A 57,671-nucleotide genomic window follows, 5' to 3' on the forward strand; every position below is an offset into this window, starting at 1 on the left:
TGAATTGCTACGCGTTACGTAGATAATTTCATAAAAACGACGGTTTTGTTCAATCAGTTTTTCATCAATTAATTCACAATCAAGTTTGATAAGTTGTTGGCGTAACTCATATTGATGGTGAACTGGACACAATAAAAAATCGATACTGCGATCAGAATATTGTTGGCAAAGTGAGTTAACGAACTCGATCATCAAATCTCCACCCACTCCGGCAATAATCACCAAGGGCGTATGCTCATCTTGATCCAAAGGTATTGCTGACACATCACTACAGTGTACTTGCCATTTTGGTGGATTTTGCGGTGGGTAAAAACATTCGAGCTTGGCGGTTAACTGCTGCATCAATGCTGGCACAATGTCGACGAAATGGATCATGGCTGCATGTCTGTCTAGCAACGCGGCGCCGAGTAATCCATGGTCGCAACAGCAATCCCAAATATGAGTGTAACTATTGGGGATCATCATGTTGATATGTGCTAAGCGGTGGCCGAGTTTCATCTATTTATCAAGTTTGGAAGTGAACCTGCGCATTGTAATGATTTAAGTGACAAAGTGGTTAATTATTTCATATTTGCAGCTTGGCGTATTTAACGCTAATCTATACTGTAAATTTATACAGTTAAGTGGCGCGGTTCATCTTTTGAACGCTAGCGACCCAACAGTGGATTATGATTTTATATATTGCTGAAAAACCCAGTTTAGGTCGTGCTATTGCCGATGTTCTGCCAAAACCACATAAAAAAGGTGATGGCTTTATCACTGCTGCTAATGGTGATTGCGTGTCATGGTGTATTGGCCATTTGCTCGAACAAGCAGAACCGGACGCCTATGACGATGCATTTAAGTCATGGAAACTCGAACATCTTCCCATCGTGCCACAAACGTGGAAACTACAGCCAAAACCTAAAACACGCAGTCAACTTACGGTGTTACGTAAACTGGTTAAGCACGCGTCATCGATAATTAATGCTGGCGATCCAGACCGAGAAGGGCAGTTGCTGGTCGATGAAGTGATTTCTTATTTGGGTGTGAAAGGAGACAAACTCAATCAAGTTCAGCGCTTATTAATTAGTGATTTAAACCCACAAGCCGTAAAACGCGCGCTAGGGCAGTTACGCAAAAATCGTGAGTTTGTGCCGTTATCGACCTCGGCATTAGCACGAAGCCGCGCTGATTGGTTATATGGCATGAACATGACTCGCGCTTACACTATCCAAGGACGAAAAGTCGGCTATCAAGGTGTGTTGTCGGTTGGTCGAGTACAAACACCGTTACTCGGGTTAGTGGTACGCCGCGATGATGAAATCGCTGATTTTACCCCTAAAGCATTTTACGAAGTATTAGCCCATTTATTGACAGACCAACAACAAGCATTCACCGCAAAATGGCAACCTAGCGAAGCATGTCAACCATATATGGATGAAGACGGCCGAGTGTTAGCTAAAGGTTTAGCCGAAAATGTCGTTGCCCGTATCAATGATAAACCTGCGGAAGTCACTAAAATTGAAGCTAAAGATAAGCGCCAAAACCCACCATTACCTTACAGCTTATCGGCTCTGCAAATAGATGCTGCTAAACGTTTTGGGTTATCGGCAAAAGAGGTACTGGATACTTGCCAAAGTTTGTATGAGCGCCACAAATTGATTACTTATCCGCGCTCAGACAGTCGCTATTTACCTAAAGAGCAGCATGCTTTGGCACCAAAAGTATTGGATGCCGTGCTCAAAGGCGCTTCAGGCTTAATTGAAGGTTGTGAGTCTCCTAATAGCAAACTTAAATCTAAAGCGTGGGACGACAGTAAGGTAGATGCTCACCATGCGATAGTGCCAACTGAAAAGGTGGCTAACTTATCGACATTATCAAGCAATGAAGCCAAGTTATATCAACACGTGGCAAGGCAATATTTAGCCCAGTTCTATCCCGCTTATATCTATGCAGAAACCGCAGTTGAAGTGACCATTGCCGGTGGATTATTTACCACTAAAGCACGTCAGGATAAAACTTTAGGTTGGAAGCAATTATTTAAGCGGACTGCCACAGTAAATCAAGCTAGTTCTAATTCAACTAGCAGCGATGACGACAATGATGATGCGGTACTGTCGTTACCGCCACTGGTTAAAGGGCAAATATTGCATTGTCAGCGTGGTGAATTACTACAGAAAATGACTCAAGCACCGAAGCATTTTACCGACGCCACTTTATTAGGCGCGATGACGGGCATTAGCCGTTACGTAACAAACAGTGAAATTAAAAAAATCCTTAAAGAAACCGATGGCTTAGGTACAGAGGCCACTCGTGCAGGAATTATTGAATTGCTGTTTAAGCGCGGTTATTTAGTTCGCCAAGGAAAATCAATATTGGCAACGCCCGTCGGTGTTGGCTTAATCCGCAGTTTACCCGAATCAGCAACCACACCCGACATGACCGCCTTATGGGAAAACAGCCTCGATGCTATCAGCCAAAAACGTTTAAAGTACGATGCCTTTATGCAGCCATTGTTGAGCCAGTTAGATGGCCTAATCACTCAAGCATCGAGTCAGTTACCCTCAGCATTACAAGGTGTTGCCAGTAGCGCACCAAAACGCAGCTTTAAGAAATCGTATAAAAAGAAGGCTAAAGCGAAAAGCTAAATTGGCAAGTGTTACTTGCATTACAGTCTAGGTATTTCGGGAATATAGCTGTGTTAACTCACAATTAGGAACTTTGTAAATGTGAGTTAACTTTTAAACCATTAAGTTCATATAGTCGATATTTAGAGACAAACATACTAATAACCTAGGAAAATAAAGGAGAGTGTTATGAAAAGCACACTAGTGTTAACGATATTTGCAGTAAGTTTATTGTCTTATGCATCGAATGCCACCGCAGATAAAACCATTTTAGCTGGCGGCTGCTTTTGGTGTATGGAGTCAGATTTTGAGAAACTTGATGGCGTAACCGATGTGATCTCTGGGTTTACTGGCGGAAACATTAAAGACCCTATCTATAACGGTAACCATCGAGGGCATTTTGAAGCGGTTGAAATAACATACGATCCTAGCAAAGTGAGCTATGCAGAGCTGTTAGAACATTACTGGGTCAACATTGACCCTTTTGATGCAAGCGGACAGTTTTGCGATAAAGGTTCTAGCTATTTAAGTGCCATTTTTGTGGCAAACGACACCGAACGACAAATTGCACAACAGTCTAAAAGCAAAGTAGAAAAGCTGTTTCCCAATAGCAAAGTGGTCACGCCGATTTTAAATGCGTCTACATTTTATCCTATAAAAGGCGATGAAAGTTATCATCAGGATTACTATAAAAACAACCCTATTAGATACAATGCCTACCGCTGGAACTGCGGCAGAGACAAAAGATTAAATGAAATTTGGGGTGATAAAGCGACACATTAGGCTTAATTTATGGCAGCCGCTACTTGTATTTTGGCGCTTCAGGTATCACCCATACAAAAGCAAAGGGGTATGAAGGTTACAAAGAATTTGATTGTGATAAAGAATGTGAGTGTGAAAAAAGTTAGAGTGTGAAAAAGAGTTCAACGCTTTAGAAAAAGCACTTTTTTGAATTAATCGATTTTTAGGGTTATGTTGGCGTATAACAACATAACAAAAATATTATTTTGCTCGCAGGCAGGCTTAGACACTGGCTTGCCGCAGTTCCGTGTATTATCACTATCAAATTGAATTATGATTTTATACGGAATAAAATAAAACAAGGAATAGGATTAATGAAAGATTCAAGGAATGAAATAGCGAAATATGGAATAACCTTTGGAACAGCGTTATCTATCGCTATTTCATGGAGTGTAAACAAGTCTGTTTTATGGGCGATTTTTCATGGTTTTTTATCTTGGTTTTATGTCATCTGGCACGTCGTGACGCGATAGTCTTTTGCTTCTTCAACGCAGGAGTTAGCGAACATTAAAACGTTAATGCCGTAGGCTAGAATTGAATAAGATTATCGGAATAATGATGAATAAGATGTCATCGTTAGTCTTATCAATCTAACACGCTTTTATCTAAGATCCCTTTATCGATTAGCTGCAACAATATATTGCGGGTTTTATCTTTTAAGGTGTCACGTAGTAATCGGGCTGCGGGGGTAATCGATTGCCTGCTGGGAAATATGAGCCACAGTTCTGTTGGCTTTGTTTGGTATTCTGGTAATACATGCACGACGTTACCGTTAAGTAAGTCACTTGATATATCAAGGCAAGATTTAAGCCCAATGCCTTTGCCTGATACACACCAGCGATGCACTAATTCACCGTCATTTGAGATTCGGTTGCCTTTCATTTTGATTTTTAATAACTCATCGCCGCGATAAAACTCCCATACATCGTAAGTAATGTCATTGAGTTGATATAACAGTCCGTTATGTGAGGCGAGGTCTTGTGGGTGTTTTGGCATACCATGTTTTGCTAGGTAAGCTTTAGATGCACACAATAATCTGGGGACATTACAGATTTTAAACCCGTAAAGATTAGCGTCATTTGGCGAACCATAGCGCAAGGCTAAATCGACGGAGTCGCGGTAAAAATCGAGATTACTGTCATTGATATTGGCGCGAATACTGACCTTTGGATAAGTATCCATAAAGTCATCAATCCATGGAATGACAATATTACGCCCAAGGTCTGACGACATGGCTAAACGTAAATCGCCGTCAACAATGTCTAGCTCACCTTTCATGTTCTGCTTGGCTTGCTCTAGCATTAACATCGCTTGTTCACACTGTGGAATGTACTTTTCGCCTGCGCTTGATAAACGAAGTTGCCGGGTGGTGCGAATAAATAACTCTACGCCTAAACTGGCTTCAACCCTTTTTAATGCTGCACTGGCGGTGGCTGTACGCATGTCTAAATTGGTTGCCGCGGCAGTAATGCTGCGAAACTCTGCGACTTTAAGTACCACATAAAGGTCTTCTAATAACATGATTATCCATTTTTAATTGATAATGTTTCAATCATTATGCTGTTTGTGAAAGATAAAACAAGCGCTAATATAGCTTCATCAAGTTTGAGCAACCTTATTTTATATATCACAGGAACAACCTTATGAAAGCTATTGGATATAAACAGTCTCTTGAAATTTCGAACCCAGAATCATTAATCGATGTGACATTGGATCAACCAATTGCAACAGGTCGTGATTTATTGATTAAAGTGAGTGCCATTGCAGTTAACCCTGCCGATTATAAAGTGCGCTTAAACATGCCACCTGCGGATGGTGAAGTTAAAGTGATTGGTTGGGACGCGGTTGGCGAAGTCATTGCAACAGGTGACAAGGCAAGTCAATTTAAACCTGGTGATGTGGTGTACTATGCTGGTGATATTACTCGCACAGGAAGTAACGCTGAATATCAGTTAGTTGATGAACGCTTAGTGGGTATGAAGCCTAAGAGTTTGTCGAATGCAGAAGCTGCAGCGCTACCATTAACGGCAATAACAGCATGGGAATTGTTGTTTGAACATTTATCGATTAAGCAGCAAAGCCCTAGCGCGATAGAGAAATCAAACGAAGTGATTTTGGTTGTTGGCGCTGCCGGTGGTGTGGGTTCTATATTTGTACAATTAGCTAAAGCCATTACGGGTGCAACCATTATTGGTACGGCATCACGTGCAAGCTCAAGTGAGTGGGTTAAGAAATTGGGTGCGGACTATGTTGTCGACCACACTAAACCGCTTGCTGCACAAATAGCGGCATTAAACATTGGCCCAGTGACTCACGTTGCGAGCCTAAACAGCACCGATACTTATTTTGACAGTTACACTGAGTTATTAGCACCGTTTGGTAAGATTGCTATGATTGACGATCCAGTTGCACTTGATGTGACTAAATTGAAGCTAAAAAGCTTGTCATTACATTGGGAGTTTATGTTTGCTCGTTCGATGTTTAACGCAGTCGATATGGATGAGCAGGGACATTTACTTAACCGAGTAGCGGATCTTGTTGACCAAGGTTTTATTCAAACCACGTTAGGCCAGCACATGGGCGCGATTAATGCTGCAAATCTTCGTGCTGCACATGAGGCGTTAGAAGCCGGCCGTGCAATTGGTAAAATTGTGTTAGAAGGATTTTAATTAATAGCTTTATTGTATTATTAATCACGTTAAAACTTATATTATCGAACAGGAATAAACATGTCACATTTAACTATTGTAGCCAACATTAAAGCTAAAGCGGACAACATTGAGTTAGTAAAAACTGAGTTGGTGAAGCTGATTGAAGTCACTCGTGCTGAAGAAGGGTGTATTAGTTATGATTTACACCGAGACAATGAAAACTCTGCCCACTTTATGTTTTATGAGACTTGGCAGACCCGTGAATTATGGCGTGTGCATATGGAAAATCAGCATTTAGCCGATTTTGTGGCTGCAACTCAAGGTGCAGTTGATGAATTTACGTTGAATGAAATGACCGTTATCGGCTAGTTTTATGTAAGTTGGCGATTCAATTGAGTGACATCCAAAAGCAGAACATAAAATGTTCTGCTTTTTTGTCGATTTTTTTTAGTATCTTATGAGACACTCAAGTGATGAATCGCTTTAAATACAAGGATAAGTGACAAGATGAAAATCAGACTTACGCAGTTGCAGTGCAGTTCATCGAGTGTCACTGTCGACATTAATGATTGGGTTATTGAGCCTCAACAATCTTGGGGGGTATTTAGCACCGAAGGTGATGTAGGTGCATTGCTTGGCCAGTTATTAACTCAGCAAATTGATGCGCAAACCTTAACTTACAGTGGCGATATTATCGGTGTCACGCCAGCAAGTGTGGCATTAGTGTCATTGCTTGAACAGCAATCACTGCTTGAAGCTATTTTAGAGCAAGATGACAGCGAATCACTGGGATATACCGATCCTAAAACGACCGTGTTTGGGGTTGTTTTTAATCAATGCCATGACAATGACTTAACCCATCAATTGCTGCAACAATTAGATTTAACGCATTTAAGCTTAAGTCCTTTTGCTCAATTGTCTACCGGTGAAGGCCGCAGAGTAATGCTTGCTCGTGCAGTAGCAACTCAAGTGCCTTTTTTAGTGCTCGACGAACCTTATGCAGGTCTTGATGTTGCGCACAGACAGACTCTCACAGAATATTTACAACAATTATCTCAAACCAAACAGATACTGGTCGTGGTGTCGCGTGAAGAAGATATGCCAGATTGGATTGAACATGTTGCTATGTTTAGTCATGGTAAATTAGACACTATGATGACCAAATCACAGTGGGATAACCATCCTGTTATTGCCCAGTTAACGGCGCAAGCGGGTCAACAAAGTGATGATATATTGGCGCTTATTCGTCGTCACAGACACAAGCCATTATTTGCTAACCCGGTATTTCAGTTAAACAATGGACGAGTGGCTTACAGCGATAAAGTGATTTTTTCGGGTGTTAACTGGCGTATCGATAATGGTGTGCATTGGCAAGTAAAAGGGCCTAATGGCTGCGGTAAGAGTACTTTACTGGGGCTTATTTTTGGTGACCATCCACAATGTTACAGTAATGATATTGATATTTTTGGTAACAAAAGAGGTTCTGGCGAAAGTATTTGGGAAATTAAAAAACACATCGGTATGGTGTCTTCGGCATTACATCTGCAATATCGGGTTAACTGTAGCGCACTGGATGTGATTGTTTCTGGCTTTTATGATTCTATTGGTTTGTACCAAAAACCGACGGCACAGCAAATATCTGTCGCTACAGAATGGTTGGCCATTTTACACATGGGCCATTTAAGTAAAACCGCTTTTCGACAATTAGAATATGGCCAGCAACGTTTATTACTCATCGCTCGCGCCATTGTGAAACAACCCACTTTATTGATCCTCGATGAGCCTTATCAAGGTTTGGATTATTTGGGACGCCGACTGATTAAAAATGCCCTTGAACTCATTGCCAAAGAACACTTAAGTCAATTGTTGTATGTCTCGCATTATCAAGAAGATAGCCTAGACAGTATTCAGCACTATATTGAATTTGTGAAAGATGAAAATCAAGATGGTTATCGGGCGGTGGTTTCTCAGGGGTAATACCGTCTTGTTAAAAGAGTTTCTTAATAGCTAACTTAGGTTGGCTATTTTTGTTTGTGAGTTTATTTTCTAATAATAATTGATAATGTTTCAATTATTATGCTGTATATGGCGATTAAACTTTTGTATATCATAACCACATTAACGCAGATAGCCTTGAATATTGAGTGAATTGAGCTGTAATAGGGCTATAGACATACAGCAACACGCTAAAGGATACTGATGCTACTTGATACACCCATTTGCGATTATGGCTGGAAAGCCCCTGATTTCACATTGAAAGATGCCAATGGTAATGCTTTTACCATGAGTGATCACTTAGGAGAAAAGGGCTTATTGATTATGTTTATTTGTAATCATTGTCCTTATGTTAAAGCCATTGCGACGCGTTTAGCTGCGGATACAAAGCAATTAATGGCTGAAGGCATCAATGTGTTAGCGGTCATGTCTAATGATTATCATGATGTTGAGGCTGACTCGCCAAAAAATATGCTGAGTTTTGCCAAGCAACATGGTTTTGAATTTGCTTATTTAGTGGACGAAGATCAGCAAGTGGCTAAGCAATATGGTGCTGTGTGCACTCCTGACTTTTTTGGTTTTAATTATCTCGGTGAATTGCAATATCGTGGCCGATTAGATGATGCGCGTTTGCAAGATGCGCCGAACAGAGAACCTGAGCTACTACAAGCCATGCAAATGATTGCTGCAATAGGCAAAGGGCCTAAACAGCAAACTGCCAGCATGGGTTGCTCTATTAAATGGCGATAAGCCCGTTCAGTTGGCTATAAATTTAGTGCGCTATAAACCTTGAAAAATTGTTTTTAAACACCATAACAGGGTAAACAGAGTGTTGAGTAAGTTACGGTGTTAACCAATTGTATTTATTGTTAATTATTATTTTATTTTTTGTGTTTAGTTTGAATTTCAGATGTTATTTACGACCAATGGTTGTGACTAACAAGGTTAGTTAATCGATGATATTAATCACCAGCGTTAATCAATGTCGTTAACTGCCAGTCCTTTTAATCATTGTTAAAATCGAGATATCACATGACCAATGCCATTATTGCTGATTTAGAAAAACGTTACACTGCCAAACGCTATGATGCGACTAAACGCGTGCCTAAAGAAGATTTAGCCGTGATTTATGACGCTATGGTGTTATCGCCGTCATCAATTAACTCTCAACCATGGAAATTTATCGTGATTGAAAGTGATGAAGCCAAGCAACGTTTACATGACTCTTATGCTAATAAGTTTCAGTTTAATCAACCGCATGCTAAAACGGCTTCACATACTATATTGTTTGCATATAACCCTAAGTATACCCGCGAAGACTATGCCAAAGTGGTTGATCAAGGCATTATCGATGGCCGTACTAAGCCTGAAGATCGCGAAAGTGCATTTGGTGGATACGCATTTGTTGATTTAAACACTGATGAAGCGGGTAACAATGCGGCTTGGACTAAGTCACAAACCTATTTAGCATTAGGTAACACTATGCATACGCTAGCGCGCCTTGGTATCGACTCTACGCCAATGGAAGGTGTTGATAGTGAAATGCTAGGTCAAATATTTGCTAAAGAGCTGGACGGTTATGTGTGTGAAGTTGCATTAGCATTTGGTTATCATCATTCAGATGAAGACTACAACGCCAAGTTACCAAAATCTCGTTTAAACATTGATCAAGTGTTACAGGTTTTATAATTAATGAGTCGCTATTTACGCGGCTGATGTTAATAAAAAAGGGGTATAAGAGTAATCTTATGCCCCTTTTTTATGTTATTGAAGCCAAAAGCTGAACACGTTTACGAGTATTGAGTCACTAGCGTAAACAGTGGCCGCGATTGAGGCTTATCAATTTATCGAGTACGCGTTCGCCGTCCATACGAATGCCATTGTGCTCATATTCTGATGTGAGCCAATACTTAAGGTTCGCCACTTTTTTTGTGGTTTCTAAACTGTATTGCATTTCGACATACATATCTTCGCTGTATATTGCGGCTGCAACCGGGACTTTATTATTAGCCAGTTTTTCTAGGTCATATAACACAGGCCAGTCTTTTTTCGCTGCGATAAGCTCAGCGGCTTGTTGCAGTGGAATGAGTTGTTCAAATTGGGCAAACATCCACGGATAGACCATTTCGCCAGTGAACAATAATGGTTTGTCAGGGCGATAGTTAAATTGGCTGTATTGTGCTCGTATTCTGTGTGCCGCCCAAGCTGATGCTTGTTGCTGACAATAAATAGACTCATGCATTAATGCAAAAATAGGGTTGGTGTTGTAGTCGAGAAATTGACTGAACTGATGTAGAAACAGTGGATTAACGTCGATACCATGCGGTGTTTCAATTAACGCTTGCTCAAGCAGATAGTAAACCGCTTCTGGGCCTTGTTCCATACCGATATTAATGCCTAGTAACTGCAACATTTCAACCGTGAGTTGCTCACCAGTTGCTAAGTAGACTTTGTTTTCGTAAAGGTATTTGGCTAAGTCATCGACTAAGGTGCGTGCATCACTAAAGCGCTTGAAAAAGTCATTGTTTTTAGCGATGACACGTTGATAAGTGGCTTGGTAAACCTCTTCAGCAGGGCGGTCTAGTGAAGGAATACCACCGGTAATGTATGCCTCTTTTAGGCCTTCTGGTGCAGCAGATAAATAATGCAATACACAAAATCCACCAAAACTTTGGCCTAAAATACTCCAAGGTTCATCTGGCGATAATTTTGCGCGAATATACTCTGCATCTCGAACAATATTGTCTGCACGGAAAAAGCTTAGGTAGTCCGCTTGGTCCGTTGAACTCATGTAACTTAAGCTGGTGGCATTAACCGGGCTTGATAGTCCGGTGCCTCGTTGGTCGAGTAATAACACTCTATATTCAGTTAACGCGCGTTTTATCCAGCCACTATTGCTCACAGGTCTTACTGCGCCAAAACCCGGTCCACCTTGAAAAAACACTAAGTAGGGTAGTTTTTTATGTTGATTTTCGACACTGACAATTTCCCGTGCGAAAGCCGTAATCTGTTTACTTGGACTTTGTTGATAGTCTAATGGCACAGAGAAAAAATGTTTACGGGCGACGATGTCTGATAAGGTGAGTTCAATGTGCATAATAAGGCCTGCTGAGTCAGAATTAATGTATATTGCCAGCGGTAATAACGCTATTTTATAAACCATATTGTACATCAGTAATCAGTAACTTGATGGATATCACATTAAAAAGGTATCTAGATCAACGCTGCCTAGTTAAAATTAGTGATAATAAACAAATGATCATAAGACGAGGTTGCCAATGAAGTATCAAATCATCCCCGTAACGCCTTTTCAGCAAAATTGTAGTGTTATTTGGTGTGAAAAAACCTTAAAGGCTGCGGTTGTTGATCCTGGTGGCAACATTGACCGGATTTTAGCTGAGGTGGCTAAGTTAGGAGTAAATGTTGAAAAAATATTATTAACCCATGGTCATATTGATCATGTCGGTGGTGCAGCTGAATTAGCCAAAAAATTAGCAGTGCCGATTATTGGTCCGCACATAGCGGATAAGTTTTGGTTAGAAAACTTAGTTAAACAAAGTCAAAACTTTGGTTTTCCACGCACTGAAGCTTTTGAACCAACCCAGTACCTAAATGAAGGTGATGAGGTTAGTGTAGGTGAGCAGCATTTACAGGTGTTACATTGCCCAGGGCATACACCAGGACACATTGTTTTTTATGATAAAATAGCTAATTTAGCTTGGGTCGGTGATGTGCTTTTTAGAGGCTCAATTGGTCGTACTGATTTTCCCCAATCCAATCATCAAGACTTACTTCACTCTATTACCACCAAATTGTGGCCATTAGGGCTCAATGTCAGTTTTATTCCCGGTCATGGACCAATGTCGACGTTCGCCGACGAGCGACAACATAACCCTTTTGTTGCCGATCAGTTATTTGATTAACAATTTGTTATGTAATCAGGTCATTGAGGTTATTTATTAATAAGTTGAAACCATTGATTCTTTGCATTGTAAAGCCAGTCTGTTAGCTTAAGCTAATGCGTTTACAAATGATGGACAACCAACATGGTTCAACACCTCGTTGATTTACTCGATACCTGGTTACCTTCTTATCAAGAAGACTGGGTACTTGCCGTTCTTACCCAAGTAGAAGGGTCTTCTTACCGCAAACCTGGCGCCATAATGCTATTTCATCCAATGGGTAAAAGCCTGGGGATGTTAAGTGGTGGCTGTCTTGAGGCTGATTTACGTCGTCACGCCCAGCGCGCTATTCAAACTCAGCAAGTTATTCAGTTAACCTATGACGCAACGGATGAGTCTGATACTAGTTATCAGCTGGGCTGTGGTGGTATTGTCAATATCATGATGGTGTCGCTGAATAAAGCGAACAATTACCTTGGTTTAGTGAGTGTTCATGATGCTTTAATGCGTGGTGATCGTGGTACATACCAGCTTGAGATTGTTGCCGATGGCGTTTCAAGCCATCAGATATCTGGCCACTTTGTAGAGGCGTCTAGTGACGCAGCACCTATTACCCTAAATACCAAAACCCTTAAAGTGACTGAGCAACATAAAACGTTACTGCAAATTCCACTGCGCCCGCCGGTGCATATTGGTATTTTTGGCGGAGGATTAGATGCCAAACCTATAGCCCAAATGGCACAAACCATGGGCTGGAAAGTGACGATATTTGATGAGCGTACTGCTTATGCTCGCACCTATGATTTTCCGGGCTGCCACATTATGAAACACCCGACACCGTCAATATCTACTGATTTACTCAGTGGGTTAGATGCGGCTTTTATCATGAGCCATAATTTACAGATTGATGCTAAAACGCTAAAAACATTGCAACCGTTGCCACTGGCCTACATATCATTGTTAGGTCCAGTACATCGGCGCGATAAAGTATTGGATATGGCAGAACTCAGTTTGAAAGACTTTAGCGGTTATTTCTCTGCACCAGCAGGATTAGCGTTAGGTGGTGAACTGCCAGGCTCTGTTGCGTTGAGTATTTTATCTCAGTGTCATGGCGTGCTGTATAACAGCAAGCTCACTAGCCTTGATAGTGTGATGTTGTAATGGCGGGTCAATAATGAAGCCCAATATCATTACCGTTATTTTAGCCGCTGGTGCCAGTAGCCGATTTCATGGCGCCAAAATGCTCGCTAAAGTAAAAGGTAATCAAAGTTTATTAGCCCGCAGCATCGTATCACTTAACAAGGTGACAGCCACCGCAGGAATAAAAGCGCCAGCAGTAGTGTTAGGCGCTCATCTTAATGACGAGATCATGGCAATAACCGCAACAAGCCATCAGATCATTAACCCTGATTGGCAACAAGGGTTATCCAGCTCCGTTAAACATGCCAGCCAATACGCTATTGAACAGCAAGCCGATGCATTGTTGCTCGTGCTTGCTGACCAAGTCGCCATTGATGTTGATGACTACTTACACCTTATCGAACGCTATCAGCAAAATGGGTTAACAAGCTGTGCTTTTTATCGACAAGATGTGGGTGTTCCTGCAATATTTTTAGCTAAAGATTTTGCTGTGCTAATGTCGATCGATGGCGATAAAGGTGCTAAAAGTATTCTAAAACAACATGATAAAAATAATAGCTTGAACATTATTTCAATGGAACAAGCGCAATTTGATATTGATACACCTGCTGACTTAGCGCGTTGGTTAGATAATAAGGATTAATTATGACAACCCCAACACAAAAATTAATGGTCAACGGTAAGGACTTTACCCTTGATGCAGATCCTAATATGCCAGTGCTATGGGCTTTGCGCGACATACTTGGTTTCACAGGTACAAAGTTTGGTTGTGGTGCAGGACTCTGCGGCGCTTGTACTATTCATGTTGATGGCAGCCCAATGCGTGGTTGTTTGACCAGCCTTAAGCAAGTACAGGGCAAACAAGTGACAACCATTGAAGGTCTTGAAGCGCAAAAATTGAAAGACGCTTGGCTTGAACATAATGTGCCGCAATGTGGTTACTGTCAGGCGGGGCAATTAATGTCTGCTGCTGCGTTATTAAAAACCACAACTAAACCAACAGAGACGCAAATTGACGATGCAATGTCGGGCAATATTTGTCGTTGTGGTACTTACCCGCGTATTAAAGCGGCGATCAAATCAGCTTCGGAGGCGTAATCATGACGACATTTACCGCAGTTGAAAACATTAGTCGCCGTAACGTGCTTAAACTCTTTGGCGCTGTGGGCGGTGGTTTAGCCCTTGGTGGTACTAGTTTAGTGTGGAGCCCAATGGCACTGGCACAAGACAAACAGGCATTGATGAATTTATTTGTCGCCATCGGTGAAGACAACAAAGTGTATTTAACCTGCCATCGTTCAGAAATGGGCCAAGGTATTCGCACCGGTATTCCGCAAGTCTTAGCCGATGAATTAGAAGCCGACTGGGATAAAGTTGTAGTAGTGCAGGGGCTAGCTGATAAACGCTATGGTAGCCAAAACACCGATGGTAGCCGCAGTATCCGTAAGCATTATCATCGTATGCGTCAAATGGGCGCAACAGCACGTACCATGCTTGAACAAGCCGCTGCTGATAAATGGAAAGTACCCGTTACTGAGGTATATGCCAAGGCGCACAAAGTACACCATAAAGGCAGTAATAAAAGCTTATCTTATGGTGAGCTTGCATTAGCGGCATCAAAACTGACTATGCCAGAGCTGGACAAGGTTACGTTAAAGCCTGAAAGCGAATTTGTTCATATTGGCAAGTCTCATACTATTGTCGATATGGATGCGATGCTAACGGGCAAAGCAATATACGGATATGACATTAAGCTTGATGGAATGTTGTATGCCAGTATCACTCGCCCGCCAGTGTTAGGCAGTGATGTGGTTAGCGTTGATGATGCTAAAGCTCGTAAAATTGCTGGTGTGGTCGATATTATTACCTTACCAGTACCAAAAGGTGCGCCGTTATTTCAGGCTCTAGGCGGCGTAGCGGTTATTGCCACCAACAGCTGGAGTGCCATTGAAGCCCGTAAAGCATTAGCGATTACATGGTCAGAGTCAGTAAACGACAGTCATGACTCTGATGTGTATCTTAAAGGTTTGGTTGAGCGCGTTAAGCTGCCAGGTAAAGTGATCCGTCAGTTGGGCACTTCAGTAACGGACTGGCCAGCAGAACACACCTTGAGTGCCGTTTATACGGTTCCTTATCTTACTCATGCGATGATGGAACCACCAGTGGCGACAGCAAATGTGACCGCAGATGGCTGTGAGTTGTGGGCATCAAGCCAAACGCCGCAAAGTACCCAACAAAATGTTGCAGGTGCATTAGGGCTTAAAGAAGAGCAAGTCAAAGTCAATGTCACCTTATTAGGCGGTGGTTTTGGTCGTAAATCAAAACCAGATTTTAGTGTTGAAGCCGCTATTTTGTCGCAAAAGCTTAATAAGCCTGTCAAGGTATGTTGGAGCCGAGAAGATGAGATTCAAAATGGCTATTACCATGCCATTAGTGCGCAAATGTATCAGGCTAAAGTTGATGGCAACAGCATGCCTACAGCGTTGCTAGCCAGAACAGGGTTCCCTTCAATCAGCTCAACCTTTGCAGAAGGTGTTGAATATCCTTCTGATGGTGAATTAGATTTAGGCTTTAGCGACGTGCCGTTAGCCCTTGAAAGCATTCAACTCGAGTCAGTTAAGGCTAAAGCACATACCCGTATCGGTTGGATGCGCTCGGTATGTAACATTCAACATGCCTTTGGTATTGGTAGCTTTGTTGACGAACTGGCAGTAAAAACCAATAAGCCATGTGTACAAATGTGGCGTGAATTACTGGGTAAACCACGGATGGAAAACTTTGAAAACCAAGGTTTCAAATACGGTAACTATGGTGAAGAGCTAGCTGATCATCCTGTTGATGTGGGCCGTTATCTCAAGGTGCTCGATACATTAGAAGCTGCATTAGCTAAAGCCCCTAAAGCGGGTAAAAACCAAGGTTGGGGTATGGCAGTGCATCGCAGCTTTGTGAGCTACGTTGCCGTTGCGACATTAGTTGAAGTGGTTGATAACAAACTTAAAGTGATTAAGTCTATTGCGGTAATGGATGCAGGGACTGTAGTAAACCCTGACCGTGTTAAGTCGCAGCTTGAAGGTGCGATTATTTTTGGTTTGAGTTTAGCTATGATGGGAGACATAAGCTTTAAAGGCGGTAAAGTCGTGCAGTCTAATTTCCATGATTATCCTTTATTGCGTTTACCTCAATGCCCAGAAATTGAAACTCATATTATTGCGTCAACCGCTAAACCTGCTGGTGTAGGTGAACCTGGGGTACCTCCTGTGGCGCCGAGTTTAACCAATGCGATTTTTGCTGCAACCGGAATTCGATACCGTGATTTACCGCTCAATAAGTTTGTATCGGTCTAGCCATTTTCGTGAGAGAGAGCACTTAAGTTTTACTCACTTAAGTCGATAATAATTAAGTCAAATGCCTAAATGTATTCGCACTTAGGCATTTTTATGAATTTGAGATGCAGTTTTCATATGAACCGTCAGGCTTGTCTATACTCTCTATATCTTTTGTCATAAACCCAGAGCATATTGATGCTCGCCATATTCAATAATTGTTTTTTATAGCGATAAATTATCGCAGGAAGCTGAAAAATGAAGCAAATCCAGTTTAGAAAAATTGATGCCATTATGATTAAGTTCAGCCTTAATGGTAAGTTTTGGATTGTTTGTTCAATGGTCGCCGCGATTACAAGTATTATCGCGATATTGAATTTCCAACAAGCTAATGATTTAATTACTCAATCATCTTTAGACCGAGTGAGCACTCGTGTGCAAAGTGTTGCCTCAGTGGCAAACAGTCAAGGATTACAAAACGCCGAGCTTCAACAATTTGCTGCCGATAACCAACTGCAAGTGTCTGCAAGGGATGAGAGTACTCGCAGTGGCGATATAGTGACAGCATCTGCCAATGTGGGTAATCAATATTTAACTCAAAGCCAAAATGTCCAGCAGTGGGAACAAGACGCGATTGGCAATGCCCAATTTATGCTCATCATTGCGCTGGTGGGATTATTGCCACTATTTCAATTAAGTTATTGGATTTCTACGTCATTAGGCGGCGGGTTATGGGAAATGTACATGGCCATTAAACGCCTCGCTGACGGTGACTTAACCTTTAGACTTAACTTTTTTGGTACTGATGATTTCAGTTTAATCGCCAAAGACATTGATCGTTGTGCTGACAACATGAGTGAAATGGTTGGTGCTATCCGTAGCAATGCTGAAACCTTGGCTGTTGCTGGCAACGAGTTTAATCATCAAGCCAGTACCAATGACGAACTGATAGATCAACAACATCACTTTTTAGACTCAGTGGCGCATGCCATGGATCAAATGACCGCGGCTATAGCCGATGTGTCACATCACGCAAGTGATACGTCATTAAATACTAAGCAAAATGCAACGCAAATAGAGCAAAGTCAAAGTAAGATTAACGATGCGGTTAAACGTATTAGTTACCTATCTGAGCGTATTGCAGAAGCATTTTCATCAGTAGAGCAACTTTCTCGTGATGCTACCCAAATTAATGATGCCGTTACCACCATTGATAGTATTTCTGAACAAACCAATTTATTGGCATTAAATGCCGCCATTGAAGCGGCACGTGCCGGTGAGCAAGGTCGTGGTTTTGCTGTCGTGGCGGACGAAGTGCGTACCCTTGCGGGGCGTACCCAAAAAGCCACCGTAGAAATTCAAAAAATGATTGAAGGGTTGCAACAAGGCTCTAAAAAGCTGACCGGTATTACCAATGTGATTGTTACTGAAGCAGACCAAGGGAGTGCGAGTATCAAAGCGGTGGGTGATGATATTACTCATATGGCAGAGTCTATTAATGCGGTGTTCGATATGAGCAGCCAAATAGCAGCATCCGCGGAACAACAAAGCATGTCTGCAAGGGATATAGCCTCACAACTTAATCAAATTCGTCATCAATCGGAAACGATTCGCAGTACTTCCAAACAAGCTGGTGTATTAGCTAAAGATTTGAATCAATCATCTAAAGGTTTAGCGGCGATTTTAAGTCAATATAGAATCTAGCGCTTACGACTTTATCAATAAAGAGGAGATCGTTGATATATTTTTGATTAGCTTGAAATAAAGTACTAAGGTATCTGGTCTGTTACTAAGTTGTTAAGTGGTGGTTTGAGTGTACGGACTCGAATTAACCGTCTAACACCACTTAAATTAGTAACATTACACGATTAGATATCTGTGAATAGCATGGTGCATGTTTGTTATCGCCACCTTATTTCGGTGCTTTATTGTGTCATTAAGCAAACATCATCAGGAGTATCAATTATCATTACCTCTACGCGCGTTGCTATAGTGCTGACCTTAAGCGGTATATTATTTGGCATCTCTGCCGTGAACGCGGCACCTCAAAGCATTATGGTGCTAAACGCTCAGGGCCAACCAGCACAAAACATGGTGGTGTATTTACTCCCAAGCGCTCCTGCCAATATTGTTACCACAGTTGCTCCTAGTAAAGCTGAAGTTCATCAAAAAGATAAGCAATTCTCTCCTTATATTACCGTTGTACAAAAAGGCAATGATGTGGCTTTTGTCAATGAAGATGATATTACTCATCATATTTTTTCAGCACTAGGGCCTAAGCGTTTTTCATTCAAACTTCGTCATCAGCAACAACAGCAAATATTGAGATTTGAGCAAACAGGGCATGTGTCTATGGGCTGTAATGTGCATGACTGGATGTCGGGGCATTTATTGGTGGTCGACACCCCATTTTATGCTGTGACCAATTTACAAGGGATAGTGACATTTGAGCATTTACCGGCAGATGACTTTAAGCTGGTTGTGTGGCATCCACAGTTAAAAATGCCTGATAATCAGCAAGTGAAACCTGTTCATTTTCCCAGTGATAACACTATGACTATTACACTGCAGGCTGATTTTGATAGTATCCCCAGCCAGCAAAGTTTAGATGAATTTGAATTTTTAGAAGGATACTAGTATTGCTATTTTTTAATCGGCTGCAAACACGGATTTTTGCTTTTTTTGTATTATTAATCATTACCGTATTGAGTTTGTCTTTTTGGTTAACATACCAAGCTAATCAAAGGTTAGAGCAACAGTATGTGGCCAATCAACTTGAAGTAGCGAGCTTAGTTTTCGAGTCGCAATACGATAACCGAAACTATTATTTGGCAGCATTTGCCGCGACGGCCGCAAAGGACTTTGGCTTAAAAGATATTTTTATTGATGGTGATAACCGTAGTTTTCTGGTGGCATTAAATAATCATCGCAGTCGGATTAATGCATCTTTAGCCATGGCTGTGTCTGCCGAAGGTAACGTTATTGGCCAGCTGGTGGCCTCGCAAGGTGAATTAGGTCGTGAAGCCGTTGTTTTGGGCTCTGAACAGAATGAAGTGTTTCGATACAAGTTAGGTTCCGAGTTTGAAACACTGAGCCCATTTTATTTATTAGATAATAAACTGTATCAAATTAAGTTTTCACCACTCACTAGTGGCGGTAATAGCGTTATCGGTTGGGTGGGTTTTGGGTTTCTTATCGATGATACCTTAGCTAATTCGTTGCAGAAGCTCACTGGCTTAAACAGCGGTTTTATGTTAACAACCGAAAATAATGTCATTGCGGTTGGCCATTCTGGTCTGTCGTTGCCAGACGATGAAACCTCACTATTATCGCGTTATATCATCGAAGAGAAAACCAACCACGATTATATTCTGTGGAAGCAATTTTTAGGTGAAGTTGATGGCCAGTCTTTACATGCCTATATGTATAAATCCCGCTCTGATTTGTTGGCTTCAATAGAATCACAGTGGTTACAACAGGTCGCGGTGTTAGTTATGATGTTACCGGTGTCATTGTTGTTGGCGTTTTGGATATCGGGCAGTATCACTCGGCCGATCACACAATTAATAGCCCAAGCACGTTTTATCGCACAAGGTAATTATGACTCCAGTGTGAGTGTCGATTCCAGTATTGAGCTACAACAATTAGCCACTGAATTTACCTCAATGCAGCAAGCTATTTTACAACGAGAAAAAGCCATTGCTCATCAAGCTTATCATGACCCATTAACCAATTTAGGTAATCGTAATGAATTACAGCGCACGATTGAACCTTGGTTAGTCGCGGGGTCAACGATGGGGCTGTGTTTAATTAATATTCGCCGCATGACTGAAATTAATGTCACGTTAGGTCATGCTGTAGGCGATGAGGTGATTAAAGAAGTGGCTAAGCGTTTATGTGAGGTAAATCCCGATGCCTTAGCTTATCGATTGTCGGGTGATGAATTCGTTTTAGCATTTAAACATTGTGAGCACCAATCGTTTGATGTGCTTCTCAAAAAGCTCCAAAATCAAATTGGTCAGGATTATCGTTATCAAGATGTAATGTTACATTTGCAGTTTACTGCTGGTGTCAGTTTTTATCAGCCAAACGTAGATATTGTTACCCTGCTAAGACAAGCAGATACCGCTCTGCAGCATGCTAAAATAAATAAGCGTGACTATCAAATCTACGACGCCAATATCGATAAAAATAGTATTGAACGTTTTCAGCTCATTAATGAACTTAAAGTGGCTATCGAGCAAAATCAGTTAGTGTTGTATTACCAACCCAAATTAAACTTAGCTAAACAAAAAATTACCCATGTAGAGGCACTCGTTCGTTGGAATCATCCTGCTAGAGGCATTATTCCACCTGATACGTTTATCCCTATCGCCGAGAAAACCATGCAAATGGATGCATTAACTCGTTGGGTGATTACTGAAGCGATGGATCAATATCATCGTTGGCAATTACTGGGTATTAATATGTGTATAGCGGTAAATATTTCGGCTGAAAATTTAAAAGATGAACAATTTTGTCACTGGGTTATTAATGCTCTCGCTGAGCATAATGTTCCGGTTGCGGCGATGACATTAGAAATAACTGAAGATGCGGTAGTGTCAGATCCTGAACTTGCGGTAAAGCAGCTTACCTTACTGCGTAAAAATGGACTGACGTTATCAATAGATGACTATGGCACAGGCTATTCTTCATTGGCGCAATTGAAACAACTGCCAGTCGATGAACTTAAAATTGATAAGTCATTTGTGCAAAAGTTGCTGGAAAATGAAGCTGACCAAATTATAGTGCAATCGACGCTACAATTAGCTCATAATTTGGGCCTTAAAGTGGTTGCCGAAGGCATAGAAGACAAGGCTACTTTAGAATGGTTAACCAAACTTAATTGTGAAATGGGCCAAGGCTTTTACTTGTCGCGTCCATTGCCTGAGCAGCAGTTTAATGACTGGTTAGGGCAATCTGATTACCTGTAGGAGAATTGATTATTTGCGGCTTACTTACAAGGATAGTGTGTTGCTTACTGTATGTGAGTAGCTGTGTTTATGCCGACTCATTGGACCCTGACATGAATGGTCGTGTGGATGTTGAGCATGATGTCAGTGGCGTGATTGATGTCCGTGTTGGTTATGCTGATAGCATCGATTCATATTTGGATGGTGGATTGGGCAAGTTTGGCGTTGATAATGGTGCACACTTAGCCATATCACAACTGGGGTTAAGTTATCAAAGCCAATGGGGCGATGCTTGGTCGAGTCGTATTGTGGCGAATGGATATGTTGATGGTATCAATAATGGATTAGGTATCACTGAAGCCATTTTACGTTATCGTGATATTCCGAGTGAGCAAGGTATTCGGTTTGATGTTCAGTTTGGCTTGATGTATCCGCAAATATCGTTAGAAAATGTTGCTACAGCGTGGGCGTCGCCTTTCACCTTAAACTATTCAACCATTAATAGTTGGTTGGCCGAAGAAGTCAGGCATGTTGGCCTGTCGACAACGGTTGAATCATTAGGGAAATATCGGCAATCAGAGCATGATTTTTCATTAACAGCTGAAGCATTTATGTTTAACGATACCACTGGAGCTATGTTGGCCTGGCATGGCTGGACTCAAACCTCAAGACAAACCTTAGTGCAAGAAACCATTCCCATCACTGCCATTCCTGCAATGGAAGAGGGTGGTATGTTAGATGCTCAAGCCGCTAACTCAGATCCTTTTACTGAACTTGATGACCGTATCGGTGGGCATGTACTCGCAAAGTGGACTTGGCGTAATAAAGGCAGTGTTCAAGCCGGCTATTATGACAATAACGCCAATACGCATATTGTTAAGCAAGGTCAATATGTGTGGTTGACCCAGTTTGGTCACATCGGGGCAAAATGGCGTTTGCCATTTGGTGTTAGTTTAATCAGTCAATTTATGCAGGGAACCACCTTAATGACCAATACTGAAGGTTTTCCTGTGGTCGATAATGATTTTTATTCTGGCTACGTGTTATTGAGTAAACGTTGGGACAAGCACAGATTAAGCCTAAGAGTTGAAGACTTTTCTGTTACCGATAATGACCTTACTCCTGAAGATAATAATAATGAAGATGGCCAATCATTGACCCTTGCGTATCAATATCAACTCGATAGACCGTGGTTTATTCAATTTGAATATAATGCTGTCGATTCAACTCGACCTGCTAGAGCGTATCTTAATGAATCGGTCGAGCTGCTTGAGCAACAATGGCAAGTGTCTAGCCGTTACTTTTTTTAGTCAAACCTATTGCAAGTTAATTCAATAAAGTTAGCAAGATAAAGTTAGCAAGACAAAGTTAGCAAGACAAAGTTAGCAAGATAGGGGTAGTTTGAAAGGTGTTTATTATTCCCAGTTTAAGTTAGTTAACGGCTTGTATGGGTTAACTACTAACAAGGGCTAATGCAGAGTCAACAATCATAAAAAAACGCTATGCTGTTAGGCATAGCGTTTTTTGTTCAAGCATCATGTCGTTTAATCTAAGCGTCAGTTAACATCCACTTCGATTAACTAAATGTGCTCCAAATTGGCGCGTGGTCTGATGGTTTATCAATACCGCGTAATTCGTAATCTACATCTGACTCAACTAAACGTGGCAACATTGACTCTGTGACCAGAATGACGTCAATTCGAAGTCCACGGTTATCATCAAAACCTTTACTACGATAATCAAACCATGAATAACGTTCAGTGCGAGTAGGGTGTAATTGACGGAAACTATCGATAAAGCCCCATTGCTGTAAACGTGCTAACCATTCACGTTCTTCTGGTTGGAAACTACATTTACCGGTTTTTAACCAACGTTTGGCGTTAACCTCACCAATACCGATGTCTAAATCTGTTGGCGAAATATTAATGTCACCAATAATCGCGATGTCTTCATCTGCGCTATGATGCTTTTCTAAATGCACCATTAAGTCTTGATAAAACTTACGTTTCGCAGGGTACTTTGTTTCGTGATGGATGCTTTCACCTTGTGGAAAGTAACCATTGAAAACGGTTAATATGCGGCCATTATCTTGCTTGAATTGACCAATAATCAGGCGGCGTTGCGCGTCTTCATCATCGGTTTCAAAACCTTTAATAACATTGACAGGTTCTGCTTTTGACAACATCGCCACGCCATAATGTGCTTTGCCACCATGATAATGGACCTTGTAACCCATAGCCTCAACATCAGCTACTGGGAAAGCTTCGTCATGCACTTTGGTTTCTTGTAAGCCAATTATATCGGGTGAATGACTGTCAATGAGAGCTTGCAGTTGATGCAAACGAGCACGAATACCATTGATATTAAAAGAAACTATTTTCATTAAGGAAGCACTCGTTTAAATGGCTTAACGATAACGCTTTTGTACACGCCAGCACCGATATAAGGATCCACATCAGCCCAAGCTTGTGCATCTTCTAATGAAGGAAAGTCAGCAATAACTAATGATCCTGTGAAACCCGCTTCACCAGGATTTTCATTATCAATTGCAGGGTGTGGTCCGGCAGTTAATAAACGGCCTTCATCGGCTAAAGCTTGTAAACGTGCTAAATGTTCAGCACGAACAGATAAACGCTTTTCTAGACTGTTTTCAACATCTTGAGATGAAATCATATACCACATATAGCTGCTTCCTTTATTTGATTTTACATAAACAATTATTGGTTATCAGTAGGTTGCGAGTTGTCATCTTGCATATTTTTATACAGATAAACTACCGTTATTACTGTGTTAATTAAGGTAAGGGCGGTTAAGCCAAATACTTTGAAATTAACCCAGGTTTCTAAAGGTAAATTAAACGCAATATAAATATTGGCGAAACTACATAATACAAAAAATCCAACCCAATACCATGTGACTTGAGCCCATATTCTATCGTCCACTTTCATTTCTTTGCCTAACATGCTCTTAAGCGCAGATTTTCCCATGATTTGTGAGGCAATTAACCCTATAGCAAACAAGGCATAAACGATACTGACTTTCCATTTGATAAAAGCATCATCGTGGAAAAATAGGGTGAGGGAACCAAATACCGTCACCATGGCGAAGGTGGCTAAATGCATTTTTTCAATATGTTTATAAATCAGATAGGTAATGACGAGTTGAATAGCCGTGGCAGCAATCAATACTCCTGTTGCGGCGTAGATATCATAGAATTTGTAAACGGCAAAAAAAATGACAAGTGGTAAAAAGTCTAACAGTTGTTTCATAAAAATCTCTTGCAGGAAAAGGACAACAAACCGCTGTCACTACGACAATATATGCCGATTGTAACATGATGAGATAGTGTTTATGAACCATAAGCAGTCGTGCTATTGCTCCCTGAGTGATCATTGTTGCTTTAAGGTGAGCCATAACTGAGTTTCGTTGAGTAGATCAGCACTCTTTTTAGATAAAAAGGGATTATGCAGCACAAATTCAGTGCGGTTATCCAGCTCTGATTTACTGAGCATACCTTGAGTGATTGGATGGTTGTAGAATAAGTCGTCGAAACTACCGTCATCGATGGCTTTTCTTAGGCCGAATTCAATGCGACTAGCTAAGGATGTGTTGTCTTTACTGACAAAAAAATAAATGGGGGCGGGGTATTTTAATAAAATTTTTCGTTCAAGTACGACATCTGGATAACGGTCCAAGTCTCGCCATGGTTCGTGTATTGAGCGGGGATAGTAGTCGAATCGACCTTTCAGCAACATCGCTATTAACCGACTATCACTGCCCGATGTGACTGTAAAACCATTGCTGTTCAAAATGGGCACATCTGGCCAATCAGCACCCTGGCCAATTAAGGTTTTTTTGATGTCTTCTATGGAGTGTATGTTATCAAATCTAGCTTGATCATTTCTACGGATTAACCCAATTCGGTAACCCATTAGCCCTTTAAGCAATGGCACATAAATAGCTTGTAATTGATCTTCCCGTTCGATGCTGGTCATGGTCCAGACAACATCAATAATCGTGTTATCAGCCACCATTTTAAGTGCACGACCCTGTGGCATTTGAATCATGGCGGCATTCATTTGAAAGTCACCATATTTGTCGCGACTTTTTTCTAACGCAAGTTCAAGTAACGAGACGAAATATGCTTGTTTTGGGTCAATCCCATGAATTGCAGCATTATAAGTGACGATAGTTTTAGGTTGTGGGGAAGTGTCTACAGCCTCAAGACTGTAGCTAACAAATAGAATGGTAATCGTTAAAATCCCTATTAACGAACTTTTCATATAACACCGAATTGGTTGATATTTGTCCTAGTATAACGGACATAAAAAAAGGAGCAATAAAATTGCTCCTTTTTCAACCAAAAGTGGGGCTTATGTCGCCGCTTTCATTGCAGCGGTAAATTCAGCCAGTTTCGCCAGTAATGTGGTTTCATCAAGTTGATGTGCTTCAATGATTTTAACCACTGCAGAACCTGAAATAGCACCTGCAGCGCCCGCCTTGATGGCTGCTCGTACTTGCTCAGGCTCGGCAATACCAAAACCTAATAGTGGTGGCGGCGCATTAAACTCGGCGAGTTGTGCCAGAATGTTTTCAATTGGCTCGCCAGCTTTGGATTCTGTACCCGTGACGCCAGCTCGTGATAGCAAATAGGTGTAACCTTCACCTTGTTCACTGACCATTTTTAAGGTGTCAGCATCAGCATTGGGCGGTGCAATAAAGATGGGTGCAATACCATGTGCTTTGGCGGCTTTACTAAAGGGAGCAGACTCCTCAACAGGCACGTCAGCAATCAACACTGAATCCACACCAGCAGCTTGAGCTTTAGCGTAAAACTCATCAATACCATTAGCAAAAACTAGGTTGGCATAAAGCAATAACCCGATAGGCATATCAGGGTGTTGAGCGCGGACTTTAGTGATGATGTCAAAACAATCACTAGAAGTTGTACCTGCCGCTAATGACCGTAAGTTAGCACCTTGTATAACGGGGCCATCGGCTAATGGATCTGAAAAAGGAAAGCCTAACTCAAGGGCGTCAGCACCATTATCGACTAAGGTCCGGATAATTTTTAATGATAATTCAGGGCTCGGATCGCCAATGGTCACAAAAGGAACAAATGCACCTTTATTTTGTGCTTTTAGTGCAGCAAATTTTGCTTGATAACGGTTACTCATTGCCGCTCTCCTGTTGTTTTTGTTTGGCTTCTAAAATATCTGCCACTGTAAAGATATCTTTGTCACCACGGCCGGATAAATTAACCACTAAAATGGTTTCTTTAGTGGCTTCTTTTGCCATGCGTACAGCATAGGCTAGGGCATGGGCAGACTCTAATGCAGGAATAATCCCTTCGCAACGAGCGAGCGTTTGAAACATTTCAAGTGCTTCATCATCGGTTGCTGACTCATAACGAGCACGACCAATGGCATTTAAATGCGCATGTTGTGGCCCAACGGATGGGAAATCAAGCCCCGCTGAAACCGAATATGACTCTTCAATTTGACCGTCGCTATTTTGCATTAAGGGTGATTTCATCCCAAAGAAAATACCGGTTTTACCATGTTTAAGCGGCGCGCCGTGCATCGGGGTATCAATGCCTTTACCAGCAGGTTCTACACCAATTAATTCCACTGACGGTTCGTCAATAAAGTCGGCAAACATGCCTATAGCGTTCGAGCCACCGCCTACACACGCGATAACGGCATCAGGTAAACGACCTTCTTTTTCAAGAATTTGTTTCTTGGTTTCTTCACCAATCATTCGTTGGAATTCACGCACAATTGTCGGGAATGGGTGCGGGCCGGCTGCTGTACCTAATAAGTAATGCGCTTTATCATAACTTGCAGACCAGTCGCGCATGGCTTCGTTACAGGCATCTTTTAAGGTTGATGAACCCGATGTAACTGGAATAACCTCAGCGCCCATTAGTTTCATTCTAAATACGTTTGGAGACTGACGCTCAATGTCTTTTGCACCCATGTAGACTTTACATTTTAAGCCTAAAAGCGCACAGGCTAGGGCTGTGGCCACACCATGTTGGCCAGCGCCTGTTTCGGCAATGATTTCTTTTTTACCCATTCGCTTAGCTAACAAAGCCTGACCTAATACCTGGTTGGTTTTATGCGCACCACCGTGGAGTAAGTCTTCACGCTTTAGGTAGATTTTCACCAGCGGATTTGGACTTAAATTACGAGTAAGTGTTAGCGCTGTTGGGCGGCCAGCATAGTTTTTCAACAGGTCGGTGAACTCAGCGATAAAGCTTTCATCTTGTTGTGCTTCAACAAAGGCCGTTTCAAGTTGTTTTAATGCAGGCACTAAAATCTGCGGTACGTACATCCCACCGTATTCGCCGAAATAAGGGTTAAGCTTGAGCTCGGTCATAAATATTCCCTTCGAGTAATCATGTTTTTAACTAAAAATAGTGTCGTAAATAGAAAATTAATTACGGCGTAATTGAGTAAATGCAGCAATCAGTTTTTGGTGGTCTTTATGGCCAGGGGTAGATTCTACTCCTGAATTTAAGTCGACCCCATAAAATCCTTGTTGGCTTGCTAGATAAACATTGTCTGGGGTTAATCCTCCCGCCAACATCGCATCTTGTTTATCATCAATATCTGCTTGCCAATTAAACGTTTGTCCGGTGCCGCCAAATTGATGTGCTGACTTGCTGTCGTATAAATAACGATCGGCGCCAGCAGGTTTTTGGCTCACTTCGCCGTTGTTACTGTTAATTGCAACGGCTTTCCAAATTTCGGTATTGAGCTGTTGTTGCTTAAGTAACGCTTTTAATTCTGTGATTTCAAGTTCAGTTTCATTGCCGTGTAATTGCACTGCAAAAAGATTCAGCGTTTGGGCTAATGAAGCGATATCTGCAACGGGGTGATTAACAAACACACCCACCATATTTAAGCCAATATTACGTTGCTGCATTTGGGCGATTAATTCACTTGCTTGTGCAGGTGTTACGGCTCTAGGTGATTTTGGATGAAAAATTAGCCCTCCAAATACCGCTCCAGCTGTAGCTACTGCCTCAATATCGTCAATTCGAGTCAAACCGCAGACTTTATTGTTCCCAAAAATAAGTTGTCTGCACGCTAAATCAATATCGTCTTGCGCCATAATTGAACTGCCAACAAGATAACCGTCAACCAATGGATTTAGGCGGCAAACTTGTTGATGGTTATAAATGCCTGATTCACTAATGACCACTCTGTCTGCTGGGATTTGTGGTGCTAATAACTCAGTTGTCGCCAAATCAGTACTTAAGTCGCGTAAATTACGATTGTTAATACCAATTATTGGGGCAAGGAGATCAATCGCTCTAATCAATTCTGCTTGGTTACTGACTTCGGTTAAGGTATCTAATTGATACTTAGCCGCTTCGTTGGCTAATAAACGATATTGCTCATCATCAAGTACTGACAACATCAGTAAAATGGCATCAGCACCTTGATGGGCTGCCAATTTCACTTGATACGGGTCAACAAAAAAGTCCTTACAGATAATCGGTTGAGTTACCCTTGCGCGGACTTTTGGAATGTAGTCCATGTCACCTTGGAAAAACTGTTCATCGGTTAGCACAGAGATGCCAGCAGCGTAATGGACATAAATATCTGCGATGGCTTCAACATCAAATACAGGGCGAATAAGCCCTTTAGAAGGGCTGGCCTTTTTACACTCAAAAATAAACTGAGCATTAGGTGCTTTCATGGCATCGTATAAGCTACGGTCAGATATTTTAGGTTGTAGGTTGGCTTCAGGGAAACGCAGTTTTAGCGCGGCGATATGGGCCACTTTAGTATCAACGATACGGGTTAATACATTACTTTCTGGCTTACTCATTGTGTTCTCCAGCTTGGCTCGCGGCAGCTAAATCGGTTAATAAGGTAAAAGCTGTACCGCTGGCGAGTGTGGCAAGTGCTAGCTGAGTACCGGCTTGAACTGAGTCGCAAATACCACTGATATACAAAGCACAACCTGCATTAATCGCCACGGCATCTCGATGAGCAGGGAGGCCTTTACCTTGTAAAATGGCTTGAGTGATTAAAGCGTTGTCTGCTGGTTCTCCACCCGTTAGCTGTGCTATGTCTGCACGGTTAACACCGAGATCTTCAGGGCTAAGTTGGTAAGTACGCACCACACCGTCTTTTAGTTCTGCCACATGAGTATTATCATGTAATGCTACTTCATCTAAACCACTGCCATACACCACCATAGCGCGTTTAACCCCAAGGGCATGAAGTACTTGCGCAATAGGTTCGATGAGTTCAAGTGTATAGACGCCCAGCAACATAAATTCTGGGCTTGCTGGGTTAATTAATGGGCCTAGCACATTAAAAATGGTCCGAGTTTTTAACGCTTGTCTTACTGGTACTGCGTGTTTCACTCCGCCATGGTAATGCGGCGCAAATAGAAAACATAAGCCAAGCTTATCTAAACATTGGCTTGCAGCGTCTGGTGCCATGGTGAGCGCAATACCGCAATGTGACAGTAAGTCAGAAGAACCAGACTTGCTTGATACGCTGCGGTTACCGTGTTTTGCTACTTTTGCCCCCGCAGCTGCTGCAACAAATGCGGCTGTAGTCGAAATGTTGATGGTGTTATGGCCATCGCCACCTGTACCGACAATATCAACAATGCCGCTTTGTTTTGAGGCATCACTGCGTGGGAAAGGTTTAGCGGCTTGGCGTAATGCGTCTGCTGCACCGGCTATTTCATCAATGGTTTCGCCGCGCATTTTTAGCGCCACTAACATACCCGCCATGGTAGCAGGTTGCATATCACCTTGAATAATAGTGCTAAACACTTGTGCCATTTGTTCGCGAGTTAATGGCTTACCTTGGTACAGATGGTCGAATAAGGTTTGCAGATTATCCATTACTTACCTCCAGTAAAGGCATGGTCTTGGGTTAAATACGCTAATGTCTGCGTAAGTAACTGACTGCCTAAGGTGGTTAAAATTGATTCTGGATGAAATTGAAAGCCCATTGCTTGATGTTGTGGATGCAATACCGCCATTGGCATGTCATCTGTGGTGGCAATAACGTCTAAACAGTCAGGTACTTTAGTCGCAACTAAGCTGTGATAACGGGCAACCGGTAATGGGGAGGGTAAATTGGCAAATACGCCCTGACCATTATGGAAGGTCGGGCTGGCTTTACCGTGGACAACAAACGGTGCTCGTTCTACTTTGCCGCCATAATATTCAACCATGGCTTGATGACCTAAACAGATGCCAAGCATTGGGACTTTACCAGCCACTTTGCCAATGAGTTCCATCATGCAACCCGCTTCATGAGGCGCACCAGGTCCGGGTGATAACACCAATGCCGTTTTACCGGTTTCATTGATGAGCTTTTCAGCCACATAATCGGCACTGACATCATTACGATAAATGACAACTTCACAACCTAGGCTGCGGAATTGATCGACTAGATTGTAAGTAAACGAATCGAAGTTATCGAGTAGGTATAATTTCATCGGTTTATTTGCTTGTGTGGTTGCAGTGCTCATAGCCCACCTCCCATTTTTATCGCAGAAATGACCGCTTGGGCTTTTTGACGTGTTTCATCCGCTTCGGCTTGTGGGTCTGAGTCAAACACCACGCCAGCACCTGCTTGTATATGAGCAACATCATTTTTAACAAAAGCTGAACGAATAACGATGCAGGTATCCATGTCGCCGAGACCATTGAGGTAACCCACTGCGCCACCATAACTGCCGCGACGAGCTTGCTCTGCTTGGCGTACTAATTGTGATGCACGTACTTTTGGGGCTCCTACTAAGGTTCCCATGTTCATGCAGGCTTGATAAGCGTGCAGAGCATCTAAATCTAAGCGTAATTGACCGGTAACACGACTGACTAAATGCATCACGTGCGAGTAACGATCAACTTTTAACAGTTCAGCCACTTTACGGCTACTGCTTTGGCTGATGCGAGCGATGTCGTTACGGGCTAAATCGACCAGCATTAAATGTTCTGACAATTCTTTCTTATCTAAACGCAGCTCAAGTTCGATACGGCTGTCTAGGTCAAAATCAATCTCACCTTGGGCATTTTTACCGCGCTTACGCGTGCCTGCAATGGGATATACTTCGACTTGGTTACTGGCCGCATCATATTTCAGGGCACTTTCTGGCGACGCACCAAATAAGGTGAAATCAGGGCCTCTAAAATAGAACATATACGGACTTGGATTGGTTAAGCGCAAAGCGCGATATGCACCAAGCGTATTCGGGCAAGGTAAGCTGAAACAACGAGATGGCACCACTTGAAAAATATCACCGGCGACAATGTGTTCTTTCAAATCAATCACGGTTTGCTTAAATTGTTCGTCAGTAATGTTAACTTTTTCGTCGGTTGTCACTGGTGTTAACGGAGCAATATCACCTAGCTCGGCGCATTGTTCGATAACGTGTTGCAGTTGCAGATCTAATTGTTGCGCAATGATGTTATCTTGACTGAATTGGTGGCTAACAATCTCGGCTTGCTGAGTTTGATGGTCAATTAAAATAAGTGTTTCAGCAAGATAGAATAAATAGTCAGGACAATCATTGTGAGCGTTGGGCGCAGCAGGGAGTGGCTCGACGGTATCAATTAAGTCATATGCTAATACACCACCTAAAAATAAATCTTCAAATTTAAGTGGATTATTGGTTTGAATGTGCTTAATAAACATTCTTAAGCCATCAAGAGGAGATGTTGACTTTAAGCGTGCATCTTCGTCTTGTAACTCGGTGGCCTTTTTCAATGTGACGATTAAAGTATCATTATCTCGTTGTTGCTGTGCATCACTGAAGAAGTTGGCAATTGGCACTAACAAGGCCGCACCATTGTGCGTTAATGCACTAAAAGTGAGTTGATAACCGTCGCAACGTATCATCATTGCCGCATGGGTGAGTACGATACTTTTTAAGTGGTCTTTACTTTCGACCTCAGCAGACTCTAATAGCATGGTATGCGGCGCGTTATTAGTGACTTGCTGATACAGTTTTAGCGGATCAGTATGGTAGGTTAATGGCTGCTTTTGCGTGGTAACCTGAGCGAGTTGGTTTGGTGTAGTCACTGTTGTCGTCATCACTATGTCGCCGCTCCTTGTATCCTGTTTGTTTATCATCTGTTGGCCTTTAATATTATGTAACCCGAGTGACTAAATTGAATGGGCCAAATAACAAGAAAGCCCACATCTCTGCGGGCTTTTTGGTAAAATCTTGTCTCTTAAAAATGAGCACAACGCTTCACACCACCCGTTAATTTGGGAAGTGCCACCACCATGTAATGTGTAATGAAGCTAAAGAGTGTGTCATCGTTAATCGCTGTATTATGTCTGTGTTTAATGCCTATAGGAAAACCCAGCTGGAGGTTAATGTCAATTGAATATTTCTCAAAAGCTGACAATAAATGACAATCAGGATAGATCTAGTCTATTTATTGAGCCCTCTAACTAACTTATGCATAAATAATTCATCAATTGCCATCATTTATTCATAAATCCAAGCAGTATTTTTATCGCCACTCTAGTACAATAACCACATGATTACAGAGACTCTCTTGGCCGATCTTCACAGCCACACGACCGCATCAGACGGTCAATTAACACCAACAGAATTATTAACTCGCGCTATTGAAAAAGGCGTTGAGATGTTTGCTATTACTGACCATGACACTGTCGGAGGGTTAGCAGAAGCGCATCTTGCTAATCAAAACCATGCCACGCCGTTATTATTAATTAACGGTTGTGAGATTTCGACTCGTTGGAACAGTTTTGATATTCATATCGTCGGATTAAATTTGGATATCGCTCACACAGGATTATTGGAGTTTTTAACTCATCAACGTGAGTTGCGTGAAGTCCGAGCCCAAGAAATTGGTGAACGTTTAGCTAAAGCTGGGATAGAGGGTGCCTATGAAGGTGCTAAAGCTATTGCCGGTGATGCAGCGCTTAGCCGCGGCCATTATGCTAGATGGTTAGCAGATAATGGTCATGCGACAGATATGCCTAGCGTATTCAAACGCTACTTAGCTCGAGGCAAAACAGGTTATGTACCCAATAATTGGGGCGATATGGCCAATGCGATAGAGCATATTCATCAAGCCGGTGGTGTTGCTGTATTAGCTCATCCCAGCGGTTACAAATTATCGGCCAAATGGCTTAAGCGCTTAGTGCGTGAATTTGCAGAGGCCGGTGGCGATGCGATTGAAGTTATTTTAGGTCAGCAAACATTAGACGACCGTAATAATCTTATTGCATTAAGTAAGCAAAATAACCTACTTGCTTCAGTGGGGAGCGATTTTCACTTTCCCAGTAATTGGATCGAGTTAGGTAAAAACTTATTCCAACCACAAGGTGTGGAATGGGTTTGGCAATCACAACATTGGACGAACAGAGTATGAGTCAATTTTTTTATATTCATGATGAGAACCCACAAGCACGATTAATTAATCAAGCAGTGGCGATTCTTAAACAAGGTGGAGTCATTGTTTACCCAACTGACTCAGGTTATGCATTGGGCTGTATGATTGGTGAAAAAAATGCCATGACGCGTATGGCACGTATCCGCCAGATTGAAAATGACACCAATTTTTCATTAATGTGTCGTGATTTATCTGAGCTGGCTAATTTTGCCCGCGTTGATAACCAAGCATACCGTTTATTAAAAAGCTGTATGCCTGGCCCATATACATTTATTTTCAAAGCCACTAAAGAAGTGCCACGCCGTTTACAGTGCGATAAAAAGCGCACCATAGGCATTCGCGTACCTAATAATATTATTGCGCTCGCGTTACTTGAAGCATTGGGCGAACCAATGATGACCACCAGTTTAGTAATGCCAAATGAGCAATTTGCTGAATCAGACCCAGAGCATATTCGCGATATACTCGATCACTTGGTCGACGGTATTATTCACGGTGGTTATTTACCTGAAAATCAAACGACAGTGATTGATATGTCTGAAGATGAGATGGTGATATTACGTCATGGTGCTGGCGATACCAGTGCATTTGAATAAACGAAAGTGATACCCGCAGACGAATCATCTAAGATAAACATGCCAGGCAGTCAGCAAAGCCTGCCATTAGCAATGGTTCGTGGCCAAGCGCTTAATAGCATGCCCGTAGACTTGTTTATTCCGCCAGAGGCCTTAGAAGTGTTTCTTGAAACCTTTGAAGGCCCATTAGATTTATTGTTATATTTAATCCGTAAACAAAAATTAGATGTGGTTGATTTGCCTATTCAACAAATCACCCAACAATATTTACTCTATATTGAAATTCTCACTGAAGCGCGGATTGAACTGGCTGCCGATTACCTTGTGATGGCGGCAACATTAGCGGAGATTAAATCCCGATTATTGTTACCTAAAATGGCCAGTGAAGATGATGAGGAAGAAGATCCTCGAGTGGTGCTTATACGGCAATTAAAAGCCTATGAGGTGATCAAACAAGCTGCAGTCGATATTGATACGTTACCGCGGATTGAACGAGATGTGTTTCAAGCATCCGTTAGCGCGGCTCCAGACATTAAACCTATAACAGTACCGCCTGAAGTGTCGCTGGTGGATATTGCCCGTGCGTTTGGCGAAGTACTAAAACGCATTGATGCTAACGAAGATCATCATGTAAAGCGTGAACATTTATCCACCCGTGAACGCATGAGCCAAATTTTAGCTAAGTTATCTAGTACAGAATACATTGGTTTTGAGTGTTTGTTTGATGTCAGTGAAGGCCGAGCAGGTGTGGTAGTGAGTTTTTTGGCACTCATGGAGCTGGTTAAAGAATTACTCGTTGAGTTAGTGCAAAATGAACCGTTTTCACCCATCTATGTAAAAGCGTATTAATTAACGATATTCGAAGAGATCCATGAAGCCAATTAATCCTATTCAGTTAAAACAGCTTATTGAAGCCAGTTTGTTTGTCTTAGCTAAGCCGTTGTCGGTAAAAGCCATTAAAGAAACGGTGTTAGCTGACTTTAGTGTATCGCGTACGCGCATTCAGGAAACGCTTGATGAATTACAGCAAGATTATCAAGAGCGAGGCGTACAGCTAGTTAAAATCGCTAGTGGCTATCGTTTTCAAACTCAAGAAATACTCAGCCCTTATTTACAACCTCTTTGGCAAGAAAAATCCCCTAAGTACTCTCGTGCAACGCTTGAAACGTTGGCGGTGATTGCATATCGACAACCGGTAACGCGTGGTGATATTGAATATATTAGAGGCGTGGCGATTAGCAGTCATATTATAAAAAGTTTAGCGGATCGGCAGTGGATTAAAGTGGTTGGCCATAAGGAAGTGCCCGGAAAACCAGCATTATATGCGACCACCCCTGCATTTCTGGATTATTTTAATTTAACAAAACTTGCCGATTTACCTGCATTAACGGATGCCGCATCACTACAAGGGTTATTTGATAAAGTGCAAGTTGCTCTCGATGAATCTAACGATGATGACAGTAGTGATGATCACCAAGACGATGATCAACAAGTCAATGACGAGCAAAACGATAGCGAAAACGGCAGTGATACAACGACAAATGAACTTGATGATGTAGACGACGAAGCCGTCGATGTTGTTGAAAAAAGCCAAAATCTAACCCATTAAATCCACACTTTAGTATTGGTTGTCGTCGTTTTTTCGCTGGTTTGCACGGGTAGTTGTGCGAGCATGTAATCGAGTAAGCGCTGACCCGTTAGGCTTAAAAATCGTCTTGATGGATACACTAGAAATACCACGCCTGTATAAGGCGCTAAATCATTAAATAAACGTACTAACTCCCCTTGCTCTACGTCATCGTGACATAATTTTTGTGGTAAATAACCTATCCCTCGGCCTAATTTTGTCGCTTCATAAGCCAGTTGAATGCTGTTGGTGCATAAGTTGCCTTTTACGGCCTGCATTGCATCATTGGCGAGTGGAACTTCACTGAAGGTTTTACCATTTGGGAAGCGAAATAGAATTGAGTTGTGTTGTTCAATATCACTCAAGGTGACAGGCATGCCAGCTTTGGTTAAGTATTCTGGGCTGGCAAAGAAACACATATCTTCACTGATAACTGGTTTTGCCACCATGTCGAGTTCACTAAACGTTTCATTCACCATAAACGCGATATCAATATTGTTACGTACCATGTCTAAGGGCTCAGTACTGGTAATAATTTCAATCGAACAGTTAGGATTTTCATCCATAAAGGCAAATATTTTACTCACAATATCCATTATCTGTGGGATAGGAAATATCAAAATCCGCAAGTGGCCAGTCAACTCTGCTTTGTTGTCGGTGATATCTGAAAGGGTTCTGTCTAAGTCAGCTAACATCACCAAGGTTTTTTCATAGAAATGACTGCCTGCAGAGGTCAGTGTTATTGCCCGGCTTTGACGATGAAATAACTTTAAATTTAATGACTCTTCTAACGATTGCAAGCGTCTGCTGACCGTCGATTTAGGCAAATTCAATAAGTTAGCCGCTTCAAGTATGCTGCCTGTTTCGACAATTCGGTGAAATAAGGCAATGTCTTCGGTTTTCATATTGATTGCTCTGATAATGGCAAATAAGTCAAACTCAAATAATGAGACTGATATTCCCAAATAAACCCATTTATTGCAACTATGATTCAGGGTATTGTTCAGCCAAATTGTAAATTAACTGTTATCCCTGAAAAGGGAAATATTGTTATCACCACGTCTTTTTAACGCTTAGTTCCCAAGGATCATAGTCGATGAAACATCGCTCAACATTGCCGTTGGCACTGCTTATTTCTCTTATTTTAGTCGGTTGTACGCCTGTTGAAAGCGCTGTACAAGAAGTGCTTGTGCGCCCAGTAAAATTGTTTGAAGTGGCACAGTCGTCAGGCAATACCATTCGTCAGTTTCCTGCAAGAGTCGAAGCCAATAGCCGTGCAGAATTATCATTTAGGATTTCAGGCCAACTTGTCAGATTGGATCTCGTTGAAGGCCAACACGTTAAACAAGGTGTTTTACTGGCTCAATTAGATGATCGCGATGCGCGTAATAATTTAATGACTCGAGAGGCCGAGTATGACTTGTTGCTCGCAGACTTTAGCCGTAATCAAACTCTTTTAGAACGTAAATTGATTTCACAAGCGTTATTTGACAGCAGTAAAGCCCAACTTAAATCGGCCAAAGCAGCGTTAGCCGCTGCCAATGACCAAGTTAGTTATACCCGTTTAGAAGCGCCGTTTAACGGCACCATTGCAAAACGTTTGGTGGATAACCACCAAATTGTTCAACCAAATCAAGGTGTGATGACTCTGCAAAATAATCAGTTACTTGATGTCAGCATTCAAGTCCCAGAAGCAATGGCAGCAGTATTAACTCAAGATATTGCCAACGGTTTAGCCGCAAAAGTACGTTTTAGTGCACTAAATGACATGGTGTTTGATGCAAAATTTAAAGAATACTCAACTCAAGTGACACCAGGCACACAAGCTTACGAAGTGGTGTTTTCATTACCACAACCTGACAATGTACAGCTATTGCCAGGCATGAGTGCCGAGTTAACTTTAGCGACACTCAATGACTCGAAACAGAGTTTTAGGACTATTGTTCCTATTTCTGCCGTAGACAAACAAGACCAAAATGGTGATGTAACCGTATGGCGTTATCAGCCAGATAGCGGAGATGTTAGCCCGGTAAAAGTGACTCTCGGGCGGGTGAGTACTGACGGCGTCGAAGTGTTAACTGGGCTCCAAAAAGGCGATGCTATTGTTGCAGCAGGATTATCGCAATTATCTGAAGGCATGAAAGTAAAACCTTTACGCTGGCAACGAGGAGTGTAATTGATGAATGTTGCTGAGTATTCCATCAATCACAAAGTCATTAGCTGGATGTTCGCGTTTTTACTGCTTATTGGCGGCAGTGTTGCTTTTACTGGATTAGGACAATTAGAATTTCCTGAATTTACCATTAAGCAAGCGTTGGTGATCACCGCTTACCCTGGTGCGTCGCCTGAACAAGTAGAAGAAGAGGTGACATTACCGCTTGAAGATGCATTACAGCAGCTTGATGGTATTAAACATATCACCTCTATTAACAGTGCTGGACTATCACAAATTCAGGTTGAAATTAAAGACAGTTATGACAAACATCGCTTACCACAAGTGTGGGACGAGGTACGTCGAAAAGTTAATGACACGACAGGCCGTTTACCACCCGGCACCGCAAAGCCACAAGTGATTGATGACTTTGGTGATGTATACGGTATTTTACTTAACTTGTCAGGTAACGATTTTAGTAACCGAGAACTGAGCAACTATTCAGATTATTTACGCCGCGAACTTGTGCTTGTTCCCGGGGTAAAAAAAGTCTCTGTGGTGGGTGATGTGACAGAGCAGGTTGTGATTGAAATTTCACAACAAAAATTGTCAGCGCTAGGTTTAGATCAAAATTACATCTATGGATTAGTCAACAATCAGAACGTAGTGTCTAATGCTGGCAGCATTGTCATTGGTGATAATCGTATCCGTTTACATCCCACTGGTGAGTTTAGTTCTGTAGAGGAATTATCTCGTTTGGTGGTGAGTTCACCAGGTAGCACTGAGCTTATTTACCTTGGGGATATTGCTAACATTGAAAAAGACTATGACGACACCCCAAATGTGCTTTATCACAATAGAGGTGAGGCGGCATTGTCGTTAGGTATTGCGTTTTCTGGCGGCGTAAACGTAGTCGATGTTGGTCAACGTGTTAGTGAACGTTTAGTTGAGCTTGAATCGCAACGACCGTTAGGGATGAGCCTTGATACGGTTTATAACCAAAGTTCTGCTGTAGATAATACCGTACAAGGTTTTTTGATTAACCTTTTAGAGTCGATTGCGATTGTTATCGCGGTATTGTTATTGTTTATGGGCCTTCGTTCTGGATTATTGATGGGCCTAATTCTGTTGCTAACGATTTTAGGTACTTTCATTGTGATGAAAGTATTAGACATTGAATTGCAGCTTATTTCTCTAGGTGCGCTGATCATTGCCTTAGGCATGTTAGTCGACAATGCCATTGTGGTGACCGAAGGTATTTTAATTGGCTTACAACGAGGCAAAACCCGCCTTGAAGCGGCTAAGCAAGTGGTATCGCAAACACAATGGCCATTGTTAGGCGCAACGGTAATAGCCATTATTGCTTTTGCACCAATTGGTTTGTCCCAAAATGCTGCCGGTGAATTTTGTCGTTCATTGTTCCAAGTGTTGATGATTTCACTGTTTATCAGTTGGATAACAGCAATTACTTTAACACCATTTTTCTGTAATTTATTATTCAAAGAAGCCTCGCCACAAGCTGAACAAGTTGACCCTTATAAAGGTTGGTTGTTTACCACTTATCGCAGTTTTCTGTATTTTGTATTGCGCTTTCGTCTAGTTACGTTGTCAGTGGTGTTGGCGATGTTAGTCACTGCAGTAATAGGCTTTGGTCATATTAAAAACGTGTTTTTCCCCGCATCGAATACGCCAATATTTTTTGTTGATGTATGGATGCCAGAAGGGACAGACATAAAAGCAACTGAGCGTTTCACCAGCGAAATAGAGAAAAAGCTACTGCAAGAAAGTGAACTTAATGACAGCGGTTTAGTACACCTCACATCTGTCATCGGCCAAGGGGCTCAGCGTTTTGTATTACCTTATCAGCCTGAAAAAGGTTATCCAGCCTTTGCTCAGCTTATCGTAGAAATGCGCGATCTCGCAGCAGTTAAGGCTTATATGCCGCAAGTTGAACTGTTGTTAAATAGCCATTTTCCCCAAGCACAATATCGCTTTAAAAATATGGAAAATGGTCCGTCTCCAGCGGCCAAAATCGAAGCGCGTTTCTATGGCGAAGATCCTCAAGTGCTGCGCAGTTTGGCGGCACAGGCTGAAATGGTGTTTAGAAATGAGCCGACAATGGATGGTGTTCGCCATGATTGGCGCAATCAAGTGCCACTCATTCGTCCGCAACTGCAAAATGCACAAGCACGTGAAACCGGCATCAGTAAGCAAGATTTAGATAATGCCTTACTGGTTAATTTTAGCGGCAAACAAATTGGTTTGTATCGTGAAACTAGCCACCTGTTACCGATTGTTGCTCGTGCACCTGCAGCCGAACGTCTTCAAGCTGATAGTTTGTGGAAAATGCAAATATGGAGCACTGAGAACAATATATTTGTACCCGCAACGCAAGTAGTGAGTGAGTTCAGCACGGAATGGGAAAACCCTCTCGTGATGCGCCGTGATCGAATTCGTATGCTGGCAGTATTGGGCGACCCCAAATTGGGATCTAATGAAACGGCAGACTCGGTACATAAAAAAATCAGAAGTAAAGTTGAGGATATTCAGTTGCCTGCAGGTTATCGCTTGGAGTGGGGCGGTGAGTTTGAATCAGCAGGTGAAGCTCAAACAGCCGTATTTAGCTCGATCCCAATGGGTTATTTAGCCATGTTTTTAATTACGGTATTTCTGTTCAATTCAGTTAGGCAGCCTTTAGTTATTTGGTTCACTGTACCATTAGCGGTCATCGGTGTTTCAGCGGGGTTACTATTGTTCGATGCCCCATTCAGCTTTATGGCGCTACTTGGATTATTGAGTCTTTCTGGAATGGTGATTAAAAATGGCATTGTATTAGTGGACCAAATCAATCTCGAACTTGAAGAAGGTAAAGAACCTGGATTTGCACTGGTTGATTCGTGTGTGAGCCGTGTTCGTCCGGTGATGATGGCGGCCATTACTACTATGTTAGGCATGATCCCATTAATCAGCGATGCTTTCTTTGGTTCTATGGCCATCACTATCATTTTTGGTTTGGGCTTTGCTTCTCTACTCACCTTAGTGGTGTTGCCGGTAATGTATAGTCTTGTGTTTAATCTTAAAGTGACACGTTAACCTCTACATTTCATATTGAGTTGTTTACTAAGGCAGCTGACGGTTTCGCGTCAGCTGCCTTTTTTGTGTGATTCAATGGCTTGGTCTGTAAACTCTATGATGATTTTGGTGATTAACGGTGGTATTTTTTGCTCACAAGCCCCATTCAGCGTATAATCTACGCACTTTTCTAATTGTATGCGCCATTGGCGGGTACAATCCTAAAAAGACAATAAAATAAAAGTGATTAACCTTTTGTTTTTTATTAAATTTCTTTAAAGAGTCCCCGCTAATGAGTGAAAAATTGCAGAAAGTCTTGGCCCGTGCAGGCCATGGCTCCCGTCGTGAGATGGAGGCATGGATTGCTGCAGGCCGAGTTAGTGTTGACGGTGAAATTTCTGGCTTAGGTGATCGTGTCGAGGCTGATGCCAAAATACGTATTGATGGCCGTGCTGTTTCATTAAAATCAGCTGACGATATTATTTGTCGTGTGCTGGCATATCATAAACCTGAAGGTGAAATTTGTTCGCGCAAAGATCCTGAAGGCCGTACTACCGTGTTTGAACGTCTACCTAAAGTGCGCGATGCTCGCTGGGTTGCGGTAGGACGTTTAGATATTAATACTTCAGGGTTGTTGTTATTTACCTGTGATGGTGAATTAGCTAACCGTTTAATGCATCCGTCAAATGAAGTAGAGCGTGAATATGCAGTGCGTACTTTTGGTGAAGTGCCAGAAGCAGCTGTACAGCGTTTACGTACCGGCGTGACTTTGGAAGATGGTCCAGCACAGTTTGATACCATTAAAGCCGCTGGTGGCGAAGGCATAAACCAATGGTGGCATGTCACCCTTCGCGAAGGGCGTAATCGTGAAGTACGTCGTTTGTGGGAATCACAAGACGTACAGGTCAGCCGTTTAATCCGCGTACGTTATGGCAAGGTTGAGTTACCAAAAACCTTACCGCGTGGTGGTTGGATTGAGTTGCCGATGGATCAAGTTAACTATTTACGTCAACTTGCTGGCTTAGAAGCTGAAACACGCTCTGTTTTAGGATCGGACAAACACAGTGTTGCTCGTTCTAAAGTTAAAAGTGCTAAAATCCGCCGTGCAGTTCATAAGCATAAAGTGGTTGGAAATCATGGCAAACCAACACGTCAGCGTAGCTAATGTTTTGATTTAGATTACTTTATAGAAGGTCGCAGATGCGGCCTTTTTTATTAACTTTTTTTGATAAAAATTAATTGTTGCTCACCTACTTGTCAAAAGTTTTTTCTCAGATATTATTCTCAAAATTTACGACTTATTGTGCTGTTATTCGACGATTTATGCGCCGCAGCATTTACATTAGTTATTAGGACTGTATGAAAAAATTATTGTTAGGTTTATTAGTATCATTATTGGTAGCGTGCGCATCGGCCCCTAGCTGGCAAGGGATGTCTGAACGTGAGATAAGCCAATGGAAAGCAATAGGTTTTGATTCAACTCAAGCACAAAATTGGCGTTTAAGAGGTTTTGGCCCTACTGAGTCTGATGGTTGGATAAAAGCTAACTTCAATTTAGATACTGCAACCATTTGGGCGAAAGAATCGTTTAATGTTGAAGAAGCGCAAGTGTGGAGCGAAGCCGGTTTTGAAATTGAGGAAGCGGTCACCAATCGCAGTAAAGGGTTAACCCCTGTTAGAGCCAATTAATCATTTTTTTGCTAAGCATCTCCTTTTGTTGAATTTTACATCGGATTGGCGTTTTTTGAAGCGTTCAGTTCGGTGTGATGAATATTTTAGTTGCTTGGCTAAAAAAAATCAGTAAAGTGTGCACCAAGTTAAGCAGGACGCGAAAGCAACGCTGTTTATCTTATGCAAATATGAATTAAGTGATTTGAAGTTTGTTATCAAAACACACTCAGTTTGCCCGAGTGGTGGAATCGGTAGACACAAGGGATTTAAAATCCCTCGCTGAATAAGCGTGCCAGTTCAAGTCTGGCCTCGGGTACCATTATAATCTCTAGTAATAGAGAGTGGTGTAAAAAAGCCTCAACTTTTGTTGGGGCTTTTTTACGTCTGAAATTTAATAAATAACATCGAAAAATAAAATCCCTCGCGCTCTTGTTGAACATTAGCGTGCCACTATTTTTCATCAAGAGTAGTCTGGCCTCGGGTACCATTATAATCTCTAGCAATAGAGAGTGGTGTAAAAAAGCCTCAACTTCTGTTGGGGCTTTTTTACGTCTGAAATTTGGTAGTTAAGGATAACAAACGCAAAAGAAGGTGAGGGCGATAAGAGCGAACGAGCCTAGATGCTAGGGCGGACTTCGGCCTACTAGTTCGCTACGCGGCTATAAGAGCGGGTTATTGGGAAAGTCGTTGGCTAGTTTCAGTTAGGTAGAGTTAAACGGGATAACTGCAGTTATAGCCTCTAGCCGCGAAGCGTTCTAGCACCTAGGCTTTTAATCTCCAGACGTTGAGCACTCTACGCTCAGCATGCAACAATAATCCGCAAACCGTTTTCTCGTGACGCAGTTATAGCCTCTAGCCGCGAAGCGTTCTAGTACCTCGGCTTTTAAGGTTACTACCACTTTGGCTTAAGCGTTGATCAATGCTTTTAATGCGGGTGAGACTTTAAAACTGGGTTGATTAAATCCGTCAATCTCTATGGCTTCACCCGTTTGTGGATTACGACCTACTTTTGGTAAGTAAAAGCGTAATTCAAATGTACCGAATTGTGGGATGTAAATTTTTTCACCTTCAGCTAAACCTTGATGAATTACCGCGAGGATTTGTTCAAGTTGTTGCTTAGCTTGAACTTGGGGAATGTCCATTTTACTGGCCATAGTTTGAGCGAGTTGTTTTTTATTCATGTGATTCTCTACTGCTTTAGTACTTCTTAATCCACTTATAACAATTCAGCATGGTCCTTCCTAGTTGTGTATTCATAAATTAATGTTAACTGGTTACTTTTCATCTAGATGATTAATTTTCATTTATTTAAGTAGGGCATAGGTAGCGCGTTGGTAACGCTTTGGTATTCAATTTTGTTGATTAATTGTTTCTGACATCCAGGTGCATTTATTATTTAGCATAATGGCTATATTCATTCCACTTGTGTGAAAAACATGACAATATCAGTGTGTGGGCCAATGGGGGATAGCATGTTCAGAAAACTGAAACTGTCTGTAAATGTTTGCATAATAAGCATATTGCTTTTGTGTATGTCGCCATTTGTCTTGGCCAACACTGAAGCTCAATATGAAAATTTAACTCAACACCTGCAATTACAGTATTTGGCTGAGCCCACCGCACAGCGGGCACAATATTTAGCGATATTACAGATGGGGTCCGCTGCCGAGCAATTAGAATATATCGACAACATTCAACAGAGTGTGGCTGCTTTTTGGCATAATAAACAAGTTTCTCTGCCATTTGATTCAATGGATAACACCACTTCGCTACGTGACAAAAATATTGCACTGGAGCCTAGCGTGGATGATTACCTGGGGGTGATAAACGATCTGCGTAAGTTAATGTGGTTATCACAAACGCAAGATTGGCCAGCCATCACGCTTGAAGGGCTGTTACGCCCTGGAGATCGTCATCCCAGCATTAAGCAAATTAATCAACGTTTGTGGTTATTGGGTGATGCATACGAATACCTTGAGGATGAAATAGATTATCAACCAGCTTTGGTGCAAAGCGTTAAACGCTTTCAGTCTCGGCATGGGTTAAAGACTGATGCCGTTATTGGCCCTAAAACCTTATTCTGGTTAAATCAAACACCACAACAACGAGCCTCTTTATTAGCAAAAAGCTTCGTAGAAAAAACGGTCTATTTGAGCCAACTGCCTCAACCTTATTTGTTGATTAATATTCCCGCTTTTCAAATGGTGCTAGTGGACCAAAATCAAGTTGTGTTAGCGTCTAAAGTGATTGTAGGTAAGTCATATCGACAGACGCCGGTGATGACGGGACAAATTTCCAATATAGTTATCAATCCCACATGGACGGTACCTCGACAACTTTTACGTAAGGATATTTTACCGCAAGTTAGGTCAAATGGGGCTTACTTTGCCGATAGACATTTTGATGTGTTTGATTATGAAGGTCATCGTGTTGATAAAACACCTCAACAATGGCAACAGGCTGCAACAGGTAAGTTCCCTTATAGAGTGGTTCAGCGCCCCGGTAGCGGTAATGCATTAGGCCGCTATAAATTTCATTTTAACAATGACCAGAGCGTGTATTTGCATGATACGCCAACCCCCGAAATGTTCGCACATGTGGAGCGGGATATATCATCAGGCTGTGTACGAATTGAAAAGGTGCAACAGTTAGCCGATTGGTTTGCTAACCATTTGGTTATCGACAAGCGTACTTGGGCCCATTTGCAGTCTAATCACACTCAAACTCAATGGTTTGCCTTATCGTCATCTTTACCTGTGCACATGGTGTATTGGCGCGCTTGGGTGGATGAACAACATGTTGCGCAGTACCGAGATGACATTTATCAATTAACCCCTGCAGAGTCGATGAAGTTATTAAGCCATAAAGCCATCAATAACGATATTGTGCAATAATCTTAATTGATGAAACAAAGTTAATGACGTTTTACTTTGCCCTAAGCGCTTGAGCTATATCACACTCTTATAGAGATTAGCGTATTTGTTGCTCAGCTCAACATGGGCAGACTTGCATTTATCAGCATTAATGGTTAATTTATTCGCCAGTTGGATAAAAAAGCAACAACAAAATAAAGACGTTATGAAGATGAAATCGTGCTTTTAAAGTCGATAAGTATCGTAATTTAGATAATTTAAGTGGTGTATAAATGACAATAGAGTGCCTAACTCGTCGGCAGTTATTATTAGGATTAAGCGGTGCCGCAGTGGTAACTATGTTACCTAATACCGCGCAAGCAAGTCGCTCTACTATTGGTGTTAAAGATTTACGTTTTTATAACTTGCACACCGGTGAGAGAAGCCAGGGAAGTTTTTGGGTTGATGGTCAATATCAATCGGAAACATTGACTGAGTTTAATCAAGTATTACGTGATCATCGCCAGAATGTAGCCGCACCGATTGATAAAAGATTATTTGAATATTTGTATAAATTACAGGCTACATTAGATAATCAAGATGAAATCCATGTTATTTCAGCTTATCGTTCACCAAAAACAAATCAAATGCTCGCTTCTCGCAGCAACGGTGTAGCCAAGAAAAGTTATCACATGAAAGGGATGGCGATGGATATTGCCTTACCCGGAGTGAAAACTAAGCACTTACGTGATGCTGCTGAGTCGCTTAAGTTGGGTGGTGTAGGATTTTATCCTCGAGATGGGTTTGTGCATATTGATTGTGGGCCTGTGAGGCGTTGGGGTTAATTAATACCAATCTCATTAATATCTAGTCAGTTCAGAGTCTCTCAGGTTTTTCAATTCAAGGCGCATTGATGTAGAAATGGTTGTTCCCTTTTAAATCGATGCAACACAGAAGTGGAATACCTGAGAGATTCCATTCCGGTGGGTTTCAAAGTACTTTATGCTTCGTTAGATGCTTTCAAAATACTACGCCATGGTCTATTTTTTCCATAAAAAATAAAATATTCCCACCATCCATGGCGGTCAGATGTTGATGGCAGAATAACGCAGGAGCTTGTTACCGAGCCTCACTATTCGTTTCAATCATCTGCCTTGCCTACAGCACTTTGAACTCCCGCTGAAATATCACATATTTAATAGGATTGGTATATCTTCTTGTGGGTTGATAATGGCTGTGGTAATATCCGCGCGCTTTATTTGAGTCATCGTTGGTCGAAAATGATGACGCCTTCATACTTTATTAATTATTAAGTGAGTGACTAATGTCTTACACAATCAACGCAGTAACCCGCACAGAAATCGGGAAAGGTTCGAGCCGCCGCCTACGTCATGCCGGTAAAGTTCCTGCAGTAATTTATGGTCCAGGTAAAGAGCCTGTATCAATCAAGTTTGAACACAAAGACATCATTAACATCCAGTTAAATGATGACTTTTACACAACTGACTTAACCGTTTCTATTGAAGGTAAAGAAGTTAAAGTTCGTGTAAAAGCTATCCAACGTCACGCATTCAAGCAATTGGTTGAACACATTGACTTCATGTTTGCTTAATCGCAAATGTGAAAAAAAAGCGCCTTAGGGCGCTTTTTTTATGGGTGATTTTTATCAATAAATTTATTCTTATAATGCCAAATGCCAAATGCCAAATGCCAAATGCCAAATGCCAAATGCCAAATGCCAAATGCCAAATGCCAAATGCTAATCGATTTCGAAGCTATAGTAGATATCAAGTGATTGACTTAAGGTGCTCGACACGCTTTCCAAATATAATTGTGAAAACAAATAATATCGCACAGTCATTTCATAACCGGGGTTAAATACTCCCACGCCATATTTAATCATTAAGTCTTCACCTATATACCCACTTACGGCCACTTTACCGTCATCATTAGTATCAAGTTGTACATTCGAAAATCCAAACTTTTCAATTAGACCCGTTGCAGTACTGCCAATGCTATTCATTGCTCCACCATCAAATTGTGAGCCTAAACTGAGGGCGGCGCCCATCATTAGTGAGTTACTTTGTTGGTTGGTTGTACTGGTAAAGCCTTTACCCGTCAAAATATAAGAAAGCACTTCAGCTTGCTCTTTTGCTGGATTAGAGAATAAGGTAACCACTGGACGCATTGGGGTACCCGTGACTCGAACACCGGCGGTGATATCACTCTCTTTAATGTCTCTAGTCGCTTCTATATTTAGGTTTGGTAATTCTGTCGGGCCAATAAATTGGACTTCACCAGTGTTAATACTTAAGGTTTGTCCCATAAACTTATAAGTCCCTTTGTTGACTTTAATATCACCAAATAACATGGGAGGCTTAAAAGCTTGTTGTTTTAGTATCAGATCGCCTTCTAGCCTTCCTTTAAGACCCATACCATCAATAGTAAGACGTTTACCTACACTGATATTTAAATCGGCTGTAACGGCATAAGGACTGGTTTTAACGGTTTGTTCAGACACTGAATCGTTAAATACCACATCGTTCGATACCGCAACGCCTCCTTCTGCTAACTGTGTAATTTTTATTTGTCCTGATGGCACGTCAACTTTGCCTTTTATCGCAAACAGTTGCTCATCAAAGGTCATATTAATATCTGGAGAGACATTTAATATTGCCATTGGCGGTTGAATTACTGCTAAATTTTCACCTTTGACATCAATGTCACCACAAAACTTTCCTTGTGGCCAAGCGAGGGTACCTGTCGTAGTCACTTGTCCGTCACCCATATGCCATTGGCCATTGAGTTGTCCTTGTTGGCCTTCTAGAGCCAGTGACAAGTACAGTTTATCGATTAATGTTGGGTTAGTGGATAAGGCAAATGCACCGTCACTGAGTTTAATATTACCCGAGACACTCGGGTCCATAAGAGTGCCGGATAAATTTAATCGACTGGACAACATGCCTTCTAAGGTTTCTAACCTTGGGAAGAACTCTCCAAAAGGCGCCAGATTAAGCTCATTAACATTAATCGTACCTAGTAAGGTGCGATCGGGCGTGATGTTGACACTCAGCTGACTTTGCCAACTTGCTATGCCGGACGAATCAAAACTCAATGAACTATTAATTTGTTTTTCATCAAGCGATGCTTGAAATAGTAACTGCTGGTAGTCGATGCTGATAGTGTTGTTTTTGGCTCGACTTAGCTTAATATTTCCCGGTAAAAGCGTAAACTGAACATTTGCAGTAGGCTTTTTACCTTTAGCCCAATTAACTTGAGTTGTTAGCGCTGCTTCACCGCTCCAGGTGATTTTTTTAGACAACACAGGTGCCAATGTTTTGCCGGGATTACCGGTAAAAGTAATATTAGCCTGGCCAGTGTGACCTAAATTAACATCATTGATTAAGCACAATTTATTGTGTGGATGCACTAAGCAAAAACGGCTCACACTGCCACGATTATTGAGTTGATCCCAGCTTGCGGTTATGTGTTTATCTTGTTGCCATTGTCCAAGAGCATTACTGATATTGAATTCTGTTAATGTGGCATTGAACTGTTGTTTATCAATATTACTACTACTGGTCATTTGAGTATTGATGACCACATCACCTTGAGTATTGAGTTTGCTTTGTTGTTGATGTTGATTGCCTTCACTGACGAATGCGATATCTGTCAGCTTATAGCTGTCCCATACAAGATTGTTATTACGCAGTTCTATCCGATATTGATGCTGTGTATAAGGTCGATAATTCGCCAGCAAGTCAAGGCTGTCAATTTTACTTCCTTGGTAACTGAATTGACTGATTTGCGCATTAATATCCACAATTGGGTCGGCACTATTACCCGTAACATCAACTTTTGCAAAAATATTACCGCGGCCGCCTTTTAGCCACTGACTGACATCGGGAACGCTAAGTTCGGCATCGATGTCCCATGTTTTGTCGGCTTGACCATTAATGATTAATTGAGCGCCAAGGGCATTGGCCTGCAGGTTTGTCGCGTTTATCGCAAAATCTTGATTTAATGAAATCTCGCCTTGTAGGTTCAGCGGGTAACCATTTAAACGACCGGTTAAATTGGCGTCTTGAATGGCCACTTGCCATTGCTTATCGGCAATGCTGCCCGTGCTATTAAAATGGCCACTGAATTTACTTTTGATCGGATTTTGCTGATTAATATAATCAATATATTGCAACTGAATGTCGTTGGTAAGCACATTGGCTTGCCAGGTTATGTCATCTTTATATGATAGCTGCCCAGTTAGATCTAGGTTGCCCGCGATTGATTGTAAATTGAGCTTATTGATGGTCAACTTTTGATTGTGGTTAACAACATCTGCAATAACCGCCAAAGTAGGGTGGTAAGGTGTTGTCAGTTGCCCTTCAAACTGCGCCACTTGGTCTTTTATATTACCTTTACTGGTAAAGTGGGTAATGTTGCTGGTGTACTGGGGATTTTTTAACGGCCATTGCAAAGCGGCATTGGTAAGTGTTACTTGGTATTCAAGCGCCGGCGTGGTGAGATTAATGTCTGCTGCAAGATTGAAATGGCTATCGCCTTTAGCGATGGCGTTGATATTTAATTGACTTAAGTCTTGGGTAAGATCTACACGGAGTTGTTGCTGTTGAAGCCCTGGCAACTCAGGCAGGTTTTCGACATTGGCTAGTAGCTTTAATGTCAGTGGGTAGTGCTCATGTAAACTAATATCACCGATAACGCTAATATCACCATCATCATGTTGAATGTCTAGTTGGGTTATTCCAAGTTGAAATTGACGAAAACTGGCCGCTAACGCGATATGGCTAAAATGGTCGTTGCGCTGGCCGATAATGAGCTGACTGTCGGTGGCATTAAACTGTCTAACATTGACAGGGAAAGGCATAAATACCTGTGGTAAGTTAGCCAATGGCCATGAAGTTTCTTTGGGATCGGCGGTTTGGTTTGTTGCATTATTATTTGGTTGAGAACGTGTTTGGTTTGTTGATGTTGCATCTGGAATGTTGACGACTAACCCCTGGCTGGTGAGAGATTCAACCACAAGGCCAGCGCTATTCAAGATAGCTTGAGTCGTTAAATTGTCGGCATAAAAAGTCATACCATTCACATCTACATCAATATTGGCCAATTGGGCGTGGCTGATATTAATGCCAATGGGTAATTCAAGCTCGGTAAAAGGTTGGTTCGTAGCATCCGTGTCAGTGGTGTTTTCGGTTACAGGAATATTATCAGTGATAATGTTCACATCAATACTTGATGCGAGTAGATTTGTGACACAAAGTTGTTTGTTAATCAGACATGTTGGCACCCACTCCAATGTTAAATCATCAGCTTCGACGCTAATCCCAGGCATTGACCATGACAAATGCTGCAGCGTGATATCACCATTTAAGGTGCCAGAAGCATATTCAACATCGATATCACTGATAAATTGATTGACGAACATCACCCCCATTTTACTGCCAAATGGGGTGCCCATGATGATGGCAAACAACATCAATAATACCAATGGGACATAAATCAGTATTCGGGTATAAAGCTTAATGCTGCGCCAAATTCTTGCAGATAGACTGGTTGATTTAGGTGCCTTTTTATTACTTGGTTTGAGTGATTCTTCTGACTGAGCGTTTTGCTCATTATGTTGCAAAGTACTTTGCTCGGTATGTTTATCTATCATAAATCAGTTCCCATGGTTAAATGGAAACGATATGAACGTGCAACTGTCTCGGTTTCTTTTAAGCCAAAACCTAGGTCCATTCGAATCGGGCCAATAGGTGATATCCAGTGTAATCCTCCACCAACCGATACTACCGGTTCAAACTGTTGTGTATCAAAAGCATTACCAGCATCGACAAAGGTGGCAACTCGCCATGTCGGGGTAAGATAATATTGATATTCAACACTGCCAATCGCCAAGTAGCGCCCACCGACAACCTGTCGAGATAAGCCGCCTTCACTGTTGGTGTAGTCAATATAGGGGCCTAATTCTTGGTAACTGTAACCTCGTATGCTTTGGTCGCCACCGGCAAAATATCGTAACGATGGCGGTATATTAGCCATATCGTTTTTGTCAGCAATGTTAGCACCTAAATCCACCCGGGCAACAAAACGATGCTTATCGAATATTGTATCTACCCATTTAAACCGGGCTTGTAAACGGGCCAGACGGATAGTTGAGCCCAGGGACGGGTCGGCGTATTCAACACTGTAAGTTTGACGATAGCCTGATTTGGGATCGAGCGTGTTGTCGCCACGGACGGTTTTGGTGAGGTTGAAACCCAACAAATAAAAACGTGGGTCGTAATCTGTATCGAGCTGATTATAAAACTCTCTCACGGATTCAATTGAATATCCATGTAACCAATTACTTTTAGAGCGCCTTTGACGCGTTAACCCAACGAGATACTTTTTAGACTCTAATTGCCCGGTATTATTAAATTGGCGTTTATCAGCGTCGTAATCTTGGGTAACACCATAGGTGTCGCGTAATAAGCCAAGTTTTATTTTCAGTTGATCATCTAAAGGGTGGGTTAACGGAATAGTATAAGTGGTTAAAATCTTAGGCCGCTCAGGTGACCACTCTGCACTGGTTTCTTGATAATGGCCATAGCGATTGATTTGCGGCGTTCGCCAAGTGACTCGCACACGAGGATCGACACTGTTTTCTGTACTATTTCCAATATCTGCGCCTAAACCGACTTCAATAAGATGACTAGGCCGCGGGCTTAGCTCAACTTTAATCGGCACTACACCAGTATCAATTTTGTTTAGTTGTGGTAATACTTTGATATTACTAAAGTAACCTGTATCTAATAAATTGCGATTAAACTCAGTTAATAGCTGTGTGGCGTAAGGCGCATCAGCATCAAAAGGAATTAAGGCTTCGACAACATCATTATTGAGAGTACTGCCTTCAAAGTGAACATCACCAAATAAATAGCGCTTACCCGAGTTAAACTGTAGGTTAATTTGGGCGGTATTTAAGTCACGGTTAATGTTGATTTCTGATTTGGTATATTGACCATCAAAATATCCTCTTGCCAGTGCTAACGTGACTAATTGTGATTTTATCGAATCATAGACACCATGGTTTAAGGTATCACCAGGTTTTATTTTCAGACTATTTAGCCACAACGAGAAAGTATTATCTTGGAGCATGTCACCTTGAAAATGGATATCTACCCACTGAATAATGACCGGTTCACCTGGCATTATATTGAGGCTTAACTCCCAAGGGCCTTTATCATTCTCTTTAACATCAATATCTAAAATTGCATGGTAATAGCCCATGGATTCAAGCGCATCATGGGTGTTATCGTCAACCGTAAATAAAAATGCTCGGCGCTGAACATCGTTATCTGGCAATGTGCCTAAATGGGCAAAAATGTTCTTTTCAATTTTTTTCGGCACGCCGGTAACGTTAATCGTTAACCAATTTTCGTCGGCCAGCACCAAGCCTGACATCAGTAAGGTCAACGAAAGTAATAGGAATTGGCTAATTTTAAGGCGTTTTGTCGACAAGTTAAGCTAACTTTTCCAAAATTGATGATGATGACCATTGTCGCTACAAAGTATAAAAGTCGCAAGGATATGATTGAAATTACAAGTAGAAATGGTTACAAAGATAAACCACCTTCAAGGACTTTTCTAACATGAATAAATTATATTTAACGATAGCGCTATGTTTAAGCTTAACGTCGAATACCTGTTTTGCTAAAGACGATACACCTTTTGCTATAGCAATCCATGGCGGCGCCGGCACTATTTCAGCTGCTAGCCTGAGCCCTGAGCAAGAGAAAGCCATTCGCGACAAACTTAAACAGGCAGTTGATGCCGGATATAAAGTGTTAGATAAAGGCGGCGACAGCCTCGATGCGGTTCAATCTGCGATAAATGTGTTAGAAAATAGCCCATTATTTAATGCTGGGGTTGGCGCTGTTTATACTTTTGATGGTGGCCATGAACTTGATGCCTCAGTTATGGACGGTAACACTATGAATGCAGGTGCCGTCGCTGGGGTTAAACATATAAAAAACCCGATTGATTTGGCTAGAAAGGTAATGGAAAAATCACCCCATGTGATGCTTTACGGACAAGGGGCAGAAGAATTTGCGTTAACCCAACAATTTAGTTTAGTGCCCAACAGTCATTTTGATACCCCACATCGTTATGCGCAGTTACTTGATGCTAAAGCGAGTATCATTGAAGCCGAGCAAAATAACGGCGATGATTATCAGGCGTCAGTGGCACAGTTAACCGCCAATTATAAATATGGCACCGTGGGTGCTGTTGCACTTGATAAGCAAGGTAACCTTGCTGCAGGGACGTCAACCGGCGGCATGACAGCAAAACGTTTTGGTCGTATTGGTGATTCTCCAGTCATTGGCGCTGGAACGTATGCTGAAAATGGCGTATGTGCGGTATCTGCAACTGGGCACGGTGAGTATTTTATTCGTTATCAGGTGGCGGGTGACATATGCGCCAAAGTTAAATACCAACAATTATCGATTATTCAAGCGGCTGATGAAGTCATTAATCAACGCTTAATATCAGCTGGTGGAACTGGAGGTGTGATAGCGATTGATCAGCGTGGCAATATAGCAACGCCATTTAATACCGAAGGTATGTATCGTGCCACTCGAAGCCAAGGCCAAGCTGCGACAATCATGATCTGGCGTGATAAGTAAGTTCTAGCTGTGATAATAAGTACCGATTAATACAATCGGTTTTATTTTCTATCCACTGAGCCATTATTGACTAAACTTAAATTAAGTCAGTACTCGAATGTTGATTCATTAAGAATTGATTAACGAGATTTATTAAGCACGTAGTCGATTAGCGTGCATTTAGGGGGCTTTATGGATTCAATAAAAATTAAAGATCACATGGATAGACGTCCGATACTGTTAACCGCAGATATGTCACTGGCAATAGCGGTTGAAAAATTACTCGAAAGTAATAAGAGCGGCGCGCCAGTGGTGGATAGTGTTGGAAAGCTAGTGGGTTTCTTATCCCAACAAGATTGCTTGTCAGTGATGTTAAAAAGTAGCTACCACTGTGATATGACCAGTACAGTGGCAGATTGCATGAAAAGCCCCGTGTTGACGGTCGCGCCGGATGACAGTATTTTAGAACTCGCTGAACAAATGTTGGGTGCGAAGCCGAAAATTTATCCTGTATTGAGTGCCGGAAAAGTCATTGGGACGATTAATCGGACCAATGTGCTTAAGGCGATGAATATTTATATGCAACAGTGTTACTTATCTCCAGCTTAACAATCGTTAAAATCAATACCATTCTGCTGTTTTCCTTGCTAGGATCGCTTTTTTTGATGTAAGCAAGGGAATCAGATTTGAATTCGGACCTTCACCCGCTATCTAAGGCGTATCTCAATCTTTGTTATCAAACCGATGCTGCTAAAATTCGTCGTCGTTTGTATCGTGTCAATAAAGAAGCCGAGTCTGAAAAAAAATCCCAAACGTTAGCTCAGTTAACTGAAGCTGCGCAGCAAGCCTATCAAAAAGCGCAACAGCGCTTGCAGTCTAGACCTATTATCAGTTATCCAGATGAACTGCCTGTGTCGCAAAAACGTGACGATATAGCCTCTGCTATTGCCAATAATCAAGTGGTGATTGTGGCGGGGGAGACTGGGTCTGGTAAAACCACTCAGTTACCTAAAATCTGTCTTGAATTGGGATTAGGAACGAGAGGCTTAATTGGCCATACTCAGCCTCGTCGTCTTGCTGCTCGAAGTGTTGCGAACCGTATTGCTGATGAACTTAACAGCCCATTAGGCGAAGTTGTTGGCTTTAAAGTTCGTTTTGCTGATGCCATGAGCGACAACAGTTACATTAAACTGATGACCGACGGTATTTTGCTCGCCGAACTCACCTCAGATCGATTTCTCAACCAGTATGATGCGATTATTATTGATGAAGCGCATGAGCGCAGCTTAAACATTGATTTTATATTGGGATATCTGAAGCAGGTATTAAAGAAACGTCCTGATTTAAAAGTTATTATTACTTCAGCTACCATTGATGTAGATCGCTTTTCAAAACACTTTAATAACGCACCTGTTATTGAAGTGTCTGGGCGTACTTTTGAAGTTGAAACGCGTTATCGTCCTTTAGTTCGCGACACTGATGCTGATTTAGATGTCAGCGATGGTATTTTTGCTGCCGTAGAAGAGTTAATGGCCGCTGGCCCTGGCGACATATTGATATTTATGAATGGTGAGCGCGAAATTCGCGATACCGCAGATTTACTCAATAAACAGCAATATCGCGATACTGAAGTTTTACCACTATACGCGCGTCTTTCTTATGGTGAACAATCTAAAGTCTTTAAAAGCCACATTGGCCGCCGTATCGTATTAGCCACCAACGTTGCCGAAACGTCATTAACCGTACCTGGGATCCGTTATGTTATCGATCCTGGTACTGCTCGAATAAGCCGTTATAGTTACCGCACGAAAGTACAACGTTTACCGATAGAACCTATTTCGCAAGCCAGTGCCAATCAGCGTCAAGGACGTTGTGGTCGTGTAGGACCGGGTATTTGTATTCGACTTTACGATGAAATGGATTTTATTCAGCGTCCCGAATTTACCGATCCTGAAATATTACGAACCAATCTTGCTTCAGTGATATTACACATGCTCGCGATTGGATTAGGTGACATTGGCGGATTTCCATTTATTCAACCACCGGACCAAAAGCACATTCGTGACGGTTTTTTATTGCTTGAAGAGTTACAAGCGGTTAAAAAATCGGGACATGATCTAGTGTTAACGCCATTAGGCAAAGACTTAGCCAAAATCCCACTCGATCCGCGCTTGGCCCGAATGGTCATTGAAGCGAATAAATTGGGTTGTTTACACGAAGCGTTAGTGATAACTGCAGGTTTGTCGATTCAAGATCCGCGTGAACGTCCAGCGGAAAAGAAACAAGCAGCAGACGAGTGTCATCGCCGTTATGCTGATAAAGATTCAGACTTTGCCAGCTGGGTAAAGTTATGGGATCACGTAAAAGATCAAAAGCATGAGCTATCAGCCAGTCAGTTTAGAAAACAATGTCGTGACGAATATCTCGCGTATTTACGCGTACGTGAATGGCAAGATTTATACACTCAAGTGAAACAAGCCGTCCATGAATTGAAATGGCGTATTAATGACAGTGCAGCCAGTTACGAACAGTTACATAGAGCATTATTATCAGGCTTGTTAAGTCATGTTGGTTTTAAAGGCGAGAACAACGAGTATCTAGGGGCGCGTAACCGTAAATTCTTTGTGTTTCCGGGATCGCCTTTAGCGAAAAAGGGGCCTAAGTGGATAATGGCTGCTGAGCTGACTGAAACCTCACGTTTATTTGCGCGTTGTTGTGCCAAAATAGACCCTGAATGGTTAGAGTCACTCGCCTCACATTTAGTGAAAAAGAATTATCTAGAACCGCATTTTGAAGCCAAAGCGGCAAGCGTTATAGCACTTGAGAACCAAGTTCTTTATGGCTTGACCATAGTCAATCGCCGTCGAGTACAATATGGGCCGATTGACCCTATAGAAGCTCGAGATATTTTTGTGCGTAGTGCTTTAGCCGAAGGGCAGTTACAAACGAAAGAAACGTTTTTTGTTAATAACCAAAAATTGCTTAATGACATAGAGTCGCTAGAACATAAATCTCGCCGGCGAGATATTTTGGTCGATGAGCAAGTGTTGGTGGATTTTTACGAACCGCTAATACCAGCTGGCATTTATAATGGACCACTATTTTTTGCTTGGTGGAAAAAAGCGCGTCAACAAACGCCTGACTTACTCGATTACAGCCAAGCATTATTAATGCAGCGTAGTGCCGATCATATATCAGCGCTCGATTTTCCAGAAATATGGCATAAAGGTAATCTCGGCTTAACCGTCAGTTATCATTTTGAACCGGGTAG

47 protein-coding genes and 1 tRNA gene (2 of these 48 running past the window's edge) are annotated in these 57,671 nt (G+C 41.8%); 31 read left to right on the forward strand and 17 right to left on the reverse strand.

Going from position 1 to position 57,671, the window contains the following annotated elements; all coding sequences use genetic code 11:
- Window positions 1–498, reverse strand: the 5' portion of a protein-coding gene (locus SFRI_RS07185; protein WP_011636873.1) for a tRNA (adenine(22)-N(1))-methyltransferase. 207 nt of this gene lie to the left of the window's left edge; only the first 498 of its 705 coding nucleotides appear in the window; its start codon is at window positions 496–498; its stop codon lies beyond the left edge, outside the window.
- Window positions 499–668: 170 nt separating this feature from the next.
- Here SFRI_RS07185 and SFRI_RS07190 point away from each other — a divergent pair, with 170 nt between their 5' ends.
- Entirely contained in the window at window positions 669–2,630 is a 1,962-nt protein-coding gene (locus tag SFRI_RS07190; RefSeq protein WP_011636874.1) for a DNA topoisomerase III, read from the forward strand.
- Window positions 2,631–2,798: 168 nt separating this feature from the next.
- A complete protein-coding gene (gene msrA / locus SFRI_RS07195; RefSeq protein ID WP_011636875.1) occupies window positions 2,799–3,392 on the forward strand; it encodes a peptide-methionine (S)-S-oxide reductase MsrA in 594 nt (197 codons plus the stop codon).
- Between the two features lie 603 nt (window positions 3,393–3,995).
- On the opposite strand, the gene SFRI_RS07200 is transcribed toward msrA, so the two are convergent.
- Complete coding sequence (locus SFRI_RS07200; RefSeq protein ID WP_011636877.1) at window positions 3,996–4,931, reverse strand: LysR family transcriptional regulator; 936 nt, start codon at window positions 4,929–4,931, stop codon at window positions 3,996–3,998.
- Between the two features lie 122 nt (window positions 4,932–5,053).
- Between SFRI_RS07200 and SFRI_RS07205 the strand changes: the two genes are divergently transcribed.
- From SFRI_RS07205 to SFRI_RS07225, 5 genes are all read left to right on the forward strand, one after another.
- Window positions 5,054–6,079, forward strand: coding sequence for a zinc-binding alcohol dehydrogenase family protein (locus SFRI_RS07205; RefSeq protein WP_011636878.1), 1,026 nt, complete (start codon window positions 5,054–5,056; stop codon window positions 6,077–6,079).
- A gap of 60 nt (window positions 6,080–6,139) precedes the next feature.
- On the forward strand, window positions 6,140–6,430 hold the full coding sequence (locus tag SFRI_RS07210) for a putative quinol monooxygenase (RefSeq protein ID WP_011636879.1): 291 nt from the start codon (window positions 6,140–6,142) through the stop codon (window positions 6,428–6,430).
- A gap of 138 nt (window positions 6,431–6,568) precedes the next feature.
- The gene (locus tag SFRI_RS07215) at window positions 6,569–8,038 is read left to right on the forward strand and encodes an ATP-binding cassette domain-containing protein (RefSeq protein WP_011636880.1); all 1,470 of its coding nucleotides are present in this window, start codon (window positions 6,569–6,571) and stop codon (window positions 8,036–8,038) included.
- 222 nt (window positions 8,039–8,260) lie between these two features.
- Entirely contained in the window at window positions 8,261–8,806 is a 546-nt protein-coding gene (locus SFRI_RS07220) for a thioredoxin family protein (RefSeq protein ID WP_011636881.1), read from the forward strand.
- 282 nt (window positions 8,807–9,088) lie between these two features.
- Window positions 9,089–9,745, forward strand: a complete 657-nt coding sequence (locus SFRI_RS07225; protein ID WP_011636882.1) for a nitroreductase family protein — start codon at window positions 9,089–9,091, stop codon at window positions 9,743–9,745.
- 118 nt (window positions 9,746–9,863) lie between these two features.
- Here SFRI_RS07225 and SFRI_RS07230 read toward each other — a convergent pair whose 3' ends face one another.
- Window positions 9,864–11,153 carry an alpha/beta fold hydrolase gene (locus tag SFRI_RS07230; protein WP_041413493.1) on the reverse strand — a complete coding sequence of 430 codons (1,290 nt, stop codon included), beginning with the start codon at window positions 11,151–11,153 and terminating at the stop codon, window positions 9,864–9,866.
- Between the two features lie 181 nt (window positions 11,154–11,334).
- Between SFRI_RS07230 and SFRI_RS07235 the strand changes: the two genes are divergently transcribed.
- The 9 genes from SFRI_RS07235 to SFRI_RS07275 all read left to right on the forward strand — a co-directional run bounded on the left by SFRI_RS07235 (window position 11,335) and on the right by SFRI_RS07275 (window position 22,683).
- Complete coding sequence (locus tag SFRI_RS07235; protein ID WP_011636884.1) at window positions 11,335–11,979, forward strand: MBL fold metallo-hydrolase; 645 nt, start codon at window positions 11,335–11,337, stop codon at window positions 11,977–11,979.
- Window positions 11,980–12,102: 123 nt separating this feature from the next.
- The gene (locus tag SFRI_RS07240; protein ID WP_011636885.1) at window positions 12,103–13,119 is read left to right on the forward strand and encodes an XdhC family protein; all 1,017 of its coding nucleotides are present in this window, start codon (window positions 12,103–12,105) and stop codon (window positions 13,117–13,119) included.
- A 13-nt stretch (window positions 13,120–13,132) separates the two neighbouring features.
- Window positions 13,133–13,741 (forward strand): nucleotidyltransferase family protein, encoded by a 609-nt coding sequence (locus tag SFRI_RS07245; protein ID WP_011636886.1) that lies wholly within the window; start codon window positions 13,133–13,135, stop codon window positions 13,739–13,741.
- A gap of 2 nt (window positions 13,742–13,743) precedes the next feature.
- The gene (locus SFRI_RS07250; RefSeq protein ID WP_011636887.1) at window positions 13,744–14,196 is read left to right on the forward strand and encodes a (2Fe-2S)-binding protein; all 453 of its coding nucleotides are present in this window, start codon (window positions 13,744–13,746) and stop codon (window positions 14,194–14,196) included.
- 2 nt (window positions 14,197–14,198) lie between these two features.
- The gene (locus tag SFRI_RS07255; protein ID WP_011636888.1) at window positions 14,199–16,442 is read left to right on the forward strand and encodes a xanthine dehydrogenase family protein molybdopterin-binding subunit; all 2,244 of its coding nucleotides are present in this window, start codon (window positions 14,199–14,201) and stop codon (window positions 16,440–16,442) included.
- A 237-nt stretch (window positions 16,443–16,679) separates the two neighbouring features.
- Window positions 16,680–18,125, forward strand: a complete 1,446-nt coding sequence (locus SFRI_RS07260) for a methyl-accepting chemotaxis protein (RefSeq protein WP_011636889.1) — start codon at window positions 16,680–16,682, stop codon at window positions 18,123–18,125.
- 174 nt (window positions 18,126–18,299) lie between these two features.
- Window positions 18,300–19,058 (forward strand): cupredoxin domain-containing protein, encoded by a 759-nt coding sequence (locus SFRI_RS07265; RefSeq protein WP_425271579.1) that lies wholly within the window; start codon window positions 18,300–18,302, stop codon window positions 19,056–19,058.
- 2 nt (window positions 19,059–19,060) lie between these two features.
- Window positions 19,061–21,394: an EAL domain-containing protein gene (locus SFRI_RS07270; protein ID WP_011636891.1), complete on the forward strand. Its 2,334-nt coding sequence runs from the start codon at window positions 19,061–19,063 to the stop codon at window positions 21,392–21,394.
- A gap of 92 nt (window positions 21,395–21,486) precedes the next feature.
- Window positions 21,487–22,683 carry a hypothetical protein gene (locus SFRI_RS07275; protein WP_150099377.1) on the forward strand — a complete coding sequence of 399 codons (1,197 nt, stop codon included), beginning with the start codon at window positions 21,487–21,489 and terminating at the stop codon, window positions 22,681–22,683.
- Between the two features lie 266 nt (window positions 22,684–22,949).
- Here SFRI_RS07275 and xthA read toward each other — a convergent pair whose 3' ends face one another.
- The 10 genes from xthA to SFRI_RS07325 form a co-directional block, all read right to left on the reverse strand.
- The gene (gene xthA / locus SFRI_RS07280; protein WP_011636893.1) at window positions 22,950–23,756 is read right to left on the reverse strand and encodes an exodeoxyribonuclease III; all 807 of its coding nucleotides are present in this window, start codon (window positions 23,754–23,756) and stop codon (window positions 22,950–22,952) included.
- Entirely contained in the window at window positions 23,756–24,055 is a 300-nt protein-coding gene (locus SFRI_RS07285; protein ID WP_011636894.1) for a YciI family protein, read from the reverse strand. Before SFRI_RS07285 ends, xthA begins: the two co-directional genes overlap by 1 nt.
- A gap of 35 nt (window positions 24,056–24,090) precedes the next feature.
- The gene (locus tag SFRI_RS07290; protein ID WP_011636895.1) at window positions 24,091–24,642 is read right to left on the reverse strand and encodes a septation protein A; all 552 of its coding nucleotides are present in this window, start codon (window positions 24,640–24,642) and stop codon (window positions 24,091–24,093) included.
- A gap of 120 nt (window positions 24,643–24,762) precedes the next feature.
- Window positions 24,763–25,656, reverse strand: coding sequence for a substrate-binding periplasmic protein (locus SFRI_RS07295; protein WP_011636896.1), 894 nt, complete (start codon window positions 25,654–25,656; stop codon window positions 24,763–24,765).
- Window positions 25,657–25,746: 90 nt separating this feature from the next.
- On the reverse strand, window positions 25,747–26,550 hold the full coding sequence (gene trpA / locus SFRI_RS07300) for a tryptophan synthase subunit alpha (RefSeq protein ID WP_011636897.1): 804 nt from the start codon (window positions 26,548–26,550) through the stop codon (window positions 25,747–25,749).
- Window positions 26,543–27,754, reverse strand: coding sequence for a tryptophan synthase subunit beta (trpB, locus tag SFRI_RS07305; protein ID WP_011636898.1), 1,212 nt, complete (start codon window positions 27,752–27,754; stop codon window positions 26,543–26,545). Before trpB ends, trpA begins: the two co-directional genes overlap by 8 nt.
- Window positions 27,755–27,811: 57 nt before the next feature.
- The gene (trpCF, locus tag SFRI_RS07310) at window positions 27,812–29,215 is read right to left on the reverse strand and encodes a bifunctional indole-3-glycerol-phosphate synthase TrpC/phosphoribosylanthranilate isomerase TrpF (RefSeq protein WP_011636899.1); all 1,404 of its coding nucleotides are present in this window, start codon (window positions 29,213–29,215) and stop codon (window positions 27,812–27,814) included.
- Window positions 29,208–30,251 (reverse strand): anthranilate phosphoribosyltransferase, encoded by a 1,044-nt coding sequence (trpD, locus tag SFRI_RS07315; protein WP_011636900.1) that lies wholly within the window; start codon window positions 30,249–30,251, stop codon window positions 29,208–29,210. Before trpD ends, trpCF begins: the two co-directional genes overlap by 8 nt.
- The gene (locus tag SFRI_RS07320; protein WP_041413496.1) at window positions 30,251–30,853 is read right to left on the reverse strand and encodes an aminodeoxychorismate/anthranilate synthase component II; all 603 of its coding nucleotides are present in this window, start codon (window positions 30,851–30,853) and stop codon (window positions 30,251–30,253) included. Before SFRI_RS07320 ends, trpD begins: the two co-directional genes overlap by 1 nt.
- Window positions 30,854–30,882: 29 nt before the next feature.
- Entirely contained in the window at window positions 30,883–32,451 is a 1,569-nt protein-coding gene (locus SFRI_RS07325) for an anthranilate synthase component 1 (protein ID WP_041412869.1), read from the reverse strand.
- A 455-nt stretch (window positions 32,452–32,906) separates the two neighbouring features.
- Between SFRI_RS07325 and rnm the strand changes: the two genes are divergently transcribed.
- From rnm to scpB, 4 genes are read left to right on the forward strand one after another with little or no spacing between them, the layout of a single operon-like run.
- Complete coding sequence (gene rnm / locus SFRI_RS07330) at window positions 32,907–33,767, forward strand: RNase RNM (RefSeq protein WP_011636903.1); 861 nt, start codon at window positions 32,907–32,909, stop codon at window positions 33,765–33,767.
- Window positions 33,764–34,384, forward strand: coding sequence for an L-threonylcarbamoyladenylate synthase (locus SFRI_RS07335; RefSeq protein WP_011636904.1), 621 nt, complete (start codon window positions 33,764–33,766; stop codon window positions 34,382–34,384). Before rnm ends, SFRI_RS07335 begins: the two co-directional genes overlap by 4 nt.
- 39 nt (window positions 34,385–34,423) lie before the next feature.
- Window positions 34,424–35,212, forward strand: a complete 789-nt coding sequence (locus tag SFRI_RS07340) for a segregation and condensation protein A (protein ID WP_011636905.1) — start codon at window positions 34,424–34,426, stop codon at window positions 35,210–35,212.
- Window positions 35,213–35,234: 22 nt separating this feature from the next.
- Window positions 35,235–35,972, forward strand: a complete 738-nt coding sequence (gene scpB, locus SFRI_RS07345) for an SMC-Scp complex subunit ScpB (protein WP_011636906.1) — start codon at window positions 35,235–35,237, stop codon at window positions 35,970–35,972.
- Here scpB and SFRI_RS07350 read toward each other — a convergent pair.
- A complete protein-coding gene (locus SFRI_RS07350; protein WP_049763578.1) occupies window positions 35,969–36,895 on the reverse strand; it encodes a LysR family transcriptional regulator in 927 nt (308 codons plus the stop codon). The genes scpB and SFRI_RS07350 overlap by 4 nt on opposite strands.
- Before the next feature lie 191 nt (window positions 36,896–37,086).
- Between SFRI_RS07350 and SFRI_RS07355 the strand changes: the two genes are divergently transcribed.
- The 5 genes from SFRI_RS07355 (at window position 37,087) to SFRI_RS07375 (ending at window position 43,204) form a co-directional block, all read left to right on the forward strand.
- On the forward strand, window positions 37,087–38,166 hold the full coding sequence (locus tag SFRI_RS07355) for an efflux RND transporter periplasmic adaptor subunit (RefSeq protein ID WP_011636908.1): 1,080 nt from the start codon (window positions 37,087–37,089) through the stop codon (window positions 38,164–38,166).
- Window positions 38,167–38,169: 3 nt separating this feature from the next.
- Window positions 38,170–41,235, forward strand: coding sequence for an efflux RND transporter permease subunit (locus SFRI_RS07360; protein ID WP_011636909.1), 3,066 nt, complete (start codon window positions 38,170–38,172; stop codon window positions 41,233–41,235).
- Between the two features lie 271 nt (window positions 41,236–41,506).
- Window positions 41,507–42,379: a 23S rRNA pseudouridine(2605) synthase RluB gene (rluB, locus tag SFRI_RS07365; protein ID WP_011636910.1), complete on the forward strand. Its 873-nt coding sequence runs from the start codon at window positions 41,507–41,509 to the stop codon at window positions 42,377–42,379.
- Between the two features lie 194 nt (window positions 42,380–42,573).
- A complete protein-coding gene (locus tag SFRI_RS07370; RefSeq protein WP_011636911.1) occupies window positions 42,574–42,903 on the forward strand; it encodes a hypothetical protein in 330 nt (109 codons plus the stop codon).
- Window positions 42,904–43,118: 215 nt separating this feature from the next.
- A tRNA-Leu gene (locus SFRI_RS07375) sits at window positions 43,119–43,204 on the forward strand.
- A 586-nt stretch (window positions 43,205–43,790) separates the two neighbouring features.
- Here SFRI_RS07375 and SFRI_RS07380 read toward each other — a convergent pair.
- On the reverse strand, window positions 43,791–44,066 hold the full coding sequence (locus SFRI_RS07380; protein WP_011636912.1) for an HU family DNA-binding protein: 276 nt from the start codon (window positions 44,064–44,066) through the stop codon (window positions 43,791–43,793).
- A gap of 351 nt (window positions 44,067–44,417) precedes the next feature.
- Here SFRI_RS07380 and SFRI_RS07385 point away from each other — a divergent pair, with 351 nt between their 5' ends.
- The 3 genes from SFRI_RS07385 to rplY all read left to right on the forward strand — a co-directional run bounded on the left by SFRI_RS07385 (window position 44,418) and on the right by rplY (window position 47,349).
- Window positions 44,418–45,779 (forward strand): L,D-transpeptidase family protein, encoded by a 1,362-nt coding sequence (locus tag SFRI_RS07385; RefSeq protein WP_167526089.1) that lies wholly within the window; start codon window positions 44,418–44,420, stop codon window positions 45,777–45,779.
- A gap of 251 nt (window positions 45,780–46,030) precedes the next feature.
- Entirely contained in the window at window positions 46,031–46,582 is a 552-nt protein-coding gene (gene mepK / locus SFRI_RS07390) for a peptidoglycan L,D-endopeptidase MepK (protein WP_011636914.1), read from the forward strand.
- Between the two features lie 479 nt (window positions 46,583–47,061).
- Window positions 47,062–47,349, forward strand: a complete 288-nt coding sequence (gene rplY, locus SFRI_RS07395) for a 50S ribosomal protein L25 (protein WP_011636915.1) — start codon at window positions 47,062–47,064, stop codon at window positions 47,347–47,349.
- Between the two features lie 147 nt (window positions 47,350–47,496).
- Here the strand turns inward: rplY and tamB are convergent, their stop codons facing one another.
- Together tamB and SFRI_RS07405 are read right to left on the reverse strand one after the other, a co-directional pair.
- Window positions 47,497–51,411, reverse strand: a complete 3,915-nt coding sequence (gene tamB, locus SFRI_RS07400) for an autotransporter assembly complex protein TamB (RefSeq protein ID WP_011636916.1) — start codon at window positions 51,409–51,411, stop codon at window positions 47,497–47,499.
- Window positions 51,408–53,198, reverse strand: coding sequence for an autotransporter assembly complex protein TamA (locus tag SFRI_RS07405; protein WP_011636917.1), 1,791 nt, complete (start codon window positions 53,196–53,198; stop codon window positions 51,408–51,410). The genes tamB and SFRI_RS07405 overlap by 4 nt, the downstream gene beginning before the upstream one ends.
- Before the next feature lie 188 nt (window positions 53,199–53,386).
- Between SFRI_RS07405 and SFRI_RS07410 the strand changes: the two genes are divergently transcribed.
- The 3 genes from SFRI_RS07410 to hrpA form a co-directional block, all read left to right on the forward strand.
- Window positions 53,387–54,421 (forward strand): isoaspartyl peptidase/L-asparaginase family protein, encoded by a 1,035-nt coding sequence (locus SFRI_RS07410; RefSeq protein WP_011636918.1) that lies wholly within the window; start codon window positions 53,387–53,389, stop codon window positions 54,419–54,421.
- Window positions 54,422–54,592: 171 nt separating this feature from the next.
- On the forward strand, window positions 54,593–55,009 hold the full coding sequence (locus SFRI_RS07415; protein ID WP_011636919.1) for a CBS domain-containing protein: 417 nt from the start codon (window positions 54,593–54,595) through the stop codon (window positions 55,007–55,009).
- A 77-nt stretch (window positions 55,010–55,086) separates the two neighbouring features.
- A protein-coding gene (gene hrpA / locus SFRI_RS07420) for an ATP-dependent RNA helicase HrpA (RefSeq protein ID WP_011636920.1) crosses the window boundary here: on the forward strand, window positions 55,087–57,671 show its 5' portion. Its footprint extends 1,291 nt past the window's final position; 2,585 of the gene's 3,876 nt are visible here — the first part of the coding sequence; it begins with the start codon at window positions 55,087–55,089; its stop codon lies beyond the right edge, outside the window.

Source organism: Shewanella frigidimarina NCIMB 400 (genome assembly GCF_000014705.1).
Taxonomy (GTDB): Bacteria; Pseudomonadota; Gammaproteobacteria; order Enterobacterales; family Shewanellaceae; genus Shewanella; species Shewanella frigidimarina.

Bases quoted from the DNA above. Each gene is read 5' to 3' on its own strand.
- msrA (WP_011636875.1), top strand. From the start codon at position 2,799: ATGAAAAGCACACTAGTGTTAACGATATTTGCAGTAAGTTTATTGTCT.
- SFRI_RS07415 (WP_011636919.1), top strand. From the start codon at position 54,593: ATGGATTCAATAAAAATTAAAGATCACATGGATAGACGTCCGATACTG.
- SFRI_RS07370 (WP_011636911.1), top strand. From the start codon at position 42,574: ATGAAAAAATTATTGTTAGGTTTATTAGTATCATTATTGGTAGCGTGC.
- SFRI_RS07275 (WP_150099377.1), top strand. From the start codon at position 21,487: ATGAATGGTCGTGTGGATGTTGAGCATGATGTCAGTGGCGTGATTGAT.
- SFRI_RS07285 (WP_011636894.1), bottom strand. From the start codon at position 24,055: ATGTGGTATATGATTTCATCTCAAGATGTTGAAAACAGTCTAGAAAAG.
- trpA (WP_011636897.1), bottom strand. From the start codon at position 26,550: ATGAGTAACCGTTATCAAGCAAAATTTGCTGCACTAAAAGCACAAAAT.
- SFRI_RS07325 (WP_041412869.1), bottom strand. From the start codon at position 32,451: ATGACGACAACAGTGACTACACCAAACCAACTCGCTCAGGTTACCACG.
- SFRI_RS07355 (WP_011636908.1), top strand. From the start codon at position 37,087: ATGAAACATCGCTCAACATTGCCGTTGGCACTGCTTATTTCTCTTATT.
- tamB (WP_011636916.1), bottom strand. From the start codon at position 51,411: ATGATAGATAAACATACCGAGCAAAGTACTTTGCAACATAATGAGCAA.
- SFRI_RS07320 (WP_041413496.1), bottom strand. From the start codon at position 30,853: ATGAAATTATACCTACTCGATAACTTCGATTCGTTTACTTACAATCTA.
- trpD (WP_011636900.1), bottom strand. From the start codon at position 30,251: ATGGATAATCTGCAAACCTTATTCGACCATCTGTACCAAGGTAAGCCA.
- rluB (WP_011636910.1), top strand. From the start codon at position 41,507: ATGAGTGAAAAATTGCAGAAAGTCTTGGCCCGTGCAGGCCATGGCTCC.
- trpCF (WP_011636899.1), bottom strand. From the start codon at position 29,215: ATGAGTAAGCCAGAAAGTAATGTATTAACCCGTATCGTTGATACTAAA.
- SFRI_RS07215 (WP_011636880.1), top strand. From the start codon at position 6,569: ATGAAAATCAGACTTACGCAGTTGCAGTGCAGTTCATCGAGTGTCACT.
- xthA (WP_011636893.1), bottom strand. From the start codon at position 23,756: ATGAAAATAGTTTCTTTTAATATCAATGGTATTCGTGCTCGTTTGCAT.
- SFRI_RS07225 (WP_011636882.1), top strand. From the start codon at position 9,089: ATGACCAATGCCATTATTGCTGATTTAGAAAAACGTTACACTGCCAAA.
- SFRI_RS07290 (WP_011636895.1), bottom strand. From the start codon at position 24,642: ATGAAACAACTGTTAGACTTTTTACCACTTGTCATTTTTTTTGCCGTT.
- SFRI_RS07200 (WP_011636877.1), bottom strand. From the start codon at position 4,931: ATGTTATTAGAAGACCTTTATGTGGTACTTAAAGTCGCAGAGTTTCGC.
- SFRI_RS07360 (WP_011636909.1), top strand. From the start codon at position 38,170: ATGAATGTTGCTGAGTATTCCATCAATCACAAAGTCATTAGCTGGATG.
- SFRI_RS07210 (WP_011636879.1), top strand. From the start codon at position 6,140: ATGTCACATTTAACTATTGTAGCCAACATTAAAGCTAAAGCGGACAAC.
- SFRI_RS07220 (WP_011636881.1), top strand. From the start codon at position 8,261: ATGCTACTTGATACACCCATTTGCGATTATGGCTGGAAAGCCCCTGAT.
- SFRI_RS07295 (WP_011636896.1), bottom strand. From the start codon at position 25,656: ATGAAAAGTTCGTTAATAGGGATTTTAACGATTACCATTCTATTTGTT.
- SFRI_RS07410 (WP_011636918.1), top strand. From the start codon at position 53,387: ATGAATAAATTATATTTAACGATAGCGCTATGTTTAAGCTTAACGTCG.
- SFRI_RS07335 (WP_011636904.1), top strand. From the start codon at position 33,764: ATGAGTCAATTTTTTTATATTCATGATGAGAACCCACAAGCACGATTA.
- SFRI_RS07385 (WP_167526089.1), top strand. From the start codon at position 44,418: ATGTCGCCATTTGTCTTGGCCAACACTGAAGCTCAATATGAAAATTTA.
- SFRI_RS07255 (WP_011636888.1), top strand. From the start codon at position 14,199: ATGACGACATTTACCGCAGTTGAAAACATTAGTCGCCGTAACGTGCTT.
- scpB (WP_011636906.1), top strand. From the start codon at position 35,235: ATGAAGCCAATTAATCCTATTCAGTTAAAACAGCTTATTGAAGCCAGT.
- SFRI_RS07245 (WP_011636886.1), top strand. From the start codon at position 13,133: ATGAAGCCCAATATCATTACCGTTATTTTAGCCGCTGGTGCCAGTAGC.
- SFRI_RS07190 (WP_011636874.1), top strand. From the start codon at position 669: ATGATTTTATATATTGCTGAAAAACCCAGTTTAGGTCGTGCTATTGCC.
- mepK (WP_011636914.1), top strand. From the start codon at position 46,031: ATGACAATAGAGTGCCTAACTCGTCGGCAGTTATTATTAGGATTAAGC.
- SFRI_RS07405 (WP_011636917.1), bottom strand. From the start codon at position 53,198: ATGTCAGGCTTGGTGCTGGCCGACGAAAATTGGTTAACGATTAACGTT.
- SFRI_RS07250 (WP_011636887.1), top strand. From the start codon at position 13,744: ATGACAACCCCAACACAAAAATTAATGGTCAACGGTAAGGACTTTACC.
- SFRI_RS07235 (WP_011636884.1), top strand. From the start codon at position 11,335: ATGAAGTATCAAATCATCCCCGTAACGCCTTTTCAGCAAAATTGTAGT.
- SFRI_RS07240 (WP_011636885.1), top strand. From the start codon at position 12,103: ATGGTTCAACACCTCGTTGATTTACTCGATACCTGGTTACCTTCTTAT.
- SFRI_RS07350 (WP_049763578.1), bottom strand. From the start codon at position 36,895: ATGAAAACCGAAGACATTGCCTTATTTCACCGAATTGTCGAAACAGGC.
- rnm (WP_011636903.1), top strand. From the start codon at position 32,907: ATGATTACAGAGACTCTCTTGGCCGATCTTCACAGCCACACGACCGCA.
- trpB (WP_011636898.1), bottom strand. From the start codon at position 27,754: ATGACCGAGCTCAAGCTTAACCCTTATTTCGGCGAATACGGTGGGATG.
- SFRI_RS07260 (WP_011636889.1), top strand. From the start codon at position 16,680: ATGAAGCAAATCCAGTTTAGAAAAATTGATGCCATTATGATTAAGTTC.
- SFRI_RS07340 (WP_011636905.1), top strand. From the start codon at position 34,424: ATGCCAGGCAGTCAGCAAAGCCTGCCATTAGCAATGGTTCGTGGCCAA.
- SFRI_RS07380 (WP_011636912.1), bottom strand. From the start codon at position 44,066: ATGAATAAAAAACAACTCGCTCAAACTATGGCCAGTAAAATGGACATT.
- rplY (WP_011636915.1), top strand. From the start codon at position 47,062: ATGTCTTACACAATCAACGCAGTAACCCGCACAGAAATCGGGAAAGGT.
- SFRI_RS07205 (WP_011636878.1), top strand. From the start codon at position 5,054: ATGAAAGCTATTGGATATAAACAGTCTCTTGAAATTTCGAACCCAGAA.
- SFRI_RS07230 (WP_041413493.1), bottom strand. From the start codon at position 11,153: ATGCACATTGAACTCACCTTATCAGACATCGTCGCCCGTAAACATTTT.